A 57,671-nucleotide genomic window follows, 5' to 3' on the forward strand; every position below is an offset into this window, starting at 1 on the left:
TACTAAAAAACAAATTTTAGCCTATCATGCGCAATTTCCTGCTGGTAAAATAGGTACCTGTGTCACCAAACCGCTTCATACACCCCGTGATATCATTACAGCTTATACACCTGGTGTGGGTATAATTTGCGAAGAAATTGCTGCCTGTAGTGACCGTATTTATCAATATACCAATAAAGGCAACTTGGTAGGTGTGCTATCCAATGGTACAGCTGTATTAGGTTATGGAGCTATGGGACCTTTAGCTGCTAAACCGATTATGGAAGCAAAGGCAATGATCTTAAAGAGGTTTGCTGGCGTGGATGCGTTTGATGTGGAAATTGATGCAACTGCTCCTGAAGAAGTAATACAGGTTATTAAAGCATTGGCACCTACTTTTGGTGCGATTAACCTAGAAGATATTAAAGCACCTGAGTGCTTCCAAATTGAAGCATCTTTAATAGATCAATTGGATATACCGATTATGCATGATGACCAACATGCTACCGCTATTGTGGTAGCGGCTGCTTTATTAAATGCCTTATTAATTGCAAACAAAGCTATTACAGAGGTACAAATCGTTTTTAGTGGAGCTGGTGCAGGAGCCATTGCAACGGCAAAACTTTTGATTTCCCTAGGCGCCAATCCGAGGCAGATTATTATGTGTGATAGAAAAGGAGTGATTCGTCAGGATAGTGATACACTTAATCCTATTAAAGCACCCTTTGCTACAGACCGCCCCGTGCATACCTTACATGATGCAACAATTGGAGCAGATGTTTTTATAGGACTTTCTTCTGGGAACATATTAATGAGCCAAAGTATAGAGCGAATGGCTAAGGATCCTATTATTTTTGGATTAGCCAATCCTGTACCAGAAATTTCTTACCGAGATGCTGTGGCTACTAGACCAGATATTATCTTTGCGACAGGACGTAGCGATTTCCCGAACCAAGTAAATAACTTAATTGCTTTTCCTTACATTTTTAGAGGTGCCTTAGATGTAGGTGCTTCTGCTATTAATGGAGCCATGCAACAAGCTGCTGTACAAGCTATTCAAAAACTGGCACAAGAAGAAGTACCCGTTGGCATTCGTAAATACTATGGTGAAACCATCCATTTTGGTAAAGAATACATACTCCCCAAACCGATGGACACCCGTTTACTCTCTACCGTTTCTATAGCTGTTGCACGCGCTGCTATGGATTCTGGCATAGCTAGAAATCCTATTAATGATTGGGATGCTTATGCAGTGCAATTATTAAAACGAGTCAATCATCAAAACTAAAGGCAAGTTATTGATAGAGTTGCTGCCTTTTGCAAAAGGCGCCTATCTAAAAATAGCGTAAACCTATCTAGCAAACCAAATGGTTATACAGAAGCGTGGAATAATGGCTACATAATGATGAATAGATTGATTACGAATTATGAAGATATCCCTAAATTGGCTGAAGGCTTATATAAATTTTTCATTAAACGCTTTAGAATTGGCTCCTCTTTTAACCCAAAGGGGGTTAGAAGTAGTTCAGATACACCCCACCATTAAGGGTGGTTTAGAGGGGCTTATAATAGGTGAAGTGCGATCATGCCTACGCCATCCTAATGCAGATAGATTACAGCAAACCTTGGTGGATATTGGATCAGATAGGCCGTGCACTATTGTTTGTGGTGACCCTAGTGTAGAAGCTGGTCAGAAGGTAGTGGTTGCACCGGTCGGTAGTACCATTTACAATTATGTAGACCAAACCCCTTTTCAAATTAAAAAAGTTAAAATTAGAGGGATCTGGTCTGAAGGAATGCTTTGTGCAGAAGATGAGATTGGCATCGGACCAGCACATGCTGGCATTATAGTATTATCCACTATGTTACCTGCCGGAACGCCGGCTAAAGATTACTTTAAAGATCTAGTAGATGAAATTTTAGAAATCGAAATTACACCCAATAGAGCAGATGCTTGCTCACACCTAGGTATAGCCAGAGAGCTAAAAGCTATTTTACACCTTCCTACTACACTTCCTTCCATACAGGCTTTTCATACTGTTCGATCTGATCGGCCATTAAAAATAGATCATATAGATCCTGCACTATGTGCACGTTATACAGGAATTTTGCTTAAAAATAACGCTATTCAACCCTCTCCCCAATGGCTTCGGACTAGATTATTGCGCATTGGTGTAAAACCTATTAATAATGTAGTAGATGTAACCAACTTTGTATTGCATGAATTGGGACAACCCTTACATGCTTTTGATTATGAAAGCATTATCGGCCAATCGCTGATGGTGCAGCTATGCGCTCCAGGTACTTTATTTACAGGATTGGATGGAATAGCCAGAACACTGGCTGGTCATGAACCAATGATTTGCGATGAAGCGGGTCCTATAGCAATGGCTGGGATTATGGGCGGATACAAGACACGTATTACAGAAACCACCCAACATGTTTTTATAGAAAGCGCTTATTTTCATCCAACCGCTATACGTTGCGCAGCGCAACACCATCATATTAAAACAGATGCTTCTTTTCGATTTGAACGTGGGACAGACCCCAATCTTCCCCTTTATGCACTAAAAAGAGCAGTGCTATTGTTACAAGAACTGATCCCCTCTGCAGAAGCATGTGACCTAATAGAATATTATCCAACGCCATTAGCACATTTTAATATTCCTATTGTGTATACAGAGATTACGCGATGTTTGGGTAAAGCAATTGAGCCAACTACCATTAAACAAATTATAACAGACTTAGAAATAGCTATTGAAGCAGAAACCGAGCAGGGATTTACTGCAAAGGTACCACCTTACAGAGTAGATGTAACCAGAAAAGCTGATCTGATTGAAGAAATTGCACGAATATATGGCTATGACCGAATTCCTAACCATTTAACTGCTGCTTATTTCGCTCCTGAAAGTACAATAGATAAGACCCATAAAGTGGCAGAAGAAATTAGTAAAACGTTGGTATCCAATGGCTATTATGAAATATGCACCAATTCTTTAACCAAAGAAGTTTATACAAATATAGGAGCTACAAAAAAAACAATCTCTATTCTTAATCCACTAAGTGCATCTACCAATACATTACGGTCTAGTTTGCTCTTTAGTGGACTAGAAGTGATAGCTTACAATCTTGCACGCCGTCACCACGACTTGAAACTATTTGAATTAGGTACCATCTATCACCAAGATGGCACATCATATAATGAAGAAAAAAGGCTAGCCCTTTGGTTGACTGGGGAAATAGAGCTGCTTAACCAGATAAGCCAGATAATTCCTATAACTTTACAAAACGTTCGGGCTACTATAGAGCAACTTCTCCAAAAGTTGGGTATTATGGATTTATCGTACAAAGCAGTTACCCACCCATTCTATACACAGGGCGTTGAAGTCGTAGAGAACGGTAAATTAGTGGCAACTTTTGGCCAGATTCACGCATCTATTACAAATTATCTTTCGTTGGAACAACCTGTTTTCTTTGCAGATATTTGTTGGAATCAATTGTTAAAAATCAGTAGACTACATAAAATTTATCAACCTATTTCTAAATTTCCTGCTGTTAAAAGAGATCTATCGTTGATAGTAGATAAGGGAATTTGTTTTCAAGACATAAAAGATTTAATTTCAAGGCAGGGGCATAAAAATATTCAATCCATCCATCTTTTTGATGTCTACGAAGGCCCAAATTTACCAGAAAATAAAAGCGCTTATGCCATTACTTTTACCCTGCAGGATACTGAAAAGACACTAGATGACAAAAGTATTGATCAAATTATGTATCAACTGATGCAAGCTTTTGAAAGTGAACTGCATGTCATTATTAGAAGATAATTCATCTAAAGAGGATCACCTCATCATAGCACGATTTGAAAAAACAGTTGCAAAGCTATTAGAAGTGCATGCAAACTACCAAAAACAAATTGTACATTTAACAGAAGAAAATCAAGCATTAAAGTCTTTACTAGAAGCGTCAAAAAGAAACCTTAGTACACCTACAGCAAACTATGACTCCCTTCGATTGGACCATCATTTAGTCCATCAGATTAATCAGTATATTAAAGAGATAGATCTCTGTTTGGCCTATTTTGAACAAGTGTAACAGCATGGAATCACTTTCTATAAAAATTAAAATCAGTGACCGAATCTATCCTATGAAGGTACAACCAGAAGATGAAAGCTTTGTAAGAAGGGCGGGTAGCATCTTAGCAGAACGGATTAGAGGATATCAAAAAAAACTTTGCATTCAGGATCAGCAAGACCTGCTAGCTATGGTAGCATTTGATTGCCTAGTAGGCTATTTAAAAATGCAAGAAGCCGCTGGTACAACAACCAATCAGCTGATACAAAAAATAGAACGTTGGAACGATTCTATTGAAAAAACATTAGAGTAGATAGATGGATTCTATAGCGATTAGCTATAGGCAATCAATGTGGGTTTGGGCGTTGTTTTATTCTTAAAGTGACCAATAGAAAGCTGAACCGATGGTACTACCTTTCCTAATAAAGGGCTGTATCCTATTGTACATGCTACTGCCGGCCATGACATACGTACATGTTCTAATTGTACTCCTACGCCATAGTTGTCTACCCAAATCTGGTTCAATAGCTGATTGCTTTGATTGTATAGCCCGATAAAATGGGTAAAGCCAAGACAAACAAAACGAATGGGCTGTATGACAATTGGCTTATGCAAGGTGCTGTGTAACTGCACATTAAGCCGTCCATAAATAGGTTGTTGCAAACGGTTATCTTGGTAAACTGGTGCCAATGATTCAGGGTCACCGGGGCAGATGGCTAGCACACGTTCCTGAGGCATACGGTAACCTATTATATAGTTTATGGCTATACATTGGCGCATCCCATTACAGGTTCGTATGGATGGACCTGAGTAGACGAATCTAAGTTTAAGTATGGCTTCTTCTACTGTTTTTTTATGTATAAAAGCTCCTGATTCAAAGCTTAAATGCAAATATTTAAAAGTAGGATGGGCAATATTTTTAATGCCATTGATGCCTATATACTGTCTGTTATTGTATGCGCCATTTTGGTAGCCATATAGCACTTCTATAGATCCACCGTTGGGTAGCTTTTCCAACCCATTCAGTTTGTACACATCTCTTATAGTCGTGTACCCATCCGCTACCCAACCTACCTTACCCAAAATAAGTCTATAATTATGGTAAGGATTACGGAGCGTATCCAAAACAGATGGCCTAAATTGTTTTATATAGCCACTTAGCCCAGTGATCCAATAGTAAGGCAAACAAGATGTCTTTGCTGATATAGCCCATAACTTGCCGATCCATAGATTCTTGTAATCAAATCTATAGGTATCGTCTATCTGATTGTACCATTGACCTCCAAAAAAATAATTTCCATGCAGCTTAGGTAGTTCATATGTGCATCCGTATCCCCATCTTTTTTTTAGAAAAAATTCTTGGGTTAAGCCATGTCCATGCCCCCATGCATTATGATGCGTTATGGTCAGCAACGGTCCCTCATCTAGGTTTAAGTCAAAGGTTATAGGAAATCGATCCTTGGTTTGTATCATTAGGTCTGATAAATGGCTGTTGCCATTTGAATCAACCACTTTACGGATAATAGATACAGTCGAAAAGTAAGGCAGTTCCATTAACCGTTTTTCGATAGATAATAGTATTTTTCGATCAAAAATTGCTCCTGCTTCCAGGTTAATCACTCTATAAATTAATGAAGCATCAGTGGTAGGAGTCAACCACCTAACCAAACGTAAGCAAGGATATGTCTTAGCAGTTATTGGGCCTATAGCACCTGTAGATGCGATGGTTATGGTTCTAAGGGTATAAGAAACAGCGGTAGAATGGCTGGCCTGTACCTTATGTAGTATACAAAAAAAAAGTACCAACCCAGCGGTTAAACTTATATATTGTGCAGCACCTCTACATTTTTTACCCATCGGTACAAGCTATTTAAAATATTATTATCCTGTATGTACAGTGGTCTATATGAATCAAATCTAGGATAAGGCGTTATGAGACAACATACCACCTTATTACCTAGAAACGATTACCACAATCATGTAAAAGCGGTAAGAAAAAGGGTATAAAATAATTGGTTTTTGTAATAAAAAACCAGTAAAAATCTATTTACATTACTGTAAATCAGCCAAATAAATACACAACTTAGATTTTTAAGTTATTTTTCGATTTTTACTTACCATTGATTAATATTCATCTTCATTAAAAATAAAATCATCACCCGTTGGATAGTCAGGCCATATTTCTTCAATAGAGGTATATGGATAATCATCGTCATCCAATTCCTCTAGATTTCTAATAACTTCAAAAGGGGCGCCTGACCGTTTGGCATAGTCTATTAATTCATCCTTAGTGGCTGGCCAAGGGGCGTCTTCTAAATGCGATACGAGTTCAAGTGTCCAATACATAATATAAAAAGTAAAAAATAAATTAAATTTAAGGAGTCTTAGTAAGTTTTAAACCAACCCTTAAGCAGCCAAAAATAGAGTAATTTCTAAATTTATACAAGGAACTTTCTCTATGGTTGCTATTGCTATTTATTATTTAATTTTTATCATGTTAATTTTAACGTTAAAACATTGAATTATATAATATAAATTATTGATTTTAGATGCAAATTTCTTTTTTTATTGCCAAACGTTATGTTAAAAAACAGGGCAAAATAAGACTAATGTATAGGTTATCGAGACTTGCTTGTTACAGCATGGTATTGGGTACGGCTATTTTATTACTCATATTGGCTACCATGAACGGCATGCAAAAGCTATTATCTGCTTTATTTTATACCTATACACCTGCATTAAAAATAGAATGCCAAACAGGAAAAACATTTTTATGTGATAAAGAGTTTAAAAAAAAAATTATGTATGTTGCTGGTGTAACCGATATAGTAGAAGTATTAGAAGCAACTGCACTGACGCGTTTGCTCGATCACCAAGCTATTGTAACCATTAAAGGCGTATCGAATAATTTTTCAACAAGTGGTTTTTATAAAAATTGCAAACGTATGGATGGGGTTGCTTTCTTAGGAGATGGTAGGGCTAAAGCTGCGGCAGGTATAGGCATTGCCCAATTTTTACAATGGACTCCTCATAACAATAAGCTAGAGGTTTTTTATCCAAAGCAGGATGGCCACCATCTCCATAAGCCGTATAAACGTACCACCTTAGAGATAGATGGTCTTTTCTCTATAGCGCCTCCAATAGATTGCAAATATATCATTGCGCCTATTCGCTTCGTGGAAGAATTGACGAATGGCTTAAACAAACGTACGCATTGGGAGGTGGTGATACACGCTACAGCTGAGGTTCAAAATACGCAAATAAACATAGAAAAACTACTACCAAATGGCTATAAAGTAAGCAATCAAACTGAGCAAAATGCAACACGACGTAGGGCTATTTTCATTGAACGGCTTTCCGTTTGCTTTATTTTTGCTTTGGTATTGCTCTTAGCTTCACTCCATATTTTTTTTATGCTATGCATGTCCATATTGCAAAAGCAAAAAGAGATTGCAATACTTGTTTCATTAGGCGCTACGCCAGGAGCAATAGGTAAAATTTTTTTCTATAATGGAATGCTGGTAGCCTTGAAGGGTATCCTATACGGCCTTATGCTTGGTTGGGGATTAAGCTTTTTGCAGCAAAAGTTCGGGATCATTACTTTTACTAAAGTAAGCCATAGGGTGGCTTACCCTGTAGAAATCCATGTGTTGGATTTTATATACACAGCTATGGCAACCACTTTATTTAGTCTATTGGCTACTCTTTGGCCAGTCAAACGAGCCATGCAATTAGCCAAAAAATCACTAGATGGCATCGCTGCAGTCCAATAAATCGTTCTGTCGCGTTGTGTGTAGTAGATAGACATAGTGGAATGATTTTTACTGTCTGTAAGATCAAATCTTGACTTCTATAATCTATGATTGCTATAGAAACCCTTTATCAGAAATATCTAACAGCGCGGTCTGTCACCACAGATAGCCGCTATTTTGCACCAGGTGCACTTTTTTTTGCCATTCGGGGCCCTCACTTTAATGGAAATGCTTTTGCTGCAGAAGCGCTAGCAAAAGGCGCCTGTTATGTAATTGTAGATGATCCTGTCTATGCGAAGCGATCATCTGCTTATATCTTAGTTAAGGATAGTCTTGCTACACTTATCCAATTGGCTGGTTACCATAGGGCTCAATATAGTCCTCTTTTTCCAGTTATAGCCATAACGGGCTCTTACGGTAAAACGACTACCAAAGAGCTTATCTATCACACCTTGCGGACCACTTACAGAACAGTAGCCACCAAAGGCAACTTAAATACCACTATTGGGGTCGCTTTAACGATTTTATCGCTACAACAGGATACACAAATAGCAGTTATAGAAATGGGTGCTACCCAATTAGGTGATATTACTTTATGTTGCAACCTAGCACGACCTACACATGGTATGATTACGGCTATTGGAGCTGCTCATCTTGAAGGATTTGAGAGTATAGCAGGTGTGATCCAAGGCAAAGGCGAGTTATATGATTATCTATATACTACAGGTGGCACTGTTTTTTTGAACAGTTTAATGCCACTATTGTCTAGTATAAGCAGGAAATGTAATCAACCAATTACCTATCCGCAACACAGTGACTTTGCACCACTGGAGTTGGTTGGTGAGGAGCCCTACCTCCATTGTAAAACCTCAAAAGGGGAAATTTTTGCCACCCATTTATTAGGGAGAGCCCATATACACAATATAGCAGCAGCGCTCTGTGTAGCCAAATACTTTAATGTACCTACTGCAACAGCCCACGCAGCCATTCAAACTTATGTTCCTACCAATCAACGGATGCAATTGGTGATTAAAGGAAGCAACCAATTGATTATAGATAGCTACAATGCCAGTCCTGCTTCTGTTCAGACCGCTCTTGATGCATTGTTGCAATTAAAGGTACAATACCGTATCGTTATATTAGGTGATATGGCTGATTTAGGCAGTCAGACTACTGTTTGGCATAACAAAATGGTTGAACAGCTTCGCCAACACGATTATGATCGCGTACTACTATGTGGTCCTTTTTTTACCGCTGCAGCCCACCAACGCCCGCATCCGAAAATGTACTGTTTTACCCATAAAGAAACATTGGCAGACTATTTAGATAGGCATACCTTTCAACATAGTGGTATTTTATTAAAAGCAGCCCATCATTTAGCCATGCATACACTAGCAGAACGGTTAAAAGAGCCATAGACTACTTAAAATTATTTTATACCCAATTCAGTCTATTTTTTATAAATTATATGCACGTTTTTACTATAATTTCAGTAAATTTACTTAGTTTAATAGATAAAAGCGCTATAGGGATAGGTGGGTGAGTGGTTTAAACCAGCAGTTTGCTAAACTGCCGTATGGATTATTCTATACCGGGGGTTCGAAGCCCCCCCTATCCGCTTTTTATTTTGCTTATAGATTCGGGGCGTAGCGTAGCTCGGTTATCGCGTCTGCTTTGGGAGCAGAAGGTCGCAGGTTCGAATCCTGCCGCCCCGACTGACAAGTTGATAGCCAAATATCAACCAGCTTCATGTAGCTTCTTTTTCACTTAGGTTCTATCTCTTTAGTAGTGCAAACTTGCCAAGTGACTAAAACTAAATAAATATATTTTAGGTTCCGTAGCTCAATGGATAGAGCAACTGCCTTCTAAGCAGTAGGTTGAAGGTTCGAGTCCTTCCGGGACCACTCTATAAGAATAGATTGGGCAATTTGAAGCCACTCTAGTAGAAAATTTCAACGCGTTAAAGTATTATTTTTATATTTTAACGTGATTGAGTGCTTCTATAATAGATTGATGTCCCTTTCGAGTAGCCAAAGTAAGCGCTGTTTCTTGCCATTGGTTGGTTATATTAAGATTGGCACCAGCTGCAAGCAGTTGCTTTAGGATCGCACTATGACCTTTTTTAGCTGCCCACATCAACGCAGTATAACCTGAATGGGTTTGTATATCAAGGCGAGCACCAGCCTCTAACAATAGCTGTATACTTTCTTTTGAGCCATTTTTGACCGCTAAAATCAGCGCAGTATTACCTACATTACTGGACAAATTTGGATCAGCGCCCGCGCAAAGCAACGCATTAACAATGGCAGGATGATTGTACTGTGCTGCATACATCAATGGTGTTAATTCCCCAATGGCATCTACACCAAAAAGGGTTTGCACGATTTTTTGTCCTTGAATTTGCAGATTAACAGTAGCCGCTAGTTTACTTTTACCCAATTGATTGAACGATGCACCTGCAGCTATTAATGCCTGAACAATTGGTAGATGACCCATTTTAGCTGCTTGTATAATAGGGGTAAATCCTTGATAATTGGCTGAGCTTAGACTAGCACCAGCAGCCAATAAAACTTGAACTATTTCAAAATGGCCATTTTGAATGGCACATAATAGGGCTGTATCACCCTCTATGGTTTGAATATTTAGATCGGCTTTTGCAGCAATAAGTACTTTAACAATATCTACATGCCCTTTCCAGGCCGCTTGCATAAGCGCCGTTACCTGATGGGCGTTTCCCTGATCTATTTGCACACCAGCTGCAATAAATCGTTTGACAACGGCCACATTACCGCCTATTACTGCGCGCATAAACGGGGTTCCATCACCAGCTGTAGGTACGTCTACTTTTGCACCTGCGTGCAACAATGGATCAACTAGGGATAGATCCGTAGCTGCATAACCTAAGGGTGTCTCACCTGCAGCAGTTGCTACATTAGGATCCGCAGCTGAGGCAAGCAGTTTGTCTATTACTGCTTTATGCCCTTTGGCAACAGCATAGGTAAGGGCAGTATAACCCAGATGAGTGGTGGCATTCAGTTCCGCACCTCCTTCAATCAACTGTGCAACCAGATCATGATCTCCGTTCAATGCAGCAACTATTAGTGGGGTAACCCCCTTTTGATTGGCCATATGAATGGATGCTCCTGCTTTGATAAGCCGCTTGGCCATATCCGTATAGCCCATAGCAATTGCCTGAAGCACAGCAGTAACAGCTTCTGAATTAAAAAATGATTAAAGCTTACTACCAGCTTTATAAAAAAAGGGCTAACTTTTAACAATGGATGAAAAGCTAACCCTTAAGCGAAACAAACAAAACAAGTAAAACACCTAACCTGAAAGACTACGTCCAAAAGAACGAGACCTAAACCGATTAAAATTTGAGCTTTGTCTAAATGGTCTTTTTGCTTCTTTTTCTACTGGATCATTATGAATAATACGCCAGAGTCTTCTTTCTTGGGGAGAAGAAATCATAGACAAAGCAAAACCTGTAGCACCCGCTCTACCGGTTCTACCAATTCTATGGGTATAATCTTCAGCAGCTTGGGGAAAATCATAATTGATTACATGCTTGATATGATCAATATCTAATCCCCTTGCAGCCACATCAGTTGCTACAATAATAGTATAATGCTTATTTCTAAAGTCCCTTATGACACGCTTCCGTTGGTGTTGCTTTAATCCACCATGAATGGCGCAAACTTTAAAATTTGCTTGCTGTAATTGATAACTAATGCTATCTGCCTTTACTTGCGTTCTTACGAAAACAATAATAGATCCCTCCCGTTGATTAAGTTGCTCCAATAAAACTTGAAATTTTGCAGCCTCTGGCACATAAAGAGATTCTTCCTCTATGTTTTTAGGCTCATCATCAGAAACCTCGACATTAATACGCGCCGGTTGCCTTAAATAGGACCCAGCCAATCGCTCAATGTTTCTATCCAAGGTAGCCGAAAACATCAATGTTTGTCGTTCTATCGGCAAACGCTTAATAATTTTATCTATTTGAATAGAAAAACCCATATCTAACATTCGGTCGATTTCATCCAATACCAAAAAAGTAGTACGGTGCAAATGTAGCGAGCCTCTACATAAATGATCTTCTACACGGCCAGGTGTACCTACAATAATATTAGGGCTCGTGCGCAAACGCATTAACTGCTTGCCAATGGGCTCACCTCCTATTAACAATACCGTACGCAAGTGGCTACAACCACGGATCATACTCGACATCACACCTGCTACTTGTTCAGCAAGCTCTCGTGTGGGGGCCAATACGAGTACACTCGCCTCAGGCCGATCCATAAGCTGTGCAACTACAGGTATAGAAAAAGCAGCTGTTTTTCCACTACCTGTTTTAGAAGAACCTAAAATGTCTTGGCCGGTTAAAGCTACTGGAACCACTTGGTCTTGAATAGCAGTAGGACAATTATACTGCATCTTGGCCAACGCTCCCAAAAGAGCTGATGGCAAATTATATTTTTGAAAAGTATTACTCAATGTATATCTAAAGTATAATATTAAAACTTAAATCATTCTTCTTCTGTTTCTTACACATCAAGTACCTTAATGTTACTAGCTACTTCTTTACCTCTATCGCTGGTTATTTCAAAACCTACCGATTGACCTTGGTCTATCATGCTTACTCTAGACGCCACAAGCGCACTTATATGGACAAAAACATCTTTACCTCCATTTACTGGCTTTATAAATCCATAACCCTTGGCTGGATCAAACCATTTTACTACTCCTTCCATCATGGAAAACAAAAAAAACTATTATTAAAAATTAAACGCAAAGCGCTTTAACCTATCTTGTACTTATAAAATTATTAAATAAGCAACCTATAGGCACCTTGACTTAAGGTTAAAAAAAACGCGTGGTGCAAGTTAAGTTTTTTTATTCAAAAAAAGAAAACTTTTTATCAAAATGGTGTACAATTAAGTAAATAGAGGCTATATTGCTATGGATAAAAAACAGCTATTCAAACTTTTCAACTAAATAAAATTTAGTCTTTTTAAAAAATTTTGAATCAATATAGGTTTAGGCAAAGTTTGAATCTGTGAACAATTAAATGATACTAAGGAAAATTGATTCAATAGATCGTTGGCTACTTGCAAGAAAACTGAGGTGACCTCTATTTTGTGAAATTTTACGAATAACTTCTGATGGGTAAGCAAATGACAGTGCTCTTTTTCAAAGGTAGTAATGGATAACTGATGGCCTTTAGCTAACCTAAGCAAAGGATCTTCCATCTGATGTACCACTAAGCGCTGTTTATTTTCTAACAAATAAAAATCATACATCCCTTGCCAAATATCTCTTTTTATACGCTTCTTCATATATATAACTTCCTTATACTGCAAAATAAAATAGTCAAAATAACGGACTCGTTTATATAGTTTATTGGTTTTAACAGGTAGTACTTTTTGTCTGTCGGTATAGAAAGCCAGACAATAGCTGTTGAAAACACAGGTAGTACAAAAAGGAGCTACTGGGGTACATTGAAGTGCACCAAAATCCATAATCGCTTGACTATATGTGTCAGGTTGTATAGGATCTACTAATAGAGTAGCAAACTGATGCATTTGTTTTCTACCTTGGGATGTACCTATATCATAGGTTAACCCAAAAATACGTGCCAATACGCGGTAGACATTTCCATCTACAGCAGCTACTACTTCTTTAAAAGAAACGGCGGCAATCGCTGCGGCTGTATAAGGGCCTACTCCCTTCAATGTAAGGAGTGATCGGTAACTAGTAGGGAAAACGGCATTATATTTTTCAACAATAGTTTGCGCACAATGATGTAGGTTACGGGCTCTGCTATAGTAACCCAATCCCTGCCATAAACGGAGCACATCCTGTTCTGTAGCACGGGATAATGCCACTACAGAAGGATATTGGGCAATAAAACGCTCATAATAGGGAAGTCCTTGCACAACTTTTGTTTGTTGCAAAATAATTTCTGATAACCATATCTTATATGGATCTTTAGTGGTACGCCAAGGCAAACAACGCTGATGTAACTTGTACCAAGAAAGCAATAACCTACGAAAAATAAGATGGCTAATGGTATTCATTAATATAGACGATACGATAATGAAAAGTGTAGTGCATATTTTATTATATTTGGCAAGAAATACTACTGTAGACTGAATAATGCATAACCATTGCGCAATATAGGCAAGCATAGACAAATTTAAGCGGGGACAAACCATTTTTATGTGTATAAATAATAAATAATATCCTTGCAACAACAAGCTTCAGAAAAGAAAAAAATACTATGTCTTTACAATTAACCAATCCACTTGTTTTTTTAGACTTAGAAACTACAGGTACCAATGTGGTACATGATCGCATCGTAGAAATTGCAATGATTAAACTTATGCCAAACGGAAACCGCCTTACCTTTTACAAAAGAATTAATCCAGAACAAACTATTCCTATTGAATCTAGTTTAATCCATGGGATTTATGCGGAAGATGTAAAAGACAAACCAACTTTTAAACAAATAGGAAAAGAATTAATTGCCTTTTTAACAGGCGCTGACTTAGCTGGTTTTAATTTGCTGCGTTTTGATATACCTATATTAGTAGAAAGTTTTTTACGGGCAGAATTAGAGTTTAAAGTAGAAAACCGTAAAATTGTAGATGTTCAAAAGCTTTTTCACTTAATGGAAAAAAGAACTTTAAAGGCAGCTTATCAATTTTATTGTCAAAAGGAACTAGATGGCGCTCATAACGCTATGGTAGACATAGAAGCTACTTTAGAAGTATTGACGGAGCAAATAAAAAGATACGAAAATCAGCCAGTAGTGGATTCATTAGGCAATGCATTGGGTATCATAAAAAATGATGTGGCTACCCTACATCATCTAACGAATACCAACATGGTGGATTTTGCAGGTAGAATAGTCTACAATGCGCAACATATACCCATCTTTAACTTTGGCAAACACAAAGGGAAAAGTGTATCAGAGGTACTCAAATTGGAACCTTCCTATTATAAATGGATGATACAAGGTGATTTTCCTTTGGATACAAAACGAAAATTAACCCAAATTAAAATGTATAGTGGACCGAAAAAACCGGACAAAGTTTTATAAATTTTGTTTCCGTACTTTTTTAACAATTGTATGTGACTATGACTGGTATATTGACTTCCATGATCGCTATTAAAGTACGCTGGAACAGGATATTTACTAAGAGCTTCTTCTAAGATAATAGTAAAAAATTAGTATTTGAAAAAAATAATCAAATCGCATATATTAAAGGAACATCTGAGAATCTAAACTTAAACCACAACTATAAACTATAACTTTTTTACCATCTGTAAGATTAAATTTTGATTTCTACAGATGCTTTTAAAATGTATGGCACTTGAAAAAATTTGCAGATATTATACTGCCGCTACCTATTAAAGCTTTAACCTACTCTATTCCTTCTAAGTACCAAGATAGATTAGAGATAGGTAGTAGTGTGCTTGTACCATTGCGTAGCAGCAAACTCTTGCTTGGGATTGTAATCGGCTGCCATAATATCCCTCCCTCCTATCCTACTAAGGATGTATTAGCCATATCTTACACTACCCCTTTATTTACAGCTCAGCAATTGGCATTCTTAGAATGGATGGCCGATTATTACCTATCTAATCTTGGTGAAACGCTATCGATGGCATGGCCTAAAGTACTTAACAACATAGGTTTTCAACACAAGGAGCCTATGGGAAGCTATACACTATCTGCAACCGAACAAACTATTTTAACTGCGCTGCAACACCAATCTTTATCTTATAGATCTATTGTGTCATTAATAGGGCAAAAAGATACTAATAAAGCACTTATAACACTGCTGTCTAAAAGATTGGTAGAGGCAACGGTCGAGACTACGATTGATCCAGTAGAGACTGAAAACTACTACGTTACCCTTTCTCCCACTATTCACTTAGATCCATTTACCATAACCAAACTAGCACCACGATCAGCTAAACAACAAGCGCTTTTAGCCCATTTTTTACCCAATAAAGAAAATTTTCCTCTATATATTTCTAAAGAAATATTGTTAGGGTATTCTAAATCAGCTTTTCATGGATTATACAAAAAAGGGATTTTGATAAAGACAGATCCACCTCAGTTAGCTACATCAACCTTTACGGCACCCTGTAGACCATTATCTACTTTAACAGCCTATCAAAAAAAAGCGCTTATAGAAATTGAAAAGCAATTTGCTCAAAAAACAGTGGTACTATTATATGGTGCTATAGGAAGCGGCAAAACAGAGTTGTATATGCATCTAATTGCATCTGCACTCTGCCAACAAAAACAAGTATTGTTTTTAGTACCAGAAATAGGTCTAATAACGCATATAGTAGAACGTATCAGACCTTTTTGGGGAGAATGGTTGATGGTATACCACTCAAAACAATCGAATAAAGAACGTTTAAAGACATGGGCACGCTTGCTAAACCCAGCTGCATTATTGGTTATAGGCACACGCTCTGCCCTTTTGCTGCCCTTTAAAGCACTACAACTGATTATTATAGATGAAGAACAGGATCAAGCCTACAAACAGATCGACACAATGCCTACCTACCATGCACGAGAGAGTAGCATTCTATTGGCGCAACAGCATCAAGCAAAAGTTTTACTGGCTTCAGCCACACCTTCTATAGAAAGCTATTACAATGGCCAAACTGGTAAATATGGGTTGGTAAGATTAAGCCATAGATTTGGCACAGCAGGAGAACCTAAGCTGTTTTTTATTGACCTAAACATAGAAAAAAAGCGTAACGCTATGCGAGAAAATTTTTCTCTAACGCTACTATCTAATCTTGAAAAGAACCATATGGAAGGTGGTCAAGCAATGATTTTTCAAAACAGAAGAGGATATGCAGCATACTTTTTATGTGCAGCTTGTGGATGGATCCCACGTTGTCTTACTTGCTCGGTAAGTCTTACCTACCACCAAGCATCGAATCATCTCCACTGCCATTATTGTGACTATGCTAGGCCTCCTTTTTCGACGTGCGATCATTGTGGATCTAAACAGCTACACAATATAGGCTTTGGTACAGAAAAACTAGAAGAGAGCTTACAACTTATATTCCCAAAACAAAAAATTAGTCGGATGGATGTAGATAGTACAAAAGGGAAAAATAGTTACCAATCTTTATTGAAAGAGATAAACGATGGATCAATAGATATCTTAGTGGGTACACAGATGATGGCCAAAGGATTGGATTTTGCCAACATGCGCCTTATAGGTATACCCGATATAGATGGATTACTTTACTTTCCTGACTTTAGATCCAATGAAAAATGTTTTCAACTGATTACTCAGTTGGCGGGAAGAGCAGGTAGACGCCACCAACAAGGCAGTGTATTTATTCAAACCAGGCAGAGCCATCATCCTTTATTTCAATACTTATCTAATGGTGATTATGAAGGGATGTATCATAATGAATTAGCAGAAAGAAAGCGGTTTCTATATCCTCCTTACGTTAGACTCATTAAACTACGTTTAAGTGGTATAGATGAATCTACCTTACAATCAGGGGCCATGAAATTGAAAGAAATATTAGAAAAAAAATTTGAAGGCATGGTACTAGGCCCTCAACAACCATTAGTGGGTAAGATCAGGAATTATTTTTTATTAGATCTATTATTAAAAATAGCCAGTAAAAATTTAAGTACATTGCAGCGTACAAAAGAGGATGTAAGAAATGGTTGCAAATATATGCTAAGTAAAGCACCCTATAGCAAAATCAAAATAGTATTGGATATAGATCCGATTTAATGTGTAATTCGTAGAGACTGTCGCAATAAATATGGCTCTGTTGCGTCTATACGCAACAGAAGGGATAAATTAAAACCACTAAGATACTTTTATTTTAAATCTTTTTTCAAGCCATTTAGGTAGCAAAATAGCTCCTAAAATTAGGTAAAGATAGAAAGTAGTTATACGCCATAAGAGCACAATTAGTAAGGTATAGTCCGCTAAAATAGGTTCAAAAAATTGCTGAAACAAAAGTTCAGCAATACCACTTCCACCTGGCAAAGCAGGCACCAACATCAAGGTCCACATGACTACTTGTTTGCCGAAAATAGCCAAATGTTCACCAAAAGAAGTAGGACAATAGGCAGCAATTAAACAATTCAATAACATATATCGAACCGTCCAAATTAAAAAGGTACAAAACAACATCTTACACCAAAAAAGAAGACTTTTCCCTCTAAACTCATCTGAAGTAACGATAATATCTTTACTAAGCTGATAGGCCGATCGACGCCATCGCTTTAGAAAAGGGATACTAGTCAGGTAGATTAAAATCCACTTTAACAACTTGGGATTTACGAAGACACCAATGGCCATTACCAAATTATACAGGAAAAAAACAATATAAATAATAACAAAAAAGTGCTTCATGCTACTACAGAATGAGCCTGCCATAGCAAAAATAGGATCATATACTCCGCCTAAACCAAATGAACCTGCTAAAAGAAAGAAAAAATTGTCCATCATCCCCAGCACTACAATATAGGCCATAGATCTACCCAGTGATAATCCTTCTTTAGATAGCAGAAAAATAGCCACTAACCCTCCCCCTACTACAGATGGAGTTACAGCAGTCCCAAACTCCCAAAGAATAGCTACATAAAAACAACTACTCCAACGCAAGCTACCATTGCTTAAGACGCGTAACCTATATATATGACCAACTTCTCGTAACAGAATAGCCAGGAAAGCGATATACACATACTTCCAATTAGGGTTACCCAGTAATGTAACTATTTCACTTGAAATTTTACCAGATCTATAAAATAGAAATAGGGTAACAGCTAGTCCACCCAATACAGGAAGCCATACTTTTTTAACATTTAATGTTTTAGGTGGATCTTGCGCATCCATCTGGGTCTGATTGTTCATTTAAATTGATTCAGATAATTCTATAGAAGCCGTTATGCCTTTTACAGAGGGCACCCTGAAATAATTTGAATCACTACTGGGTGCAAGTGTTAAGGCTTGGGCATGGGAAAGTGAATTCGACACCACATCTGAACGGAGACTACTAGATTCTAGTTTAGAAGGTTTTTCTGCTAGCATAATGTTATCGTCTATATCTAGCTCATCTAATTGTTCTACCCAATCTACCATTGCATTTAAGTCATGAAGCATCTTTTCTCGCTCATGTGGCGGCAATTCAAGCCGACAAAGATAGGCCAATTTATTTAAAAGGTCGTCATCAATAATCATATGTACTTTAGATAAAAAAGTTTAACAAGTAGTAAAGTTCGTTTATAAATCAAATAAATAAAGCCATACGATGTTATATGGACAACTATGCCGCAACAATAGATGGATACTATTTGCATGTTAGATCGCTTCGATGCTATACTATTTATCCGTGTAATAACAATTGAACCACCACATCATTCTTTTTAGTAAAGTCCCATGGGATCCTATGATTATTATCTTCTAGATCGATACGTGCAGCTGCATCTAAAAGCATCTGCACTATTTTTTTATTTCCTGCTTTTACTGCCTTATGCAATGGAGTACAGCCATGGTTATCTTTTTGATTCGGATTTAATCCTAATCGCAATAAGTAGGCAACCATTTCATTACTACTTTTATCATCTCGACACTCAGCAGCCCAGTGCAACAAAGTTTCACGATACTGGCATGGAATAGATTCTATTTTCAGATCTCTTACTCGTTCAATCAATGCTTTCATAGTAAGTATACGCTTCTTCTTGTATGCCCAATCTAAAGGGGTAAACCCGTTACCATCTAAGGCATCTACCTTTGCTCCTTTCTCAAGCAACTGTTTGGTAATAAGAGCATCTTTATCGCAATAGCCAGCCCAATGTAACGCGGTATTGCCATATGGATCTTTACTATTAGGATCTGCACTTGCATGCAAATAGGCACGCACTTTTTCAAATTCACCTTTTTTGACAGCTACCATTAAAGGCATTAGCTCCGATGATGCGGCAGCTTTTTGGCGGCAGTTGCTGGCTGTCAAGAATCCGAAAGTTATAACAAATAAAGCTAGATATTGCATACAGTACACTAAATAGCAGATGGATTGGTAGACCAAAAGATAGTCCAATAACATGCAGACGCAAGCAGGTAATAAGCCAGATGATCTACCAGCCGATTTGTCCATGGAAGGTAACACAAAGGTACGCCTACTATGTAGATCTGCATAAGTTACCAGCGATGAATCTAGCAACAATCTACCACTTCTACTTCAAATAGTAGAATTGCATTTTTAGGGATACCCCCTTTTACACCGTCACGGCCATAGGCTAAAGTAGATGGTATAAACAAACGTGCTTTTTCATGCTTTTTCAGGAATAAGAAAGCTTCTTCCCATCCTTGAATAACACGACCTTCACCTACTTGAAATTCAAAGGGTTTATAATCCCTTCTTGGATTATAAAGGTTATTGGCCTTGGCAACCTCTTCTACACTAGTATCAAAAATAGTACCATCTAATAGTCTACCAGTATAATGGACTTTAATGGTTTGACCTTTTACTACAGGGCTATCTTGAGAAGGTTGATCAATTGTATAAAAAAGACCAGAATCGGTTGAAAAAGCTTGAATATGATGGGTAGTTAAATAATCTATAATAAGCTGCTTGTCTTTGGCTAATTGCGCACTACGAGATTCCGCTAGCATTTGGCTATACGCTTGATCGGTCATAATTTTATCTAATTTAATATCAATTAATAATGTATCCTGTTGGTTTAAGTTATGATGCTTTAAAAGTTGCGCCAATCGGACTGGATCTTCTTGTTGTAAATAGTATTGAGGGGTGCATTTAAAAACCACCCGCTGCTTTTCTTGCATCATACCTATCATCTCAGCTATTCTCTTATTTTTTGACTGAAAATTATTGTCAAATGGAAATATATATTCTTGTTGATTCATCCATATGCTTTCCTTATGACTGCCCTGGTTTGCTTCCTTTCTATGGATGACTTTCATAGTAATAAAGGCTTGAATCCACTGGCCATCTTGTACTTTTTTTCCACTACTTTTCTTGCCTATGGTTTTATAAGAAAGACCAGATGGCATAATTACAAAGGGATAGCCATAGCAATGGTATTGATGATTGTAACAGACTAGCCCCAAGGATAGTACCAATGCGGTATATACTATTTTGCGTTTCATATGACTGTATCAATAATTAAAGGCAAAACTCTTGCAATATTTTTTCAAACCGATCTACTGTTTCAACCAAACTCAAATGAGAAACCCCTCCTGCAGCATTTTTATGTCCTCCACCACTAAAATATTTTTTAGCAATTAGATTGGCTGGCAAATTACCAACAGAACGCAGGGAAAGATATACGGTGTCATCCTTTTCCTTTAAAACAGCAGCCAAAGATATGTCTTTTAGGGAAAGAGCATAATCCACCAACCCTTCCGTATCACCACTCTTTAATTCGTATCTTTTATAATCCTCCTTTTGAATAACAAAATAAGCTACATGTAACGGAGATAGGACAACCAAACGTTGACTAACTGCAAAACTAAAAAAATGCAACCTATTCAGAGACTTGTTGTCATAAATAAGCCGTTGGACGTTAAAAGTGTCTACACCATATTCTATCAAATCTGCTGCAATACGATGGGTAATAGCCCTAGTATTTGGATTTTTAAAGGAGTTGGTATCGGTCACCAGACCAGCATACAAACAAGTGGCAATAGCAGGGGTTATCTTTTCTTTCTGTTCCAATGCTTCAAAAATTTGAAACAGTACCTCTGCACTGGCCGCTGCTTGGGAATCCCACAATAAAAGATCTGCAAAATTTTCTGGTTCTATATGGTGGTCAATAATAATCTTAAATACATTAGATTGCTTCAATAGATAGGCCCATTCATCCAAGCGACTAATGGCAGAAAAATCTACACAAAATAGTAGATCTATATCTTGCATTTGGGCCAACAAGGCGTCCTGTGTATAATGGGCTGCTACTATTACCGTATCTACAGCGGGAAGCCAAGATAGAAAAGTAGGATATTCTGTTGGCGCAATTACATGAACAGAATGGCCTTGTTCTCTTAGAAATAAAGCCAAAGCCAAGGAGGTACCTAGTGCATCTGCATCAGGCCTAGCATGCATTAGTACGGTAACTTGCCTAGGACTAGCCAACTGTTCTTTTAAAATAGATATATCGTACATATAATAAGCAATCTAAGAAAAATTTGTGGTATAGAAAAACCAATTTGATTGTAAAAATAATTATTGAAACCGTAATAGATAGAGCACTAGACACTGCTTCCTTTATTATATCAAAACATAGATAAAAGATTAATCTACCGCTACCTTAGACAGCATAGAGGTGGTTCAATAATGTATAATAATTAGATTACTCTATTCTATATCTTTCATCCTTAACTTGTGCCAATTCTTCCATAGTCTTAAGAAAGTAATAAGGCTGCATCCACTGCTCTATCTGCTGCATTTTTTGATTATGCTTTTCTTGGGTAACTGCTTCCTTATCCCTATGCTTTACACAGGCAATAAAGATCCCTGTCTCATCTACAATCGGATCACTGATCACATTTAACCCTAAGCCAAAGCATTTTCCTACAAAAGCTTGGGCCTGCTTAAGATGAGGGATATTATCGTCCAAAAAGCGCAATCGATCTACCGATTGTACGGCTATACCCTCGCCATATGCTTCTGCTATACCTTGTAAGGTACGCCCATCCACTTGCTTTAGTTTATTCAAAATCAATTTGGATTTTTCTTGATGCAACACTTTTTGATAGACTTTGTCGTGGACCGAGTTTAAAGGAAGCAAATCCCCTACCTTGACCTGCTCTACCATCACGCCCAATAGATAAGCATCTCCCAAATCAAAAAGGGGGGAAACCTTTCCTACAGCCCCTCTATTGTACAACCAATAAATCACTTTTCGAGCAGCTGCATGCATACCAATCGTGTAATCTGATGGCACTACCGTCTCTTTCTGAATGCTTAAGTAGCCATCAGTAGCTAATTTTTCCAAATCACCTAAACTTTTGACTTGATCAGCAAGATGGGCTACCTGCTTAAAATGGGCATTACGGGTATGGTCACTGATTATTGGCTTTTTCTCAATGACTGCTATTTCATAATGCCCTTTCTCTTGTTTTACCAATTTATACAAGGTATGGAAAGAATTATTGACAACGGGCCCCACTACCATGCCCTCTTTTAGGGTATGCCTTATGGTGGTAAAGGCATCCGGCAATCCATCAGCTGTACAGCTCAAACTAGTATCTATAAGATGGCCATCTGTTTGCTGTTTAGCAAAGATATAAGGATCCGTCGTAGTGGAAAATTGCACTACAAGTGAACTAAGTTCTTTCTGAAAATAAGAAATATCTTTTTCATTTGGCTGAATAGGAAAAGTAATATACTGGATGGTTCTGCTTTCTGATGAAGCAGTATAATCGTTTTTATGGGCAGCCATATAGTCCCGCAATTGCTGATTGGTAATTGGAATCAAATCATCTTGGACCAAAGTAAAAGGAATGTGCAGATAATCTACATCACAAAATAGGCCAGCACGCTGTGCAGCTTGCGCTTCTTCTAATCCAGTAACAAAACAACTGTGTACCATAAGCTGGTGTAACTTATGTTTGGCTCTTTCCAGCGTGATTTTTTTTTCATGGGCAGACCACCATTCTTGTCCACTTTTAGATTTAGATAATGTGTTAAGAAAGGTCAATAATTTTTGTTTATCGAATGCAGCTGTTTGAGGATCTTTAAAATATGCTATAAGCGATGGATGAATATGCTCTCCCTGTACCAAATCGACTAGTTCAGAGTCACCTACCAGAATCCCAACTTGGTTTATTTCCTTTGTATAGAGTATATCTTGAACCAATTGATGCCATGCATCATTCTTTAAACGCATTTGCGCTTCTTGCGTTGGCTGCTTACCTGTACTGACCACATTATGACAAATTTCTTCATAAACCTTACGGTAATCCATATAGCTTATTTTTTTACCCAATAGCGTACCAATTTGATCCTTACCACTGAAAAAATGGGGCACAATACGGCCGAGTTCACTACCCAAAAACAGAACCAACAAAAAGAGGACAACTATAACGATAAAACGATTGCCCGTCTTTCTAATCTTTTTAAGAATTACCATCTATACAAACGATTTAATTTAAATTCTTTTCTGCACAAAATATAGCTAAGGATCATGCAAATTTACTTCCTAATAAAATAGGATCAAAATAGATCATTATAGAACGTTTCATTATTCATCGGTAAGTTACCTTAATAGCCCCTTGCGTTGCAATACAGTGGTCAAAAATTTGACCTCATTATCCCCATGAAAAATTTTAAATGGAAGATAAAAAAACTGAACCTTAGATAATACCAATAGAAAATATCCTTTTTTTTTATAGGCCTTTGTAATGTCCATCCATGCTATAGGCATTGCTTGTTTTGAATTGATCTGCATCATTAGATGTTGGCTATTGATTTCATAAGCTATACGTTCAAACATAGCACGATTGCCATCTAGATGGGTAAGTCCATAAAATTGAATCACCCAAAAAATTAAATATCCAATAAAAAATAGCAGCCCAACCAACACAAACCAGATCGTCTTTATAAAAAAGGTACTACTCATAAAAAGAACAAGCAGCGGAAAAATCCACCACTGCATACGTAAAATATTTTGTATTCCTAATTTTATATAAAGGTTACTAGGTATTTTATATTTTTTTGTCTTTATAATCATAATTTTCAAATAAAACTACTACCCAACAGGTTGCATAGCCTATGTAGCCAAACGATTTAAAATATGTGGTGAATATAATGATTTTAACTATAACTTAAGTATATTGCCTGAGCTTAGTTGCTACAATAGAGTAACCATAAAAATAAAAATATATGTTTGCTACATTATCATTATCAGACCATAGTATTTCCAGCACTACTTTAGCGATCCACCAAAGTAGTGCTGCAGGGAGTAATCCAACAACGCCTCCATTTTGGTTGGCTATACCTTTTATCGTTTTATTATTGATGATTGCTACAGGACCGGTTTTTTTTGCCAATTTTTGGCACAAACACTACCCAAAGATAGCGATGTTGTTGGCTACCTTTGTTATGGGTTACTACTGTATAGTGTTAGAAAACAAAATTAAACCTATAGAAGCAGCTGCGGAATATATACAATTTATGGCACTTATTACTGCTTTATATGTTGCAACTGGCGGTATTGCCATTCAAGTAAATGCCCGTGCTACCCCACTGGCCAATATAGGTTTACTCTTTATGGGCGCTTTATTGGCCAATTTAATCGGTACAACAGGCGCTTCTATGCTTTTTATACGTCCTTATCTAGGATTAAATAAAACACGCATTAAGGCCTATCATATTATCTTTTTTATCTTTATAATTAGTAATATAGGGGGCGCATTAACGCCTATTGGGGATCCTCCTTTATTTCTAGGTTTTTTAAAAGGGGTACCTTTTAAATGGACTGTAATACATCATAGTTTACCTTGGTTAGTAGCTATTTTGATGCTATTGTCTATCTTTTACTTTTTTGATAGAAACAATAAAGTGGCACTGGATTGTAGCGTATATCCTGCGACTTTATCTATTACAGGCAGTAAAAATCTAATTTGGTTGACCATGGCTATTGGTGCGGTTTTTTTAGACCCAACTATTTTTGGTTGGTTGCCTACTATTGACTACCATGGCCACTCTATTTCATTTGTACGTGAGTTGATGATGCTGACCATAGCGGCACTTGCATACCATACTGCAAATAGACAAATATTGCAATCGAATGGATTTACTTTCACCCCTTTAAATGAGGTCTGCTTAATTTTTATAGGTATTTTTGGTACCATGATTCCAGCGCTTGAATTAATTGGAAAGTTTGCTGCATCTGAAATGGGCAAGTCGTTGATTACACCCAATACTTTATATTGGGGAACAGGGCTTTTTTCTTCCGTATTGGATAACGCGCCTACTTACTTAAATTTTGTAGCGGCTAGCATGGCCGCACAAGGTGCTAATATTGAACTTATAGCTAATGTACAAGCATATGCGGCAGGTGGCATCTACCCCAATTCAGTGATTGGACTTAAAGCAATTTCTTTGGCTTCCGTTTTTTTTGGCGCGATGACGTATATTGGAAACGGCCCCAATTTTATGGTTAAATCTATTGCTGAACAAGCAGGTATATCTATGCCTGCCTTTGGCCACTATATTTTTCGATTTTCTATGCCTATTTTGCTGCCTGTACTTTTTATAATTTGGCTAATTTTCTTGGCAGCGTAAAGGGATACGGATCAATCTAAGGGCATAGCTGTACATTATCTAAATGAATCAAATAGTAAACAGGGTAGTTGCTTTGTTTCTAACGATTAGCTTATGCTTATCCCTATTATTTGTGAAAGAAAAGCATACTAGTTTGGTATGCAAGGATATAGCAATCTCCATCAAGGCTTATCCAGGCCAATCTCTTATAACAGTTCAAGAGATCCTTGATCTTTTGCAAACAACACATTCTATCTCTTTACAAAAGACACGCCTAAAAAAGATCGACACTTACGCCATACAAGATCAATTGAAGAGACATCCGCTTATAAAAAATGTATTGGTCTATAAAACTTGGAACGGCGTTTTAACAATCTCCTTAGAAACCAAATATTTTATTGCGCGTACCATTAACCTAATAGAACCAAGTGGTACAGACGCCTATATAGACGAAAAGGGTGCCTTGATCGCCCCAAAAGGGCTACCGCGTCTTCGACTGCTTGTTATAACTGGTAAAAACATAACTACAGAAAAAAGAAAACGCGCTCATAAGGGATTACTGGCACTATTACACTACATGCATAGGGATCCTTTTTGGCGAAGACAGATAACAAGCTTACAGGTAGAAGATAATGGTAAAATCATACTCGGCACTCAAATAGGTGGACATCAAATAGAATTTGGGAAAGCAGAAAACATAGAGGAAAAGTTTCAAAAACTGCGGCTTTTCTATAGCCAGATTATGCCTTATAAAGGATGGAACGCATACCATCGTGTAAATTTAGAATTTAAAAATCAACTAGTTTGTCAATAATTTAAGGCTTTTCACATTTTTTTTGATGAGATGGCCACAAGACACAACAAGAACGAATGCAACTAAAACAACTTACCGCATGGAGAAGGTAATGGTGGTAGCTTCTCAGCCAATAACGCAGACCATGGTGCAATCCTAAATATTTTACGGCGTGCAGTAGCGCCACGTACTAAGGTAATATGGCTTTTGGCGATACCAAAAATTTGTGCCAATAGTGCAATAATGGCTTTATTGGCTTTACCCCCTTCAGGAGGAGCCATAACCCGAAGGTATAATATATATTTTTCGCCTTCACCTACCCAACCTTCAATTTTATCCTGATGACTTTTAGGCCTTGCATAGATATGTAAAAAATATAAAGATGGATGTGACAAAGTCATTTGGGTTTCTGTTTATTAATGATGAATAGTTATAAGACCATTCTTTATGCGTTTTTGAATTAAAATAACCACTATTAATCTAAAAATACATGCATCATTGTAATTTAAATTTGCTGTATGCATTGGATTAGCATTATCTAAGGAGACGTTGCGCTTAACCTAGACCACGAAAGGCAGCATTGGATCGTATGCTATTATTTTCTAAATTTACACTAGTGGTTTAGTGGCTAACTATAAAATTTTAAGCAAAATGAATAATTATATAAACGATTATACAAGCAACAGGCGTGCCATAGATAATGGATTACAGCGCTATATGGTTAAAGTATATGCGCATATGGCTTTTGGGCTGTTGATTACGGCGCTTGCAGCAGCTGCAACCTTTACTTTCTCACCTTTAACCCGCTTATTTTTTGAACTTGACCAGTGGGGAAATATTATAGGTCATACTTTTTGTGGCTATGGGGTCGTGGCTGCGCCATTTTTGATTGCAATGTATCTATCGGGCAACTTTTCCAGGGCAACATTCGCCCACTCACGTTTCCTTTTAGCGTTGTATGCAGCACTTACTGGCATTTCATTGTCCTGGATAGCCTTTTATTACACCATTGATTCTTTACATAAAGTTTTTCTCGTAACGGCTTGTACCTTTGGTGTGATGAGTCTCTATGGCTACACCACCAAACGTGACTTAACTGCTTTGCGCTCTTTTTGTATGATGGCGCTTTGGGGACTTATTATAAGTGGAATAGTAAATTTCTTTTTTGACAGTGATGCAGTTGACTTTGTAAGAAGTTTTATAGGGGTAGTAGTTTTTATTGGTTTTGTCGCATACGACACGCAAAAATTAAAAAGCCTATACTATGAGGTACAAGACACAATCTTAGCAGAGAAAGTCGTACTAATGGGTGCATTTAACCTCTATCTTAATTTTTTAAATCTTTTTTTATACCTGTTGCGTTTTTTAGGAAAAGGAAAAAGAAGAAATTAACATATCCAAAGGAGCTATCCGGGTAAGGTACATTATGCCAATGTACCGCCTCAAATGCTAACATTCAGCCTTATAAACTAAATTTTTCTATAAATTGGTATGGCATATTGGATATGCATAACGACTGTCTACTCAAGCGTCCTTCTAAGTCCATTTTTATAAGCTAATCGCTGCTTTTTTTGAAGTAAAGACAATGTAAATTAATCAGATATCTAACTGGTATACTTTATTTTAAAGACCAGTTCGACTAACTATAAGCCAAAATATTCTTCAACTACAAGATGCACTACAAGACTGCTGCCCATTTATGGTTTTCAAAGCAATGGGACTATAATATAGCAACAGTTTTTTTAAATAGCTGAAGTCATTCATGCATATGGATAGCAAGATTATTTGGGATAAATGCCTTCTATATATTCAAGGTCAAATCAGTGCACAAACCTATAAAACTTGGTTTAGTCCTATTATAGCCAAAGATTTCAAAGATGGTATCTTGACCATTCAAGTCCCTAGTCAATTTTTCTATGAATGGCTAGAAGAACACCATTTACCATTGCTGAAGCAAGCAGTACGGCAAGAAATAGGCCCCCATGGCAAACTAGCCTATGCAGTTGTGATAGACAAAGGGAATAAAAAACAGAAGCCGTTGATGGTCCACTTGCCTACCTATCCAGGACCCACACCAAAAGGTGCCATTCCACAACTACCTACTATTTCAGAAAATGAAATTTTTCGATTAAATCCCAATTATATTTTTAATAACCTCATAGAAGGAAGTTGTAATCAGCTAGCTAAATCTGCTGCACAAGCAGTCGCAAAGCAACCAGGAGAAACGGCTTTTAATCCACTGACGCTTTACGGAGGTATAGGATTAGGGAAAACGCATATTTCTCAAGCAATTGGAAATGAAGTTAAAACATTTTTTCCAGATAAAAAAGTAGCCTATGTTTCCTCGGAAAAATTTACTACGCAGTTTATAGAAGCGTTGCGTAACAACTACGTTCAAGCTTTTACAGGACAATATCTAACAGTAGATTTACTTATTTTAGATGATATACAGTTTTTAGCTGGTAAAGAAAAAACACAAGAAATCTTTTTTCATATTTTTAATCATCTACATCAACTAAAAAAACAAATTATCATTACAAGTGACTGCGCACCGCGTGATTTAAAGGGATTACAAGAACGACTGCTTTCCCGATTCAAATGGGGCTTAACGGCAGATTTACAGTGTCCTGATTTTGAAACCCGCGTGGCCATTATACATAGTAAGGTGGCAGCCGATGGCATTACGCTTTCTTCAGATTTAATCAATTACATTGCCAAGCATGTGGATACCAATGTACGAGAATTAGAAGGCGTACTTATTTCACTTATTGCACATGCTTCATTGACCAAACGCGATATCAACTTAGCCTTAGCACAACAGATTTTAAAGGATATTGTAGCACAACAGCGCACTGCCGAAACGACTATTGAAGCCATACAACAGAAAATAGTAACCCACTATGCCATTTCTTTGGATGCACTCAAGGGTAAATCTCGTAAAAAAGAGCTTGTAATGGCTCGACAAACTGCCATGCATCTTATCAAAAAATATACGACACACTCTTTAAAAACTATAGGCGCCTACTTTGGTGGAAGGGATCATACAACGGTGATACATGCTATAGCGGTCATAGATAAACTATTGGATAAAGACCCGCAATATGCCGAATTATATGCATCTCTTGAAAATAACATCAAAGCAACATTAAAATAAAAAAGTATCTATGAAGGCCAGTGTATTACCAAACAATAGGCGTTTGGCCTGTGGCCAATAGATAGGCATTTGTCTTACTAAAATGTCTATTTTGGAAAAATCCTCTATGGGCAGATAATGGAGAAGGGTGTGCCGATCTTAGTACTAGATGTTGCTGCCCATCAATAAAGTGTCCCTTTTGTTGGGCATAACTTCCCCATAGTATGAAAACTACATGTTGCTTGCGATCCGAAATAGCTTTTATCACTGCATCGGTAAAAAGCTCCCAGCCTTTTTTTTGATGAGAGCCTGCCTTATGTGCTTCCACGGTTAAAATTGCATTCAATAATAATACGCCTTGTTTGGCCCAATCATCCAACGAGCCAGATGTTCGCTTTGGCGTGCCCATATCTGCTTGCAGTTCTACAAAAATATTCTGTAATGAGGGAGGAAAAGAAATGGCTGAAGGAACGGAAAAAGACAACCCATCTGCTTGCCCTGGACCATGATAAGGATCTTGTCCTAAAAGCACGACCTTGGTATGGGTAAAAGGTGAGAGCGCAAAAGCCCTAAATAGGTTTTTAGCTGCTGGATAGATGATACCATTTTGGTAAGCCTCCCTGACGTAATCGGTTAACTTTTTAAAATAGGGTTTTTGAAACTCTGTAGCAAGTTCATTTTTCCAGGATGATTCTATTCGTATATTCATACTTGCAAGTCTTAAGTGAAAAAGATAAGCTTGTAACAACTTTAACATGCATAGCGTAGGCTACAAAATACAATTTATTCTAAAAATAAACTTGATTTTATCAATTTCTTTTTAGAAATTTGTTTGTGTTTTCCACTATTTCAGGGTTGGGAATTATTTAATATAACATGAGACATTACGAAACAGTATTTATACTATCACCAGTACTTTCTAGCGATGAAATAAAAGCATCTATAGCTAAATATAGATCTTTTTTAATGAAGCGTAATGCAACGATAGCACATGAAGAAGAGATAGGTTTAAAACCATTGGCTTACCAGATCAAGCATAAAAAAAATGGGGTATATCATTTGATAGAATTTATAAGTGAACCTGGCTTGATTAAGGAGTTAGAAGTTACTTATGCACGAGATGAGACCGTATTGCGTTTTTTAACATTTGCTTTAGACAAGCATGCATTAGCGCATAACATGGAAAGAAGATCAAATGAAAAAAGAGAATCTAAGAAAGAACTATAGCCCTATGACTCTAGTAAACGAATCAATACAAAAAAAAACAATTACTAAGAAATTTTGTCGCTTCAAGCGGTACGGTATTAAGTATGTAGATTATAAATGCGTTGAGTTTTTGATGAAATTTCTCAATGAGCAAGGAAAAATATTACCTAGACGCATTAGTGGGAATAGTTTAAAATATCAAAAAAAAGTAGCACGTGCAGTAAAGCGTGCCAGGCAACTTGCTTTGCTTCCTTATGTAGCGGACAATTTAAAGTAAACCAAAAATGGAAGTAATATTAAAAAGTGCATATAAAACATTAGGAAACAAAGGCGATATTGTTTCGGTTAAAGCTGGTTATGCTAGAAACTATCTTATTCCTGAAGGGGTTGCTGTTGTAGCAAATGCTACAAATAAAAAAATTGCATTTGAAAATGCAAAGCAAGCAGCACAGAAAGGGCTAAAGCTAAAAGCTGATGCGGAGGCACTTTTACCACTGCTCACATCGGTTAAGGTAGTAATAGCTGCAAAGGTAGGCGAAGGTGGTAAAATATTTGGCTCTATTACCCCTTTGCAAATTGCTAAGGCACTTAAAGCAAAAAGTATTGCTGTAGATCATACTAAGATAAATATTGAACACCCTATTAAACAAATAGGAAATTATCAAGCCGTTTTAACTTTGCACGAAACATTTTCTTACACATTAACTTTTGACGTAGTTCCTGCTTAGGGACTATTCTGATCCTGGGGGCTTCTTAATAGCGTGTGAAAGGGAAATTGTTGCTAAAAACTCTTTTGCAGTATCATTTTTTTGTTTTTTGTTTTTTTTGATAAAAGCTATAGAAGCCCCTTCCCCATTGATTCTTAAATATTATACCCATAATATTCTTCCTTCTAGTAATATTATATTGGATATCTTGGTAAAGATTTTGTCTTTAAACTGGCAAAGTCTTTAAACTGATGCTTATAGCAGGCTGTAATAGCTACCATGGCTGCATTATCTGTACAATAGGGCATAGCGGGTATAAAAACTGTCCAATGATGTTGTATAGCCAACTGCTTGAGCTGCTGACGCAAATGGCTATTCGCAGCGACACCTCCTGCCAATGCAATGGTGGAAATACCGCTTTTTTGAACAACTTGGGTCAATTTAACCAATAACATACGCACCAATACCGCTTGAATACTGGCACAGATATCAGCCCGATTGGTTAATACAAATTCAGAGGTTTTGCTTCGAATAAAAAGTGCAAAAGCTGTTTTTATACCGCTAAATGAAAAATCAAAATTGGGCATATGCGTAGATGGAAAGGCAAAAGCGTTCGGGTCACCTTCTTGGGCATAGTGATCTATTAAAGCGCCACCTGGGTAAGGTAATCCCATTAAATGGGCTATTTTATCAAAGGCTTCTCCTACAGCATCATCTTGGGTTGTGCCTAAGATCTCCATAGCACAATAATCTTTTACCAATATAATCTGGGTATGCCCTCCACTAACAACCAAACACAAAAAAGGGAAAGTAGGCTTAGGATCATCGATAAAATTAGCCAATACATGGGCTTGAATATGGTGGACAGCTATTAAAGGAATGCCAAGAGAAAAAGCCAATGCTTTGGCAAAACAACTTCCAACCAAAAGAGGGCCTAGTAATCCTGGACCTTGTGTAAATCCAATGGCATCTAATGCAGATTTTTCAAAGTTGGCTTGTTCAAGTGCAGCATTTACAACAGGAATAATATTGGTTTCATGTGCGCGCGCAGCAAGTTCTGGAACAACACCACCATATTTTTGATGGATCAATTGACTCATGACCACATTACTGACTATTTTTCCATCATGGCTTACAGAAGCAGCTGTTTCATCACAAGAAGATTCAATACCTAAAATGGTTAATTGTTTTTGCATAGGCTGTTCTTTTAACTCAAACTTTGGATACCATACCACGATTGGCCAAGTAATCAAATGTAACAATCTTTTTTTAGCGCCAATGATTTGCCGTTATAATCCGGTAGACGGATCACCCTCTGCTTGATATCTACCATAGATTTCAAATCTTTATACGATGTAACGAAAAACAGTATTTGATTTATACAAATCACACGCTTACTGCTGATAAAAAGTTTGAAAATATAGCAAAAAATTGGGCGTAATACCAAACATCATATCTACTTTTTAATTAAAGCTATTAAAGTATATTCTTTTATAGGAAGGCGAAAAAATCTTCGATCTAGCAAAAAGTAGGTAAATGGCTTTACCCTTCCTGTAGTGTTTCTATAATATTTTTTTGTCTTAACCATTTAATTGAAAAATATAACGCAACAGAAAGAGTCACCCATATAAATAGATTAGGAAATACAATAGCTTTCCAATGGCTATAAATGGGCACGTAAGACATATAGTAGAGGGCAGGTTCAAGTGTAATACATTTATAGTGTGCTTGTAAAAAACACAACCCTAAACCTAAAAGGTTTCCATATAGCATGCCTATACATAGGGTACGTAGGCTATTATAGAGCAAGATGGCATATATCTGCCCATCACCCCCCCCCAAAACTTTTAATATGCCTACCATATAACTACGCTCGATAAGTTGAACCATAAGGGTCGCCAGCATAGTGCAGCCTGCTACCAATAATACAAAGAGCATAAAAATAGTGGTATTCTTTTGAATAATAGCCAGCCAATCATAAAAATTAACGTACTTACGTTGGGTAGATATAAGACGTAAATCGTAATCTATAAGCCCTAAAATCGTATCCCGTAATGCTTTGGTTGGCTTTACATGGTCTTTTAAAAAAATAGTATATCCGTTTACAGTTTCTGGAGAGCAGTTATTTAACCGCTGAATAAGACGCATATCACAAAAAGCTAGATTTTCATCTATGTCACTTAAATAGGTGCAATAGATGCCCACAATTTTTAATTTTCGGTAACGTACTGTAGCATGCAGCGTATGGACCAGTACGGAATCGCCTAACGCAATGGATAGTCTTTGCGCAAGATGATGGCTAATACAGCATTCATTTTGATAGGTAGCTTTGGTTAAATCGGGCAGCCTACCTGCGATGAGATAGCCTTCCAATGCCGTATGAGCTACCATAGGATCGACTCCCTTGCAGCATATACCCTCTACCCCTTCCTTTGTATGGATCAGCATAAGCGTTTGGGTAAATGCGGTTACTTTTTCAATGGCACTCGGTAAATTAGCCATTAAGCGGCTCACTTGCGCAACTTGGACAGATGTATAAGGCGCTACCAGACCACTACATTGGGTAATTTCAAAGTCTCCTGCAAAAGTAGTTATTTTTTGGGTAATTGCTTTTTGAAATCCAAGGAGTACCATTGAAGCGATCAATATAGCTGCTGTACCTATGGCAATGCTTAAGGTAACGATTTTAGCTATAGTAGTAAAAAAATCAGCACTGTTGCGTTTTCTGACTCGGTTTGCCATAAAGACAATCCAGGAAATCGTTTGAAAGGGCAACATGGATAGGCTTAATAAGCCTGCGCAAAAACCACCCGTCTCTTAGAAGGTTTTCCAGAATAGATACAACAACCCAGCTCTTCTTCCGCATCCAATGGTATACAACGAATGGTAGCTTTTGTTTCAGCTTTAATTTTTTCTTCTGTTTCAGTAGTGCCATCCCAATGTGCCAACAAAAAGCCTCCTTTGGAAGCCATAAGCTTTTTAAAGGTTGCATAATCATCCACTAATAAGGTATGCTGTTGGTGTAGCCTAAGCGCCCGTTGGTAGATATGGGTCTGAATCGTTTCCAACCAATCGGTAACTTGTTGGAAACAATGGTCGATAGGAATGGTTATTTTTTCTTTTGTATCCCTACGGGCCAATTCAACTGTTTTATTTTGCAAATCATTAGGCCCTATTGCCATACGAATGGGCACACCCTTTTCTTCATATGCAGCAAATTTATAACCTGGCTTGCGGAGGTCACTATCATCTAACTTTACCCGAATACTTTGGGCAATCAATGTAGCTTGCAAACTAGCCAATTGGGCCACTATTGCAGCACGTTGGACTTTTGTTTTGTAAATAGGTATCATTACGACCTGTATGGGAGCAATTTTAGGTGGCAATACCAAGCCATCATCATCCGAATGGATCATAATCAGTGCGCCCATCAAACGGGTTGTTATACCCCAAGAAGTACCCCACACATAGTCGCGTAGACCCGCTTGATTGGTAAAAGTTACGTCAAAAGCTTTGGCAAATCGTTGTCCTAGGTAATGGGCCGTACCGGCTTGTAAGGCTTTGCCATCCTGAAGCAGGGCCTCAATGGTATAGGTGGTTTCTGCACCAGCAAAACGCTCATATACGGTTTTAATACCTTTTATCAAAGGTATTGCCATATAGTCTCTAATAATGCGTTCATACAAATGCAACATTTGCAAAGCTTCTGCTTGGGCTTCTTCTTGCGTAGCATGCGCGGTATGACCTTCTTGCCATAAAAACTCTGTAGTACGTAAAAAGAGTCTGGTGCGCATTTCCCAACGGACTACATTAGACCACTGATTGAGTAAAATAGGAAGATCTCTATAGGATTGAATCCAATTTTTATAGGTACCCCATATAATCGTTTCTGACGTAGGACGCACAATAAGTTCTTCTTCTAACTTAGCAGTAGGATCAACCTCTACACTACAACCGTCTTCAGCCACTTTTAAACGATAATGGGTTACAACGGCACATTCTTTGGCAAAACCTTCTATATGTGCCGCTTCTTTGCTCAAATAAGACTTTGGAATAAGTAAAGGAAAGTAGCCATTGACATGGCCCGTTGCTTTAAAAGCGGCATCAAAAACACTTTGTAATATTTCCCAAATGGCATAACCGTAGGGCTTAATAATCATACAGCCTCGTACAGAAGCATTTTCTGCCAGTCCTGCACGGACGACTAATTCATTATACCAACCGGAAAAATTGGATGCTCTCGTCGGTAAAGGGGGCATAGGTAATAGATTAGAAAAATATGTAATATATGGCTAGTAAATAGGACATACACTTACTTAAGTTGTGCGCATGGATAAAGAAAAACAAGCCTATAAGCCGGGTTCTGTAATGCCCTAGGGGACACCGCTTGTCATTTATCTGGAGCCATAATCACTTATGGCTTCTAGCAGCCTACCCGCATGCCTTAGAAACGAACGAGCAGCCCGTTACGCTATAGCGTGGACATGTTTATTTGGCCTTGCAATCCCTAAGGTTTACCCTGCCTCTACTGTCACCAATAGAGCGGTGAGCCCTTACCTCACCTTTTCACCCTTACTCGCTCTATTAACGCTAGCGGTCTATTTTCTGTGGCACTTTCTGTCACATAGCTTTGCTTCCATATGCCTTCCTGTTAGGAAGTAGGGTGCTCTGTATTGCCCGGACTTTCCTCTTTGGTATTTAATTACCAAAGCGACAAGCCAGCTTGTTTTCCTAGGACTACTAATTTACAAAGTGGAATAACCTATTCCAACGGATGCCACTAAAAAAAGAGTGGCTTCTATTTGAAGACAACAAGACCATAACCGCTTTACCCAGAATATAGTCTTCTGGAATAAAACCAATGAATCTAGAGTCATAAGATTGATCTCGATTGTCTCCCATCGCAAAATAATAATTTTTACAGAAAGTATAAGAGGCTACTTGCTGGCCATCTATCCAACATTCAGTTTGGGTAAATCGAATGTTTTTTTTCCCTTCAAATTTTTCGATGATAGCACGATACAATAGAATATTTTGTGGATTGATTGGAATAATCATTCCCTTTTTAGGCACCTGAAGGGGACCAAAATTATCTTTGGTCCACCCCAAAGTAGGATGACAAGGATAAGCACTAGAGGAAAGGTTGTCCACTTCATCTGGAACTACTGACTGTATATAGGCAGGTAGCATGGTATTCAGCTGATGTACTTTTGCTGGGGTCGTATAAATGATATAGCCTTCACAACCGGGCAGAGTAGATGGTACAGGGTTTTTAATACCATTTTTTTCAAAAAAAGCAGCTGTTAAGTGGCGCTTGGTTTTCATAAAATAACGATACTGCGCTCTATCTGCTGAATCCGCTAATGCAGCATTTACATAAAGTTCCTTGTGTCTTATGTGCAACAAATCACCAGGAAGTCCGATGCAACGCTTGATCCAATAGTCTGTTAAATCTGGCGGAGCATGGCCTATTGGCGTATTAAAAACAATAATATCATTGCGTTTTATTTTACTCAATCCAGGCAATCGATATTGTGGCAATTGAAGCCAGTCAAGATACGAAGGAATTTTTGTAAACGGAATGGTTTGATGGGTAATAGGGATCTGCAAAGGAGTAGCAGGTGTACGGGCTCCATAGTGGAGCTTACTAACCAAAACAAAATCGCCCGTTAAAAGTGTGGGCTCCATAGAAGCGGAAGGTATAACATAAAGGCCAATAACCATCCACCGGATAAAGGCAGCTGCCATAGCAGCAAAAAACATAGAACTGATCCAATCCCGAATAGCAGCTAGAGCGGAACTAAGCGCTCCCTGTTTTTTAGATAAAAAAGACCTCTTCATACGTGCGCTTCGTTATAAAATACCTACAATAGGAGACCGTTGCAATAGGGTAGTAAATTTTAGGATAACCAACTACCTTCTTGCATCAAAGGTTCCAGCTGAAACTGTTTCAGTTACTAAACTTATTTGTTCTTTTATAAAATTTATTGCCCTATCCCTACTTAACTGATTATGCAATTTGGAATAATACTTATTTCCTTCACTACCCTGTAGAAAAGAAAGTGCACCTGTATGAATAGCGGCATCATTTTCTTCTAGCTGCAAACCATTATGACCAGCATAATCAATATAGGCACGCTTGGTTTCATCGACTACATCTGAAGTAGTAACTGCTAAGTTATTTTGACGGACTATATTACTCAATAGAATCTCCCATTTTAAACTTTCTTTATGTGCATCATAGTAGTCTTCTACTGCCTCTAATGTTGCCTCTGGATTATTTACCATAAGCCATCGTTTAAGAAAGGCTTCTGGTAGATCAACTGTATTATGTTTAAAAAGGGCTTCTTGTAAATCTTGATAAAATGCATGACGTGCTTCTGCACGCTTGTCAAATAAAATAATTTTGGCAATAGCCTCTCGGAATTCACTTTCGGAATGGGCTACTCCTTTTCCTAACACAAGATCGAAAAGGGTAGGTTCAATAGCCATCGGTACGACTCGAACAATTTTATCAATGGTAAAAGTAGCAGGCCAAGCAGATTCATACTTTTTAAAAGCAACAAAGGCACTAAAACTGACCCCTAAAAGGGCAGGAAAATGGTCTTTGAAACTCTCTTCTGTGAGCATTACTTTTTGACCAACACGACGGCCTATCAATTCTTGCCTTAAATGTTCAGGAATGTGCATGATAGAAATACGAATGTCTAGACCAACTGCACCAGTACTATCTACCAATGTACCATACAACATAGTATCCATTGCACTTTCTTCAAGATGTGAAACTTGACCATGCACAATTTGCAGCCCTTGCAAAAATTCATCTACTAACTTAGATTCAACATGATCTATTTCAAATTCAGTAATGGAAATATTTGGTTCAAATGCAATAGGCCGTTCTTCAATTAAGCCAACTTCATAAGAGAAGGTAAAAGTATCTTGATTTTTAAGATCTATCTCTTGTAAGGGGGTAACCAAAATTGGATCCATAAAAATAGGAATATGCTCTTGTAAAATATAATTTTTTAAAGAGGCCACAGCTATTTTATGTAGTTCTTCAGCAAGAATAGAAGAACCATGCATCTTTTTAATAAGATCTTCAGGAACAGATCCCAATCTAAACCCCTTTAAACGAACATTTTGGGCATAATGCTTGAGCTGCTTTGCAACAGCTGACTTATAGTCAAATTCATGTAACGTAATCGAGATAACCCCATCGTTGGGATTAATCTTATTAAACTGAATATCCAAGGTAAAACAGATTTAAAAGATAAGATAAAAACAGATTTTTGTTATATATTAAAACATACAGCGCAATAGTACGGATGGAGGGACTCGAACCCCCACACTTTTCAGTACTAGATCCTAAGTCTAGCGCGTCTACCAATTCCGCCACATCCGCAGGAATAAAAAAACACCAAAGATTTCCCTCACAAAGGTAAAAAAAACAGGGTTCCCAAGCAAATAGGGAATACTATGTCACTGGAATGTTCTATCTGACTAATATTTTTAAGCTGATCGATAATGGTTTCAATGATGGATCTCTTTCGAAGCATTAGTTTGAGACTGTTGCAATAGATAGCTATATTTTATTATTTATTGATATTTAAGTTTATTTTTTTTATTTTAGATATAGCATTGCCCTAAAAACTCTTTAAAATGATATTAGTCAGGTTTACCTGATAAACGTAAACCTTTTAGGATAATAAATACGAAGGGCTTTTTCTACTAATGACCAGTTAATCAGGTTATTTATTTGTTCAAAGAAAGTATGGCTACATTTGCGCCGGCTAGCTGAAATAGCTGATAAACTTAACTGACCGCTTACTTTGATTCCCATACAAATACTTTAAAATCATTAGTTAAAAAAATTAAACAATAAATACAAGTTAACCTTTTAATAAAGTTTAACCGGACTCTTTTTGACTAAAACCTAAAAAATTTATTGCAACGGTATCAATGTAATGCTTTTTTAAAACAAACGCGACACAACCTACAAACATACTACGCTAATTTAATGTTTTTTTAGACGCGAGAAAAGCATTAAGCATAAATCTATGCTTTAGGCAATCGCTTATAAAATGCGAAACATCCAGAACTTTTTATATAAGTAATATCTAGATAATTTTTTAAAATGGCACTATCTTTTTTATATAAAATAAAAAAACAAGGCTTATCAATAGGACCCTCTAATAGCCAATTTGTATCGGCTATCCGCAAGCTTTTGGGTAAGTCAGCATAGAAAAGAGGGGCTGCTGATTTAAAACCAATGGTAGCAAGATATAAACTTTTTCCTTTACAGGCTTTACAAAAATCAACCATTGGTTTTTGCGTATAAGCTTCTACTTTAGGTGCTATACGGATCAAAAATAATGCCAATATACAAATATTTATTAACGCAATGTTACTTATAAAGGGAATATAACGGGATTGCAAAAGAAAATAGTAGGCAGTCCCTATACCTATGGTATAGACAATACCTGGCATGCTATCCCAGTAGTTCCATATAACCGATACGTGTAGTGCGTCTTTTATAGTTTGATTTTGCACAAAAGTGATCCATAAGGTTTTATGTAACATTATACATGGTATAAGCGCTAAAGCGCTCCCTATGATTACTCCGATGACTAGAAATAAAAAAGCCATATCTGAACGGATATATTGTCTATTGTAGATCTGTTGATGCAAAAAACAAGTTGCAAAAAATGTTATGGGAAAATAGGCCATAGCACTATAATGGACAATTTTTGTACCAACTAAAGTAAAAATAAGCAACACAACGGCTAATAAAGCTTGCATATTGGCTGCAAAATAACTGTCTTGAATCAATCGTTTTTGTTTTAAAATAAATATCGCAAATAGAGCACTTGGAAAACATCCAAAAAAAAGTACTAGATAATGATAGTACCAAGGTTGGTCATGGGTATGAACCGGTTGATGATAAAGCAATAGATGGTAATCCCAAAATTTTTTAATAAAAGTGCATCCATTAGAGCAAATCTCTGGAATAAGCCAACAGGATAGAACCATTGTAGCAATTAATAGTGCTACAACCAATGATTTGAAGGGAACCATACTTCTCTTAAACCAAGTGTAAGATAATCCTAGCGTGGCCAATGGTATGATCAGCGCGATAGGTCCTTTGGTCAATAGTCCGAAACCTATAGATAAACCCGAACCACCATACAACCATGGATTAGATGGCATGATCCTATGAGATAAAAAATAGATAGCCAATAGCAAAAAGTAATTAAAAAAAGGATCTATAATAGCTGATTTAAAATAAAAATGAGGCAAAAAAGCAGTTGCGTACAAGCACATCCATAAAAAGCCAAACCATTGATCTTTGTATTGCTTACCTATGTAGTATACAGTTGCAAGGGTTAATAGTCCACAGACCAAATTAGGGAAACGGGCTCCTAGCTCATTAATGCCCCATAAATGCATAGAAACTGCTTGTAACCAAAAGAAAAAAGGTGGTTTTTCATAAAGTGGCTCAAAATTAAAAGTTACTTGACCATAATGCCCCGTACGTATCATTTCCCTGGTAATCTCGGCAAAATAAAGTTCATCTAAATCAAATAGATGGACCTCCCTTATGCCGAGTGCAAAAATGCATCCAAAGCCAACTAGAAAATAAAAAACGATACTATTTTTTAATTGGAAAGCTTTTCCCATGGGGGTACAACAAAAAATAGATAGAACGGTCCAACCAACTTGGCCCATTATAATCCATAACACAGATATATGCTATTACAGCAGCAATCGTACCAATCCAAGCACCTACATAAACATCTATATAAAAATGTTGACAAAGATAAATTCTTGAATAGACAACCATTAGGGCTATTCCTAACAAAATTAGACTATAAATTTTTTTTTTGCTGCTAGACAATAGCTGTAGTACAGATATCAAGGCAAAGATAGTAGCAGCATGACCTGAAGGAAAACTAAAATCTGTTGGTAGCGATACCCCATCTACTAAGTGTAGTGATGCATCTAGAGGAAGCAAAGCGATAGGCCTTAATTGATCTCTAAAAAAAACACGTTTTAATAATTGTACCACCATAGTCATCATGACAAAACTTCCCCCTATAACGATAGTCTTTCTACAAGTTGTATGTAATAAGGTTACTATACATAGCAAAGATAGATAGGTAATTCCATCACCCAACCAAGTAAAATAAGGCGCTATACAATCTACTATAGGATGATGCCACTGTTTAAGCAAACTAAAAAAAGCAACTTTATCCCATACAAAAAGTGGAAAAACACCGATAACCAATAAGGTAGTAATCAGGTAAAAAAATAAGGTGTTTTCATACCAAATTATTTTAATGGTCTTTATCTTTTTCATGCTATTTTTTGAAACAGTAGCAATAAAATTAGGTAAAAACCTAAATAAAAAATAAGTAGTAAAAGTAACAAAATAGTATACTACTGATGATACCAACCTAACGCTTATCTTTGATTTTAATAGTTTTTTACAGCTTGTTGTCTGGCATATTACATCTAACTAATTACTCATAGAAACCAAAAACTCTTCATTATTACGTGTACCCCTCATCTTCTTAAGTAAGAAATCCATAGCTTCTGTAGAACTCATATCTGCCATAATGTTGCGCAATATCCAAATTCGTGCCAATTCCTCTTTACCTATTAACAACTCTTCATGTCTTGTTCCAGAAGCAGGTACATCAATAGCTGGATAGATACGTTTATTGGCTAACTTTCGATCTAGTTGTAATTCCATATTACCCGTACCCTTGAACTCTTCAAAAATTACTTCATCCATTTTAGATCCTGTATCAATAAGTGCTGTAGCCAAAATGGTCAACGAGCCGCCATGCTCTACATTACGAGCTGCACCAAAAAATCGCTGCGGTTTATGCAGTGCATTGGCATCAATACCACCAGAAAGTACTTTACCAGAAGAGGGACTAACGGTATTATGTGCCCGAGCCAATCGGGTAATAGAATCCAAGAGAATAACTACATCACGACCACATTCTACCATCCTCTTTGCCTTTTCTAAAACAATATTAGAAACTTTTACATGCCGTTCAGCTTGTTCATCAAAAGTCGAAGCGACCACTTCTGCTTGCACATTTCTTGCCATATCTGTGACTTCTTCAGGACGTTCCCCAATTAAAAGAACAATTAAATAAACTTCTGGATGATTGGATGCAATTGCATTGGCGATCTCTTTTAATAGTACTGTCTTACCTGTTTTAGGCTGGGCTACAATCATACCACGTTGCCCCTTACCAATAGGTGAGAATAAATCCATAATGCGGGTTGAATATTGGCTACCCCCGTTGGAAATATGTAACTTATTATGTGGGAAAAGTGGAGTAAGGTGTTCAAAGGGAATACGATTGCGTCCCTCTTCCGTGGTCACTCCATTCATATATATTACCTTTAAAAGTGCAAAATATTTTTCTCCTTCTTTCGGTGGACGTATTTTTCCACGAATGGTATCACCTGTTTTTAGGTTAAACAACTTGATTTGAGAGGGAGATACATAGACGTCATCTGGACTAGCTAAATAATGATAGTCAGATGAACGCAAAAACCCATAGCCATCTTGCATAATCTCTAATACACCTTCTCCTTCAATCGTAGTATCTAAATTGTGCTGCACAACTGTCTCTTTTTTACCTTTTTCAGATGAAAAGATAGCCTCCTTTGGTTCTTTTATAGTAGAAACAGCAGCATATTCGATAGCTACTGATTTGGCTGGCTCAGTAGCAGTCATTTCAGTATTTTTATCTTCTACATTAGTATCAATTTGTATTTCTACTGCCTTAGATTTTGTATAACTTTTCTTGGACGACAAAGGTGGGGATACCTCTTTTGGTTGCAGGGATGCAGTAGCCATTGACGTGTTCTTTTTTTGAGTAATTTCCCTTACAGGTAGTAGTGCTTGCTGGTCCAATATTTTATAAATAAGTTCTTCCTTCGAAAGCGTTTTATAGCTTTTAATTTTAAATTTTTCTGCTAATTCGCGTAACTCAGAAATAAGTTTTTGATTGAGTTCTCCGATATTGTACATGATTGAGTTAGGTGTAAATTAAATAAATCCTATTAAAATAATAGGCATCATCTTAACTATTTTAACAAATGTGTTTAAAATAGTAGTAGCTTATATTACTGTAGTAGCCATGTAAGCCAAGTGTGTGAACATGAATGCAGCAAATATCATTTGCCCGTTGATTATTCATTCATAAAAATATGTTTACATAAAATGCTTCAATAGCACTAAGTAAAATCATTTTAATAATTTATGGCTTTAAACACGTGAAAATTAGCTATTTTTAATTAATAAACAGAAGTAGTGTCTATAATTAAAATAAGATATTACCTGCTTATTTGGTCTGATTTTGCTTTTTAAGTCTAGTAAGAATGGTCAAAAATAAAGACATTTTTGTACCTGTATAGAATATATAATAATAGATATAATGCGGAAACTTATACTAAAAAACCAAGCCAAAGGAATGAATATTAACCTAGGACTCTGAATGCAACCCTGCGACAAAGCAATATGAGCAATAATACAACTATAATTTAAAAAAATCAAACAAAGTATTTCTTTTGGAAAAAAGACAGACTAAACCTTTAAATTTACTGTGATTTTAGCTTAAAAAAACTTAGATTATAGGGCGTCACTACAAATAGCATGATTGAATTACATCGTATAAAAACAGACAAAAAAGCAGTAATAGATGGCTTGCATAAGCGAGGTTTATCTAATGCAGAAGGGCTTATTCAGGCCATATACAACCTGGACATAGAAAAACGGGCTATACAATTTCAATTAGACAACTTATCCGCTACACTGAATAAGCTAAATCAGGAAATAGGAGACATGTTGCGCAAAAAGGATCCAGCAGCTACTTTAGAAGCTAAAAAGGAGGAAAGCAACCAATTAAAAAAAAAGATTAAGCAGTTGGCAGAAAAATTTAAAGTACATGCATCAGATCTGTTGTCGCAGCTTTATGCGCTTCCAAACTTGCCTCATGAAAGCGTACCAGTGGGGAGCCATGCTGGTCATAATATTATCATCTATCAAACACGACAAATGGCTGTAAAAGGGTGTTCGGCCCACTGGGATTTAGTTAAAAAATATGACTTAGTAGACTTTGCGTTAGGCAATAAAATTACCGGTGCTGGTTTTCCAGTGTATAAAGGAAAAGGTGCTAAGTTACAACGTGCTTTAATAAACTTTTTTTTGGATCAAGCATTAAAAGCAGGCTATACCGAAATTCAACCTCCTATTTTGGTAAATGAAGCATCTGCCTATGCAACGGGTCAGCTGCCTGACAAAGAAGGTCAAATGTATCAAATTGCATCAACGCCATTCTATCTAATACCTACTGCAGAAGTCTCCATCACCAACATCTATCGTGATGCCATTATAGCAGAAGCTGCTCTACCAGTTAAACATGTAGGATATACACCTTGCTTTAGAAGAGAAGCAGGGTCTTGGGGAGCTGACGTACGCGGGCTAAATAGGCTGCATCAATTTGATAAGGTAGAATTGGTTCAGATTGCTCATCCGGACTGTTCTTATACAAACTTAGAAGAAATGTTAACCTATGTACAAGGATTGGTGGAACAACTGGGGCTACCTTACCGTGTTCTAAAGCTTTGTAATGGGGATTTAGGGTTTTGTGCTGCTATGACCTATGACATAGAGGTACATGCTATAGGTCAAGATAAATGGCTAGAAGTGAGCTCAATCAGCAATTTTGAAAGCTTCCAATCCAATAGGTTGTCGTTAAGATATAAGAATAAAACAAAAAAAATTTGTCTTTTACATACTTTAAATGGAAGTGGACTGGCTCTTCCACGTGTACTAGCTGCACTATTAGAATTGAATCAAACCCCAGAAGGGATCCATGTTCCAAAGGTCTTACAACCTTATACAGGATTTGATATAATTGACTAAATTTGGTTCTATCGCGTTTGTTTTAATGAGCTTGAGGGCGTTGCAATAGAAAATTGCAAAGAATATTTTAAACATTTTTGCATATATTTTTGGTAAAACACTTTCTTTCTGTGTCCTATAAAAGGCATAAAAAAATAATTACATAGCTTTTTTCTTATTTTGAATAGATTTAATTTTCTATTACAACGGTCTTAAGCTTGTTTATTTGATCCAAGAAAGTATGCTTGCATTTAGGACGACTAGCTGAAACAGCTGATAAACTTAACTGACCGATTACTTTTATTCCTATACAAATAGCTTAAAATCATTAATTAAAAGCCTTAAACAATAAATACAAGTTAACCTTTTAATAAAGTTTAACCGGACTCTAGTTTAACCTGACTCTTTTTGACTAAAACCTAAAAATCTATTGCAATGCTCTCATTCGGATAATTATTAAAAATATATTTATATATTGCTTGCAATTATCCTAAGAATAAAGAAATTAATTTGATCTCATTTATATTTACTATACGTTAAGGCAACAAAAACAACGACTAAACATAGATTAAAGCAATGAAAAACAATATAAAAACTTTCCTATACGGCTCTATACTATCTTTAACCACATCTAGCTGTTTCGATAAACCGACCTGTTCAAATAGACTTAAGGATTTAAGTAAGGCAAAATCAAAACAAGCTACAGCTAAAACTGTAAACGCTTCAAAGGGAACTGTAGCACCAGGAGCTCCAGCAGCAGATGAACTACAAAAATTAGAAAAACTAAATCTAAAAAATCTACTAGCTAAAATAGAGGAAATAGAAAAACTAAATCTAGGCAATGTACAAGAAAAACTAAATGCAATAAAAGCACTAAATCTAAATGTAGATCTAAAAAATTTACAAAAAGCAATAAATCAGGTAAAAGCATTAGATCTACAAGATATACAAGCAAAACTAACTGATATAAAAGAATTAAATATAAAAGATCTACAAGAAAAAATAAATCAAGTACAAAACCTAGACATACCTGACCTAAAACAGCTACAAGAAAAAATAAATCAAATACAAAACCTAGACATACCTGACCTAAAACAGCTACAAGAAAAAATAAATCAAGTACAAAACCTAGACATACCTGACCTAAAACAGGCTACAAGAAAAAATAAATCAAATACAAAACCTAGACATACCTGACCTAAAAACAGCTACAAGAAAAATAAATCAAATACAAAACCTAGACATACCTGACCTAAAACAGCTACAAGAAAAAATAAATCAAATACAAAACCTAGACATACCTGACCTAAAACAGCTACAAGAAAAAATAAATCAAATACAAAACCTAGACATACCTGACCTAAAACAGCTACAAGAAAAAATAAATCAAATACAAAACCTAGACATACCTGACCTAAAACAGCTACAAGAAAAAATAAAATCAAATACAAAACCTAGACATACCTGACCTAAAACAGCTACAAGAAAAAATAAATCAAATACAAAACCTAGACATACCTGACCTAAAACAGCTACAAGAAAAAATAAATCAAATAGAAGAGGTACTTAAAACAAATCTAGAAAATCTGATAAATAAAGCAATACAAGACACAAATGATGGGCAAGCAAAAGGAAAAACAAAGATATTAACAGGACAACTAAAAACTAATATAACATCTAGCTTAAGACTGGTATTAAGTAACTTAAAACCAAGTACAGAACTCTTAAACTTAAACAAAACAGAAATATCAGGCTTTGAAACATTAATATCAGGCTTCGAAACGACGCAAATATTAGACGAACAAAAAACTAAATTAGATAATGCAAAAAATGTATTGAACAATATTAAACAACAACTTTCTATATAAAATTTAGTGAAAATCCTTCTAAACTAATACGCCAAAAAGTGACAAGTTTATTACTTTTTATTACATTTTTTTTTTTAAAACTGTAATAAAAAATAAGTTTCTTTTATAGTGTAGTAGTTTAGGTTTAAATGGTTGAACAGCTGCACGGCATATATGTAAACTGGGTAAGATCCTATGCGTTATAGAAATATTGATCCAAATCTATTCATAAACAATAGAAAAAAACTGGGAACCTTTCTTTATCCCAATAGCTTAGTAGTGTTACATGCCAATGATGTGATGGCCAAAAATACAGATGGAACGATGCCATTTGTGCAAAATAGTGATCTTTTTTATCTTTCTGGCATAGACCAAGAAGAGACTATTCTACTGCTGTATCCAGATGCCATTAAAAAGGAATGGAAAGAAATTTTATTTATCAAAGAAAGCAATCCGGTAGCAGCTGTTTGGGAAGGAAGCAAGTATACTAAAGAAGAAGCAAGTCGTATAAGTGGGATTTTGACGGTGCACTGGTTGAGTGCATTTAAGCCAATTTTTCATACCCTAATGGGTTTGACCGATCAAATATACCTTAATACAAATGAACATCCAAGGGCAAACTCCGCTATAGCCACTAGAGACAGACGTTTTATTCGCTGGTGCCAGCAGCACTACCCCTTGCATTCATATGTACGGCTAGCGCCGATTATGCAAAAACTACGTGGCATAAAAGACGAAATAGAAATTTCCTTTATACAAACCGCTTGCGATATTACAGCGGCTGGGTTTCTATCTACTATACCAATGGTCCGTCCTGGATTAATAGAGTATGAAATAGAAGCATTGCTCTCATATGAGTTTCTTCGAAGGGGTTCAAGGGGATTTGCTTATGCGCCTATTATTGCGAGTGGTGCAGATAGTTGTATTTTACACTATACCAAGAATGATAAGCCTTGCCCACCAGGCGAATTATTATTGATGGATATAGGGGCAGAATATGCTAATTATTCTGCTGATATAACACGCGTTATACCTATTGATGGGAAATTCACAGCCAGACAACGAAAAGTATATAATGCTGTACTGCGCATATTACAAGCTGCAGAGGGGCTACTGCGGCCAGGGCTATCTTTTGCAGATTATCATAAAGCAATTGGTGAGTGGGTAGAAGAAGAACTGGTTGCACTGAACCTTATAAAGGCTGCAGATATTAAAAACCAGCCTAAAGAGGCACCAGCTTATAGAAAATATTTCATGCATGGCATCTCACATCATCTCGGACTGAGCACACATGACCTAGGCGATACGCATGCTGTCATTTTACCCAATATGGTTTTAACAATAGAACCAGGTATTTATATTAAGGAAGAAAAGATAGGTATACGGCTAGAAAATAATGTAGTCATCACAATAGATGGCGTGCAAAATTTAACACAAAATATTCCTATAGAAGCCGAAGCAATAGAGGCTTTAATGTGTAAAAGCTCAAACTGAGTTATAAAGAAAACATAAAAATTTTTTAGACTTTGTTTTGATAAAAAAGCAGCATAAATCTGTTCTGCAAGCCAACCTATTAGCACCTACTCCATCCAACAAAACGGACTTTTTGCTTAGCTTACAGAACAGACTTGACCTATGGCAACTTTTTAGAGATTACGACTTCTTGCTTGGGCTACCTGCCTCCTGATCTTATCTGCTTCACTACCATATCGTTGCTTGTTGATAGAGTCCCTTACCATACCGCGCAGTTTAGCACCAAGTTGCTTGCTGATTACACAGCTATCTTGAATTTCATCAATTTCGCGGACGATAGTAGCAAGCTGTTGAATAGTTAGGCAGCCAGGTAACGTTTCTAATATATACTTAAACATCTGCTTTTCCTGAATAGATACAGTTGGAATTTGGACCTTACTGTTATGCCATAAGGCTGCAAAATCCCTATGTTTAGGTAAATAACTACACTGAAATACAGAATAGCCTTCGTTATTCGCTTTAAACAACGCTGCAACTGCCTGATCTCTACCGGAACGATCTACTATTTGATCCAATAATAGTTTAAAGCCATTTTTCTTTTTAATACGGGAAGCTAAGTGTAGCGCTGTTCTTCCTTTATTATCTTCGCTCGCTAAAGCTTCTACAGGAAGTTTATTTACCAGCAACACTAGTATATCCTTAGGCAAATACTTCACTGCTAAATGGAGCGGCGTCATACCCATTTTATCTTTTTGATATAGATCTTCGTTAGGAAGCTTATGGATCAAGCGTGCGGTAGCATCAATCAACTGACGTCTCATACATATATGTAATAGTGTCATGCCATTTTCATCTTTGGCACGTAAAGCTTCTGCAGGAAATATATCCAGCAACAACACAAGTAAATCCTTCCGTCCATCGAGTATCGTAAGATCTAACGGCGTTCTTCCCCTGTTATCTTTGACCAATAAATCTCCTTGAAGTAAATGGGGCACCAACGCCCTTACCCCAGCGACCCATCCATTTATAATAGCTAAATGGAGCGGCGCCATACCTGTTTCCCGATCTACAGTGGTAATATCTATATCGTGATGTGCCAATAAAAAATAAAATATTTTTTCATGCTTACACTTAAGCGCCCACACAAGTGAAGTTAAACCATTCCCCAGTGCATTGGGATCTATATCTTTACTATGCAATAAAGATTTAACGGAAACCAAGTCACCTTTACTGATGGCATTGCGTAAAGCGTTTCGCCCATTTAAATCAGGTGCGTGCTGGAAAAGCGTATCACGTGTCTTGCACTGCAGCTGTTTGAATGTATCAACGCCGCTACATGCATCTAATGCAAAATAGTCCATAGAACACGGTTTATTAAAATCTGTAAATCTTTGACGTTTACCACTTATGCAAGACGAAAATTGTAAAGCAGCTAAAAATGAAAACGTTGCAATTCTTTTTGATAGGGAGTTAGAGCGCTTAATATGATCAAATTGTTTTAAATTTTTATTCATTTTTTTGTTTTTTTATAAAAATTACAAGGAACAATAGTATCCTATAGTTGCTTCATTAACAATAGATCCTTTTCTGTACTTATTAAGTATAAGCTGCTTCTATAAACAAATAGGCATCAACAAAGCTGTAACCTATAGAGCAATAGCTGCTCGAAAAGGATACTACTTTTAAAGTTAGGCGGTATACTTGTTGTTATTTTAAGCAAAAAATTGGCTTAAGTATATAAAGCCAACAAAGAGAGAGACTGTTTGCTACAAATAAGTAGCAAACAATCTGCTGAAATATAGCATCACTTACTTAGTAATACAAATTTAAACGCTCTACCAACTGAAGTTGAGAAGACCTTATTTGATAATATAGATAAAAAATATAGAATACTTTAGTAGTCATCCAAACTACTACTTACTGAGACTAAACAGCCAGTCTATTGTTCCTTATTTTTTATTTAAAAAACGAGCAAAAGCATTACGCCCTGCATAACTTACTTTATCTCTTAAATCAGATTCAATACGCAACAAACGATTGTATTTGGCCACTCGATCTGTACGACAAACTGCACCTGTTTTAATCTGCCCAACCCCTGTTCCAACAACTAGATCAGCAATCGTAGTATCCTCTGTTTCTCCAGATCGATGGGAAATAATAGCAGCATAGTGCGCTTTTATCGTCAGCGCAATAGTTTGCAAAGTCTCTGTTAAACTTCCTATTTGATTGTATTTAATCAATACTGCATTAGCTAAATTTTTCTCTATTCCTTGCTTTACTAGCTCTGGATGGGTCACAAATAGATCATCCCCTACCAACTGCACCCGTTCACCCAATTGTTGTGTTAGTTGCTTCCAACCGATATAATCTGCTTCAGCCATACCATCTTCTATACTTAGAATAGGATATTGATCCACTAAATCTACCAAATAAGCTACCCATTCCGATCTAGTGAACTGCTTATTTTCTATATAATAAAATCCATCTGGATGATACCATCCAGTACTAGCAACATCTAAACCCAAATAAATATCTTCACCAGGAGTATAACCAGCTTGGATAATGGCTTCTAAAATAGATTCAATCGCCTCTGTGGTTCTATATAAATTAGGGGCAAAGCCACCTTCATCACCCACATTTGTACTTAACCCTTTTTGCTTAAAAGAATGCTTTAAAACATGAAAAATTTCTACAGATGCACGTAATGCTTCACTAAAAGAACTAAATCCTAAAGGTAGAATCATAAACTCTTGTATAGCAAGCGGATTATCTGCATGCAAACCGCCATTTATAATATTCATCATAGGCACTGGCATCTTGTAGGCGACATTTGATAGTCCACCTGCTAAACTAGAAAAGTATTGATATAACGGTTGTCGGAAATGTAAAGCAGCTGCTTTAGCAATTGCTAAAGAAACAGCTAAAATAGCATTAGCACCCAAATGCTGCTTATTGGACGAACCGTCAAGGGCTATCATTAAGCTATCCAAACCAGATTGATCATCAATATTTTTACCAACTAAATTTGTACGAATGATGGTTTGTATATGTTCGACTGCTTGTAACACTCCTTTTCCATGATAACGCTTGGAATCAAGATCTCTTAGTTCTACTGCTTCCAGGGAACCTGTAGAAGCGCCAGAAGGCACACTGGCATATCCTATTTCCCCTGATACTAGATGTACTTCAGCTGCTATGGTTGGATGGCCACGGGAATCTAAAATTTCATACGCCTTAATGGCACTAATCTTTGACATCTTTACTACTTTAAATTAAAAAAGTTTTGTCGCTTTTAGCTTTTATAAATATTTTTGTACGTGTTTTAGACAGATCAACTTTTGCAGCTAATAAATATAGATGCTAATCTTACAAATCCCTATATCAATCATTATGGGCGCAATGCCAACTAAAATCCTTTATACAATTATTAGATACCTGATGGTAAAGCATATATGCTTACCAAAGCTATGCTTTATTACCTACCCTTAATTTTTTATAAAAAAATAACATCCTGTAAGAGGGTATGAGCCATCTCTCCATGAAGTGCAGTAAGGATTTTATCCTTATTAAGCTTTAGCTCATGGCGTAAAGGCGCAGAAGTTATTTTTAAAAATATTTTATTATGATGTACATAGAGCTTTTCTGTCCGATTACAAACCACTTTAGGCATGGTTTTATGCCACGCGGTACGTACCATAGCTGCTGTCAATTGTTTCTGAAAAGGAGAAGTTTTAAGAAACCTATGGACCAATTCTTTAAGACTTTTGGCATGTTCTAAATCATTCATAATCAATCGTATTCTATAAATTTATTTGTAAAGATCAGCATAAAATTATACAAAGTGGCTCTAAAAATGGTTGTTTAGCAGCTTGCTATCATATACCATTTCCCTTTCAAGATAGATCTAGATTGTAATATTCGACTGGAATCTTAGAAGGTCTAATAAACCGCAACCATAATATGCGTCCCTTTTCTAAGGGTTCTGGCTGTTGCATACGATTTTTTTCCAAAAGAGCAGATTGCTTTATACCATAGCGCTGTGCGATAGACCATGTATCTTCCCCAGGTGCTACCACATGATAATGTATACCCGCTTTACTGCCTTTTGCACTATAATAATATATATGCCCTGGAATCAGTTGATCTATTTTTTTAATTTCGTTTATAAGAAGAAATTTATCTATCGACATGTTTACCAACTGGGCTAAATAGGCAACAGTATCTCCTTTTTGGGCTACAATAGCTCGTCTTCCATTGGCTTTAATCAATCTACTAGAGCAGTTATTGTTTAAAGGACGTATCTCCGGAAAGATTTTAGCAGACTGTAAGTACTTTGCATAATCTATACGATGCGATTGGCCCTGTTTAGGTGGGCTATTCGAGACTACTTTTTTATCCTTAGGCAATACATTGTTTACTGGCTTAGGCAACTTTAAAATAGGACGCATGGACACATCCGTATGTAACAATGGTACCAATAAAGCGCATTGTGTATGATCTGGTACGACAGAGGTCCTAAGCCACTGATTGTGTTTAAATAACAACTTTTCTTCTATCTTGAAATGGGCAGCAATATCTTTTAAGTTTTGACCATGATGACCTTGATCATAGACACATAGCTTATATGTGGAATGTTTTTTTTTCCCAGCTATCTTGCCAAATGCAATCTTAGTAGCCACAACCGAAATGATATATCCATCTGTTTTATCATTCAATCGTACCACCTTGGCCCCACGGTATTCCTTAGGAAACAGTTTTATCGCCCCTGTCCTACCCCTATTATAGGCCAATAATGCGCCCAACCAACTATCAAAATATTGGCAATGACTCTTTAAAAAACGGGCTGCTGCCTTGGTAGATTGAATCAAATGCATTCTTTCATCTACAGGATGATCGATCATTAATTTTAAGTCTATAGCAGCTACTTTATGTATTTGCCAAAAACCTACATCATGCGTATAACTCACTGCATCTCCTACCAGCATACTTTCATGTAAAGCCTGAAACTTAAAATCATCTGGAACATTTTCTTCCGCTAAAGTCTTTTCTATAAGCGGAAAAAAAAGATGGGTTCTATCTAATATTTCACTAAAAATCTTCTTTGGTCTTGTCAACTGATTGACTTTTTCTTGTACACGACTACGGACAGCATCTGTAAATTTTAAATGTATACCGGCAAACTTCATTGCCTTTGGCATCACAATCGGCTCCAATGCATCAACAGACCATCCACTTAATAGTACCAAAGCGATTGCCATAAAAAACCAACGCATAGATCAAATTATTTTTAAAAGTGGTACCCCAACGCTAGTACTATAGCGACAAAAAAGTAAAAAATAGCTTCAATTGCTACAGCTATCTTTTGTATTAACAATAGCGGTATGTAAGATTTGGCTCTTTTTTATACTGAATCGAAAGGACAAAAATAGTAGAAAAAAATAACAGAAACGGATTTAGCTTTTTCTAAAAAAGAATAAAAATAGGCAAAATATAACTTACTTCCATAAGTATAAAGCTATATTGTCTTTTACGCAACTGCTCTTGATGCTTTAAATATAGAACTAGATAGGGAACAAAACTATACAAAATCAAATACAGACGCGACAGAGCTTTTTTCGGGCCACTACGCTCCTATTTTTTTAAAAGTTTCTATGGCACGTATTCTAGATAATTCGTAATTAACCATCGGTTTGGGATAATTTGTATGAAGGGTATGAAAATCCATGGTATGGATGATAGATCTAGGTACTTTTTGTAACCCCGGTAAGTACTTTTTGACATACTGACCATCAGGATCAAATTTTTTGCCTTGTAGATAAGGATTAAAAACGCGAAAATAAGGGGGAGCATCTACCCCACAAGCGCTGGACCATTGCCAACCACCTACATTAGAGGCAAGCTCATAATCCATAAGGTGTTGTGCAAAAAAACTTTCACCTTTATGCCAATCTAAAAGCAGATTTTTACTAAAAAAGCTGGCTACGATCATTCTTGCTCTATTGTGCATCCATCCCTCGCACAATAGCTGTTGAATGGCTGCATCTATGATCGGATAACCGGTTTGCCCACACACAAATCGATCATAATCTTCTTGTTTGCTATTCCAAGGTATGGTATTGCGGTATTTTTCTTGAAATGATTCATAGATAATATTTGGAAAATGGTATAAAATATTTGCATAAAATTCACGCCAAATTAATTCACTTATCCAAGTCGTAACGCCTAGATTTGAAGCCAATGCAAATGCCTTGCGATAACAGGAGCGAATAGATATCAGACCGAATCTCAAATAGGGTCCACATCTACTGCTCCCATTCAGATCTAACAAGTCTCGATTTGCTTTGTAATGGTCTATCTGGTTTTTAAGAAAACCATCTAATGAATTAGATCCATTTTTAGGATCCCATAAGCCATCTTTTATATATATATAGCCAATCTGTTTTAAAACTTCTTCCACCCCTACATTTAAGTCAATAGATTGACCATCTAGTGCTGAAGGGGTAAATAACCTCCCTTCTAAGGCATAGTTATATTCTATTAGCAGCCTATTCTGTGCCAACGCTCCCTGATCGGCTATATAGGTCCTAAATGCCTTCATATAAGGCGTATATAGTTTATAAGGCTGGTTGCATTGGGTTAAAATTATACCAGGCTTTATAAGCAGATGGTCACAATATAGATGTAGTTTGCAATGGGGCATCAATACCTTTTGAATGGTTCTATCCCGTTCTATATTGGCTGGTTCATAATCTTCATCGGCATAAATGGCTTCAACCTTTAAATGGTTAACCAGTTTGGGGATAATTTCTAAAGGTGTACCATGAAAGACAAAAAGCTCCCCTTGTAGCTTTTTTAATGCATCATGGAGTAAACAAAGGGTATGGGCTAGAAAAGAGAGTCTTCTATCATAAGGATTGGGAAACTGCTTTAGGATAGCTGTATCAAAAATAAAAATGGGTAAAACTTTATCCACATGCCGCAATGCAGCGGCAAAAGGCTTATTATCCTGTAGGCGCAAATTACGCCGCAACCAAACGATAGCAACTTGAGCCATACAAAAACGTTAATCTTCTATTGGATCATTTAAACCCTCAATTTCTTCTCGTAAGACTAAATTTTCTTCTATAACTTGCTCACTCGACGCTGGAGCTATACCCATTTCTGCTACATCGGATGACACTTTATGATCCGGCCCATCTACCTCGTCTAACATATCTATTCTAGCTACAGAAACTACTTTATCCTCTTGTCCCAATCGAATCAACCGAACACCCTGTGTCGCTCTGCCTATAAGGGGTAAGGTACTTACTTGTATCCGAATGGCCAAACCAGCTTGGTTCATAATCATCAATTCATCCTGGTTTTTTACCGCATGAATGGCCACTAGCTTTCCGGTTTTTTCAGTAATTTGCATGGTTTTTACTCCCTTACCGCCTCTTTTGGTAATACGATAATCTAAAAGGGAGGAACGTTTGCCATACCCATTTTCCGAAACTACCAAAACGTCCCAATCTGGTGTTGGAAAACAGGCCATGCCAATTACACGATCCTGTTCATGGGCTAAGGTAATGCCCCTTATGCCGGAAGCTACCCGTCCCATAGGACGTACATCTTGTTCATTAAATTGTGTAGCCCTACCAGAGGCTAAGGCCAATACAATGTGATGGGTACCATTGGTCAGCTGTACATCTAATAGCGAATCGCCTGCTCGAATTAGAATGGCATGAATGCCATTGGCACGTGGGATAGAATAGGCACGAAGGGCTGTTTTTTTAATAATTCCTTGTCTAGTAGACATAACGACATAATGCTGATCCACATAAGTCTGATCTTTCAAATCCCTAACTTGAATGATACTACGGACCTGATCTCCAGGCGCTATATTGATTAAGTTTTGTATGGCTTTGCCTTGTGTAGCTTTCTTAGTTTCTGGTATGGTATAGACCTTTACCCAATAGATTTTACCATATTCGGTAAATATCAGCAAATATTGGTGCGCAGTAGAGATAAATAGATGGGCGGTAACGTCATCTTTTTTAGTAGTAATGCCCTTAGCGCCTACACCCCCTCGACCTTGTAGACGGTAGTCAACCAGTGGTGTGCGTTTAATGTAACCTTGGTTGGAAATCATAATGACCATTTCAGTATCTGGAATCATATCTTCCATCGTAAAGGCATCTGCTTCATATTCCACTACAGTCCTACGCGCATCGCCATAACGCTCTTTCAGTTCCATCAACTCCTCTTTAATCAACTGCATACGAAGCGGTTTATCAGCCAATACAGCCAATAAATGGTCAATCAGTTTCTGTACCTGATGGTATTCCTCTATGATCTTAGCTCGTTCTAAACCTGTAAGCCGCTGCAAACGCATCTCTAGAATGGCTTTGACTTGTAGCGCACTCAAAGGAAAAGCCTCCATCAATGCAGCTTTGGCAATCTCTGCATCTTTTGAACTACGAATCAATGCAATAACC

Annotated in this window: 48 protein-coding genes, 4 tRNA genes, 1 other RNA gene and 2 pseudogenes (2 of these 55 running past the window's edge); 21 read left to right on the top strand and 34 right to left on the bottom strand. The window is 37.0% G+C overall.

Annotation, left to right across the window (positions count from 1 at the left end):
• The 4 genes from ACRRVD_RS00695 to ACRRVD_RS00710 all read left to right on the top strand — a co-directional run.
• A protein-coding gene (locus ACRRVD_RS00695; RefSeq protein ID WP_432461272.1) for a malic enzyme-like NAD(P)-binding protein crosses the window boundary here: on the top strand, positions 1 to 1,267 show its 3' portion. It extends 17 nt beyond the left edge of the window; only the last 1,267 of its 1,284 coding nucleotides appear in the window; the start codon falls outside the window, past its left edge; the stop codon is at positions 1,265 to 1,267.
• A gap of 139 nt (positions 1,268 to 1,406) precedes the next feature.
• Positions 1,407 to 3,806, top strand: a complete 2,400-nt coding sequence (pheT, locus tag ACRRVD_RS00700) for a phenylalanine--tRNA ligase subunit beta (RefSeq protein WP_432461273.1) — start codon at positions 1,407 to 1,409, stop codon at positions 3,804 to 3,806.
• Positions 3,787 to 4,074 carry a hypothetical protein gene (locus ACRRVD_RS00705; protein ID WP_432461274.1) on the top strand — a complete coding sequence of 96 codons (288 nt, stop codon included), beginning with the start codon at positions 3,787 to 3,789 and terminating at the stop codon, positions 4,072 to 4,074. Before pheT ends, ACRRVD_RS00705 begins: the two co-directional genes overlap by 20 nt.
• Positions 4,075 to 4,078: 4 nt before the next feature.
• On the top strand, positions 4,079 to 4,366 hold the full coding sequence (locus tag ACRRVD_RS00710) for a cell division protein ZapA (RefSeq protein WP_432461275.1): 288 nt from the start codon (positions 4,079 to 4,081) through the stop codon (positions 4,364 to 4,366).
• A 20-nt stretch (positions 4,367 to 4,386) separates the two neighbouring features.
• On the opposite strand, the gene ACRRVD_RS00715 is transcribed toward ACRRVD_RS00710, so the two are convergent.
• Together ACRRVD_RS00715 and ACRRVD_RS00720 are read right to left on the bottom strand one after the other, a co-directional pair.
• Positions 4,387 to 5,910, bottom strand: coding sequence for a BamA/TamA family outer membrane protein (locus ACRRVD_RS00715; RefSeq protein WP_432461276.1), 1,524 nt, complete (start codon positions 5,908 to 5,910; stop codon positions 4,387 to 4,389).
• 267 nt (positions 5,911 to 6,177) lie between these two features.
• Positions 6,178 to 6,399 (bottom strand): DUF2795 domain-containing protein, encoded by a 222-nt coding sequence (locus tag ACRRVD_RS00720; protein ID WP_034576849.1) that lies wholly within the window; start codon positions 6,397 to 6,399, stop codon positions 6,178 to 6,180.
• A gap of 203 nt (positions 6,400 to 6,602) precedes the next feature.
• Here ACRRVD_RS00720 and ACRRVD_RS00725 point away from each other — a divergent pair, with 203 nt between their 5' ends.
• From ACRRVD_RS00725 to ACRRVD_RS00745, 5 genes are all read left to right on the top strand, one after another.
• Positions 6,603 to 7,826, top strand: a complete 1,224-nt coding sequence (locus ACRRVD_RS00725; protein ID WP_432461277.1) for an ABC transporter permease — start codon at positions 6,603 to 6,605, stop codon at positions 7,824 to 7,826.
• An 86-nt stretch (positions 7,827 to 7,912) separates the two neighbouring features.
• Positions 7,913 to 9,223 (top strand): UDP-N-acetylmuramoyl-tripeptide--D-alanyl-D-alanine ligase, encoded by a 1,311-nt coding sequence (locus ACRRVD_RS00730; RefSeq protein WP_432461278.1) that lies wholly within the window; start codon positions 7,913 to 7,915, stop codon positions 9,221 to 9,223.
• 111 nt (positions 9,224 to 9,334) lie between these two features.
• Positions 9,335 to 9,423 (top strand) — tRNA-Ser (locus ACRRVD_RS00735).
• Between the two features lie 22 nt (positions 9,424 to 9,445).
• A tRNA-Pro gene (locus tag ACRRVD_RS00740) sits at positions 9,446 to 9,520 on the top strand.
• 116 nt (positions 9,521 to 9,636) lie between these two features.
• Positions 9,637 to 9,709 (top strand) — tRNA-Arg (locus ACRRVD_RS00745).
• A gap of 70 nt (positions 9,710 to 9,779) precedes the next feature.
• Here ACRRVD_RS00745 and ACRRVD_RS00750 read toward each other — a convergent pair.
• The 4 genes from ACRRVD_RS00750 to mutY form a co-directional block, all read right to left on the bottom strand.
• Complete coding sequence (locus ACRRVD_RS00750; RefSeq protein ID WP_432461279.1) at positions 9,780 to 11,006, bottom strand: ankyrin repeat domain-containing protein; 1,227 nt, start codon at positions 11,004 to 11,006, stop codon at positions 9,780 to 9,782.
• A 126-nt stretch (positions 11,007 to 11,132) separates the two neighbouring features.
• A complete protein-coding gene (locus ACRRVD_RS00755; RefSeq protein ID WP_432461280.1) occupies positions 11,133 to 12,302 on the bottom strand; it encodes a DEAD/DEAH box helicase in 1,170 nt (389 codons plus the stop codon).
• Between the two features lie 50 nt (positions 12,303 to 12,352).
• On the bottom strand, positions 12,353 to 12,562 hold the full coding sequence (locus ACRRVD_RS00760) for a cold-shock protein (protein ID WP_014934820.1): 210 nt from the start codon (positions 12,560 to 12,562) through the stop codon (positions 12,353 to 12,355).
• Between the two features lie 237 nt (positions 12,563 to 12,799).
• The gene (mutY, locus tag ACRRVD_RS00765) at positions 12,800 to 13,996 is read right to left on the bottom strand and encodes an A/G-specific adenine glycosylase (protein WP_432461281.1); all 1,197 of its coding nucleotides are present in this window, start codon (positions 13,994 to 13,996) and stop codon (positions 12,800 to 12,802) included.
• 92 nt (positions 13,997 to 14,088) lie between these two features.
• On the opposite strand from mutY, the gene ACRRVD_RS00770 reads away from it, so the two are divergent.
• Together ACRRVD_RS00770 and priA are read left to right on the top strand one after the other, a co-directional pair.
• Entirely contained in the window at positions 14,089 to 14,910 is an 822-nt protein-coding gene (locus tag ACRRVD_RS00770; RefSeq protein WP_432461282.1) for an exonuclease domain-containing protein, read from the top strand.
• A 274-nt stretch (positions 14,911 to 15,184) separates the two neighbouring features.
• A complete protein-coding gene (gene priA / locus ACRRVD_RS00775; RefSeq protein ID WP_432461283.1) occupies positions 15,185 to 17,599 on the top strand; it encodes a replication restart helicase PriA in 2,415 nt (804 codons plus the stop codon).
• Positions 17,600 to 17,677: 78 nt separating this feature from the next.
• On the opposite strand, the gene ACRRVD_RS00780 is transcribed toward priA, so the two are convergent.
• From ACRRVD_RS00780 to ACRRVD_RS00815, 8 genes are all read right to left on the bottom strand, one after another.
• A complete protein-coding gene (locus ACRRVD_RS00780) occupies positions 17,678 to 18,730 on the bottom strand; it encodes a lysylphosphatidylglycerol synthase transmembrane domain-containing protein (RefSeq protein ID WP_432461284.1) in 1,053 nt (350 codons plus the stop codon).
• On the bottom strand, positions 18,731 to 19,057 hold the full coding sequence (gene gatC / locus ACRRVD_RS00785) for an Asp-tRNA(Asn)/Glu-tRNA(Gln) amidotransferase subunit GatC (protein ID WP_432461285.1): 327 nt from the start codon (positions 19,055 to 19,057) through the stop codon (positions 18,731 to 18,733). It abuts the gene before it with no gap.
• Positions 19,058 to 19,202: 145 nt separating this feature from the next.
• Positions 19,203 to 19,772, bottom strand: coding sequence for an ankyrin repeat domain-containing protein (locus ACRRVD_RS00790; protein ID WP_432461286.1), 570 nt, complete (start codon positions 19,770 to 19,772; stop codon positions 19,203 to 19,205).
• Positions 19,773 to 19,876: 104 nt separating this feature from the next.
• Positions 19,877 to 20,014 carry a hypothetical protein gene (locus ACRRVD_RS00795; RefSeq protein ID WP_432461287.1) on the bottom strand — a complete coding sequence of 46 codons (138 nt, stop codon included), beginning with the start codon at positions 20,012 to 20,014 and terminating at the stop codon, positions 19,877 to 19,879.
• A gap of 18 nt (positions 20,015 to 20,032) precedes the next feature.
• Positions 20,033 to 20,986, bottom strand: coding sequence for an FKBP-type peptidyl-prolyl cis-trans isomerase (locus tag ACRRVD_RS00800; RefSeq protein ID WP_432461288.1), 954 nt, complete (start codon positions 20,984 to 20,986; stop codon positions 20,033 to 20,035).
• A 16-nt stretch (positions 20,987 to 21,002) separates the two neighbouring features.
• Positions 21,003 to 22,001: a DHH family phosphoesterase gene (locus ACRRVD_RS00805; protein WP_432461289.1), complete on the bottom strand. Its 999-nt coding sequence runs from the start codon at positions 21,999 to 22,001 to the stop codon at positions 21,003 to 21,005.
• 187 nt (positions 22,002 to 22,188) lie between these two features.
• The gene (locus tag ACRRVD_RS00810; protein WP_432461290.1) at positions 22,189 to 23,970 is read right to left on the bottom strand and encodes a SurA N-terminal domain-containing protein; all 1,782 of its coding nucleotides are present in this window, start codon (positions 23,968 to 23,970) and stop codon (positions 22,189 to 22,191) included.
• A gap of 126 nt (positions 23,971 to 24,096) precedes the next feature.
• Complete coding sequence (locus ACRRVD_RS00815) at positions 24,097 to 24,570, bottom strand: YcxB family protein (RefSeq protein WP_432461291.1); 474 nt, start codon at positions 24,568 to 24,570, stop codon at positions 24,097 to 24,099.
• 152 nt (positions 24,571 to 24,722) lie between these two features.
• Here ACRRVD_RS00815 and ACRRVD_RS00820 point away from each other — a divergent pair, with 152 nt between their 5' ends.
• A complete protein-coding gene (locus ACRRVD_RS00820; protein ID WP_432461292.1) occupies positions 24,723 to 26,126 on the top strand; it encodes a sodium:proton antiporter in 1,404 nt (467 codons plus the stop codon).
• A gap of 43 nt (positions 26,127 to 26,169) precedes the next feature.
• The gene (locus tag ACRRVD_RS00825; RefSeq protein ID WP_432461293.1) at positions 26,170 to 26,919 is read left to right on the top strand and encodes a cell division protein FtsQ/DivIB; all 750 of its coding nucleotides are present in this window, start codon (positions 26,170 to 26,172) and stop codon (positions 26,917 to 26,919) included.
• Between the two features lie 62 nt (positions 26,920 to 26,981).
• Here ACRRVD_RS00825 and ACRRVD_RS00830 read toward each other — a convergent pair whose 3' ends face one another.
• Complete coding sequence (locus ACRRVD_RS00830) at positions 26,982 to 27,299, bottom strand: DUF167 domain-containing protein (RefSeq protein WP_432461294.1); 318 nt, start codon at positions 27,297 to 27,299, stop codon at positions 26,982 to 26,984.
• A gap of 250 nt (positions 27,300 to 27,549) precedes the next feature.
• Here ACRRVD_RS00830 and ACRRVD_RS00835 point away from each other — a divergent pair, with 250 nt between their 5' ends.
• Entirely contained in the window at positions 27,550 to 28,290 is a 741-nt protein-coding gene (locus tag ACRRVD_RS00835) for a Bax inhibitor-1/YccA family protein (RefSeq protein WP_432461295.1), read from the top strand.
• Positions 28,291 to 28,660: 370 nt separating this feature from the next.
• The gene (gene dnaA / locus ACRRVD_RS00840; RefSeq protein WP_432461296.1) at positions 28,661 to 30,052 is read left to right on the top strand and encodes a chromosomal replication initiator protein DnaA; all 1,392 of its coding nucleotides are present in this window, start codon (positions 28,661 to 28,663) and stop codon (positions 30,050 to 30,052) included.
• Positions 30,053 to 30,077: 25 nt separating this feature from the next.
• Here the strand turns inward: dnaA and ACRRVD_RS00845 are convergent, their stop codons facing one another.
• Positions 30,078 to 30,740 (bottom strand): uracil-DNA glycosylase, encoded by a 663-nt coding sequence (locus ACRRVD_RS00845; RefSeq protein ID WP_432461297.1) that lies wholly within the window; start codon positions 30,738 to 30,740, stop codon positions 30,078 to 30,080.
• A gap of 167 nt (positions 30,741 to 30,907) precedes the next feature.
• Between ACRRVD_RS00845 and rpsF the strand changes: the two genes are divergently transcribed.
• Genes rpsF through rplI form a run of 3 tightly spaced genes read left to right on the top strand, consistent with a single transcriptional unit; the run spans position 30,908 to position 31,965 of the window.
• Positions 30,908 to 31,258: a 30S ribosomal protein S6 gene (gene rpsF, locus ACRRVD_RS00850; RefSeq protein WP_432461298.1), complete on the top strand. Its 351-nt coding sequence runs from the start codon at positions 30,908 to 30,910 to the stop codon at positions 31,256 to 31,258.
• Positions 31,259 to 31,262: 4 nt separating this feature from the next.
• Positions 31,263 to 31,514 (top strand): 30S ribosomal protein S18, encoded by a 252-nt coding sequence (gene rpsR, locus ACRRVD_RS00855; RefSeq protein ID WP_014934802.1) that lies wholly within the window; start codon positions 31,263 to 31,265, stop codon positions 31,512 to 31,514.
• A gap of 7 nt (positions 31,515 to 31,521) precedes the next feature.
• A complete protein-coding gene (rplI, locus tag ACRRVD_RS00860) occupies positions 31,522 to 31,965 on the top strand; it encodes a 50S ribosomal protein L9 (protein WP_432461299.1) in 444 nt (147 codons plus the stop codon).
• Positions 31,966 to 32,138: 173 nt separating this feature from the next.
• On the opposite strand, the gene tsaD is transcribed toward rplI, so the two are convergent.
• The 12 genes and pseudogenes from tsaD to rho all read right to left on the bottom strand — a co-directional run bounded on the left by tsaD (position 32,139) and on the right by rho (position 43,999).
• Entirely contained in the window at positions 32,139 to 33,140 is a 1,002-nt protein-coding gene (tsaD, locus tag ACRRVD_RS00865; RefSeq protein WP_432461300.1) for a tRNA (adenosine(37)-N6)-threonylcarbamoyltransferase complex transferase subunit TsaD, read from the bottom strand.
• Positions 33,141 to 33,486: 346 nt separating this feature from the next.
• On the bottom strand, positions 33,487 to 34,686 hold the full coding sequence (locus tag ACRRVD_RS00870) for an ABC transporter permease (protein WP_432461301.1): 1,200 nt from the start codon (positions 34,684 to 34,686) through the stop codon (positions 33,487 to 33,489).
• Between the two features lie 44 nt (positions 34,687 to 34,730).
• The gene (proS, locus tag ACRRVD_RS00875) at positions 34,731 to 36,203 is read right to left on the bottom strand and encodes a proline--tRNA ligase (protein ID WP_432461302.1); all 1,473 of its coding nucleotides are present in this window, start codon (positions 36,201 to 36,203) and stop codon (positions 34,731 to 34,733) included.
• 77 nt (positions 36,204 to 36,280) lie between these two features.
• Positions 36,281 to 36,674, bottom strand: an RNA gene (gene rnpB / locus ACRRVD_RS00880) — RNase P RNA component class A.
• Between the two features lie 10 nt (positions 36,675 to 36,684).
• On the bottom strand, positions 36,685 to 37,785 hold the full coding sequence (gene lepB / locus ACRRVD_RS00885; protein WP_432461303.1) for a signal peptidase I: 1,101 nt from the start codon (positions 37,783 to 37,785) through the stop codon (positions 36,685 to 36,687).
• 72 nt (positions 37,786 to 37,857) lie between these two features.
• Positions 37,858 to 39,195 carry a trigger factor gene (locus ACRRVD_RS00890; RefSeq protein WP_432461304.1) on the bottom strand — a complete coding sequence of 446 codons (1,338 nt, stop codon included), beginning with the start codon at positions 39,193 to 39,195 and terminating at the stop codon, positions 37,858 to 37,860.
• Between the two features lie 69 nt (positions 39,196 to 39,264).
• A tRNA-Leu gene (locus ACRRVD_RS00895) sits at positions 39,265 to 39,346 on the bottom strand.
• 82 nt (positions 39,347 to 39,428) lie between these two features.
• A pseudogene (locus tag ACRRVD_RS00900) lies at positions 39,429 to 39,506 on the bottom strand (transposase); the annotation flags it as partial.
• A gap of 109 nt (positions 39,507 to 39,615) precedes the next feature.
• Positions 39,616 to 39,784: pseudogene (locus ACRRVD_RS00905) on the bottom strand (IS5-like element ISCca3 family transposase); the annotation flags it as partial.
• 215 nt (positions 39,785 to 39,999) lie between these two features.
• Entirely contained in the window at positions 40,000 to 41,622 is a 1,623-nt protein-coding gene (locus ACRRVD_RS00910) for an ArnT family glycosyltransferase (protein ID WP_432461305.1), read from the bottom strand.
• Positions 41,594 to 42,301 carry a phosphatase PAP2 family protein gene (locus ACRRVD_RS00915; protein WP_432461306.1) on the bottom strand — a complete coding sequence of 236 codons (708 nt, stop codon included), beginning with the start codon at positions 42,299 to 42,301 and terminating at the stop codon, positions 41,594 to 41,596. The genes ACRRVD_RS00910 and ACRRVD_RS00915 overlap by 29 nt, the downstream gene beginning before the upstream one ends.
• A 159-nt stretch (positions 42,302 to 42,460) precedes the next feature.
• The gene (gene rho / locus ACRRVD_RS00920) at positions 42,461 to 43,999 is read right to left on the bottom strand and encodes a transcription termination factor Rho (protein ID WP_432461307.1); all 1,539 of its coding nucleotides are present in this window, start codon (positions 43,997 to 43,999) and stop codon (positions 42,461 to 42,463) included.
• A gap of 624 nt (positions 44,000 to 44,623) precedes the next feature.
• On the opposite strand from rho, the gene serS reads away from it, so the two are divergent.
• The 3 genes from serS (at position 44,624) to ACRRVD_RS00935 (ending at position 49,215) form a co-directional block, all read left to right on the top strand.
• Positions 44,624 to 45,895, top strand: coding sequence for a serine--tRNA ligase (gene serS, locus ACRRVD_RS00925; RefSeq protein ID WP_432461308.1), 1,272 nt, complete (start codon positions 44,624 to 44,626; stop codon positions 45,893 to 45,895).
• A gap of 555 nt (positions 45,896 to 46,450) precedes the next feature.
• Positions 46,451 to 47,071: a hypothetical protein gene (locus tag ACRRVD_RS00930; RefSeq protein WP_432461309.1), complete on the top strand. Its 621-nt coding sequence runs from the start codon at positions 46,451 to 46,453 to the stop codon at positions 47,069 to 47,071.
• 845 nt (positions 47,072 to 47,916) lie between these two features.
• Entirely contained in the window at positions 47,917 to 49,215 is a 1,299-nt protein-coding gene (locus ACRRVD_RS00935; RefSeq protein WP_432461310.1) for an aminopeptidase P N-terminal domain-containing protein, read from the top strand.
• 152 nt (positions 49,216 to 49,367) lie between these two features.
• On the opposite strand, the gene ACRRVD_RS00940 is transcribed toward ACRRVD_RS00935, so the two are convergent.
• The 6 genes from ACRRVD_RS00940 to gyrA all read right to left on the bottom strand — a co-directional run.
• Entirely contained in the window at positions 49,368 to 50,708 is a 1,341-nt protein-coding gene (locus ACRRVD_RS00940) for an ankyrin repeat domain-containing protein (protein ID WP_432461311.1), read from the bottom strand.
• Positions 50,709 to 51,143: 435 nt separating this feature from the next.
• Positions 51,144 to 52,451 (bottom strand): phosphopyruvate hydratase, encoded by a 1,308-nt coding sequence (gene eno / locus ACRRVD_RS00945; protein ID WP_432461313.1) that lies wholly within the window; start codon positions 52,449 to 52,451, stop codon positions 51,144 to 51,146.
• Positions 52,452 to 52,687: 236 nt separating this feature from the next.
• Positions 52,688 to 52,981 carry a DciA family protein gene (locus ACRRVD_RS00950; protein ID WP_432461314.1) on the bottom strand — a complete coding sequence of 98 codons (294 nt, stop codon included), beginning with the start codon at positions 52,979 to 52,981 and terminating at the stop codon, positions 52,688 to 52,690.
• A 106-nt stretch (positions 52,982 to 53,087) separates the two neighbouring features.
• The gene (locus tag ACRRVD_RS00955; RefSeq protein ID WP_432461315.1) at positions 53,088 to 54,467 is read right to left on the bottom strand and encodes a LysM peptidoglycan-binding domain-containing protein; all 1,380 of its coding nucleotides are present in this window, start codon (positions 54,465 to 54,467) and stop codon (positions 53,088 to 53,090) included.
• A 350-nt stretch (positions 54,468 to 54,817) separates the two neighbouring features.
• Entirely contained in the window at positions 54,818 to 56,248 is a 1,431-nt protein-coding gene (locus ACRRVD_RS00960; RefSeq protein ID WP_432461316.1) for a cryptochrome/photolyase family protein, read from the bottom strand.
• 9 nt (positions 56,249 to 56,257) lie between these two features.
• A protein-coding gene (gene gyrA, locus ACRRVD_RS00965; RefSeq protein WP_432461317.1) for a DNA gyrase subunit A crosses the window boundary here: on the bottom strand, positions 56,258 to 57,671 show its 3' portion. The gene runs 1,175 nt beyond the window's last position; 1,414 of the gene's 2,589 nt are visible here — the last part of the coding sequence; the start codon falls outside the window, past its right edge; the stop codon is at positions 56,258 to 56,260.

It is taken from the genome of Candidatus Cardinium hertigii (assembly GCF_050864915.1).
GTDB lineage: Bacteria > Bacteroidota > Bacteroidia > Cytophagales > Amoebophilaceae > Cardinium > Cardinium hertigii_D.

What these genes read in the sequence shown, in the direction of transcription:
- ACRRVD_RS00935 (WP_432461310.1), top strand. Translation starts at nt 47,917, where the DNA reads ATGCGTTATAGAAATATTGATCCAAATCTATTCATAAACAATAGAAAA.
- ACRRVD_RS00825 (WP_432461293.1), top strand. Translation starts at nt 26,170, where the DNA reads ATGAATCAAATAGTAAACAGGGTAGTTGCTTTGTTTCTAACGATTAGC.
- lepB (WP_432461303.1), bottom strand. Translation starts at nt 37,785, where the DNA reads ATGAAGAGGTCTTTTTTATCTAAAAAACAGGGAGCGCTTAGTTCCGCT.
- ACRRVD_RS00800 (WP_432461288.1), bottom strand. Translation starts at nt 20,986, where the DNA reads ATGAAACGCAAAATAGTATATACCGCATTGGTACTATCCTTGGGGCTA.
- ACRRVD_RS00810 (WP_432461290.1), bottom strand. Translation starts at nt 23,970, where the DNA reads ATGGTAATTCTTAAAAAGATTAGAAAGACGGGCAATCGTTTTATCGTT.
- ACRRVD_RS00955 (WP_432461315.1), bottom strand. Translation starts at nt 54,467, where the DNA reads ATGCGTTGGTTTTTTATGGCAATCGCTTTGGTACTATTAAGTGGATGG.
- ACRRVD_RS00715 (WP_432461276.1), bottom strand. Translation starts at nt 5,910, where the DNA reads ATGGGTAAAAAATGTAGAGGTGCTGCACAATATATAAGTTTAACCGCT.
- rpsF (WP_432461298.1), top strand. Translation starts at nt 30,908, where the DNA reads ATGAGACATTACGAAACAGTATTTATACTATCACCAGTACTTTCTAGC.
- ACRRVD_RS00930 (WP_432461309.1), top strand. Translation starts at nt 46,451, where the DNA reads ATGAAAAACAATATAAAAACTTTCCTATACGGCTCTATACTATCTTTA.
- mutY (WP_432461281.1), bottom strand. Translation starts at nt 13,996, where the DNA reads ATGCTTGCCTATATTGCGCAATGGTTATGCATTATTCAGTCTACAGTA.
- ACRRVD_RS00725 (WP_432461277.1), top strand. Translation starts at nt 6,603, where the DNA reads ATGCAAATTTCTTTTTTTATTGCCAAACGTTATGTTAAAAAACAGGGC.
- ACRRVD_RS00835 (WP_432461295.1), top strand. Translation starts at nt 27,550, where the DNA reads ATGAATAATTATATAAACGATTATACAAGCAACAGGCGTGCCATAGAT.
- ACRRVD_RS00760 (WP_014934820.1), bottom strand. Translation starts at nt 12,562, where the DNA reads ATGATGGAAGGAGTAGTAAAATGGTTTGATCCAGCCAAGGGTTATGGA.
- ACRRVD_RS00870 (WP_432461301.1), bottom strand. Translation starts at nt 34,686, where the DNA reads ATGGCAAACCGAGTCAGAAAACGCAACAGTGCTGATTTTTTTACTACT.
- rpsR (WP_014934802.1), top strand. Translation starts at nt 31,263, where the DNA reads ATGACTCTAGTAAACGAATCAATACAAAAAAAAACAATTACTAAGAAA.
- pheT (WP_432461273.1), top strand. Translation starts at nt 1,407, where the DNA reads ATGAAGATATCCCTAAATTGGCTGAAGGCTTATATAAATTTTTCATTA.
- gatC (WP_432461285.1), bottom strand. Translation starts at nt 19,057, where the DNA reads ATGATTATTGATGACGACCTTTTAAATAAATTGGCCTATCTTTGTCGG.
- ACRRVD_RS00910 (WP_432461305.1), bottom strand. Translation starts at nt 41,622, where the DNA reads ATGGGAAAAGCTTTCCAATTAAAAAATAGTATCGTTTTTTATTTTCTA.
- ACRRVD_RS00845 (WP_432461297.1), bottom strand. Translation starts at nt 30,740, where the DNA reads ATGAATATACGAATAGAATCATCCTGGAAAAATGAACTTGCTACAGAG.
- tsaD (WP_432461300.1), bottom strand. Translation starts at nt 33,140, where the DNA reads ATGCAAAAACAATTAACCATTTTAGGTATTGAATCTTCTTGTGATGAA.
- ACRRVD_RS00820 (WP_432461292.1), top strand. Translation starts at nt 24,723, where the DNA reads ATGTTTGCTACATTATCATTATCAGACCATAGTATTTCCAGCACTACT.
- ACRRVD_RS00960 (WP_432461316.1), bottom strand. Translation starts at nt 56,248, where the DNA reads ATGGCTCAAGTTGCTATCGTTTGGTTGCGGCGTAATTTGCGCCTACAG.
- ACRRVD_RS00790 (WP_432461286.1), bottom strand. Translation starts at nt 19,772, where the DNA reads ATGGTAGCTGTCAAAAAAGGTGAATTTGAAAAAGTGCGTGCCTATTTG.
- ACRRVD_RS00915 (WP_432461306.1), bottom strand. Translation starts at nt 42,301, where the DNA reads ATGAAAAAGATAAAGACCATTAAAATAATTTGGTATGAAAACACCTTA.
- rplI (WP_432461299.1), top strand. Translation starts at nt 31,522, where the DNA reads ATGGAAGTAATATTAAAAAGTGCATATAAAACATTAGGAAACAAAGGC.
- dnaA (WP_432461296.1), top strand. Translation starts at nt 28,661, where the DNA reads ATGCATATGGATAGCAAGATTATTTGGGATAAATGCCTTCTATATATT.
- ACRRVD_RS00805 (WP_432461289.1), bottom strand. Translation starts at nt 22,001, where the DNA reads ATGTACGATATATCTATTTTAAAAGAACAGTTGGCTAGTCCTAGGCAA.
- ACRRVD_RS00780 (WP_432461284.1), bottom strand. Translation starts at nt 18,730, where the DNA reads ATGAACAATCAGACCCAGATGGATGCGCAAGATCCACCTAAAACATTA.
- ACRRVD_RS00830 (WP_432461294.1), bottom strand. Translation starts at nt 27,299, where the DNA reads ATGACTTTGTCACATCCATCTTTATATTTTTTACATATCTATGCAAGG.
- ACRRVD_RS00795 (WP_432461287.1), bottom strand. Translation starts at nt 20,014, where the DNA reads ATGCAGATCTACATAGTAGGCGTACCTTTGTGTTACCTTCCATGGACA.
- ACRRVD_RS00940 (WP_432461311.1), bottom strand. Translation starts at nt 50,708, where the DNA reads ATGAATAAAAATTTAAAACAATTTGATCATATTAAGCGCTCTAACTCC.
- serS (WP_432461308.1), top strand. Translation starts at nt 44,624, where the DNA reads ATGATTGAATTACATCGTATAAAAACAGACAAAAAAGCAGTAATAGAT.
- ACRRVD_RS00705 (WP_432461274.1), top strand. Translation starts at nt 3,787, where the DNA reads ATGTCATTATTAGAAGATAATTCATCTAAAGAGGATCACCTCATCATA.
- ACRRVD_RS00950 (WP_432461314.1), bottom strand. Translation starts at nt 52,981, where the DNA reads ATGAATGATTTAGAACATGCCAAAAGTCTTAAAGAATTGGTCCATAGG.
- ACRRVD_RS00710 (WP_432461275.1), top strand. Translation starts at nt 4,079, where the DNA reads ATGGAATCACTTTCTATAAAAATTAAAATCAGTGACCGAATCTATCCT.
- ACRRVD_RS00730 (WP_432461278.1), top strand. Translation starts at nt 7,913, where the DNA reads ATGATTGCTATAGAAACCCTTTATCAGAAATATCTAACAGCGCGGTCT.
- proS (WP_432461302.1), bottom strand. Translation starts at nt 36,203, where the DNA reads ATGCCCCCTTTACCGACGAGAGCATCCAATTTTTCCGGTTGGTATAAT.
- ACRRVD_RS00770 (WP_432461282.1), top strand. Translation starts at nt 14,089, where the DNA reads ATGTCTTTACAATTAACCAATCCACTTGTTTTTTTAGACTTAGAAACT.
- eno (WP_432461313.1), bottom strand. Translation starts at nt 52,451, where the DNA reads ATGTCAAAGATTAGTGCCATTAAGGCGTATGAAATTTTAGATTCCCGT.
- rho (WP_432461307.1), bottom strand. Translation starts at nt 43,999, where the DNA reads ATGTACAATATCGGAGAACTCAATCAAAAACTTATTTCTGAGTTACGC.
- ACRRVD_RS00815 (WP_432461291.1), bottom strand. Translation starts at nt 24,570, where the DNA reads ATGATTATAAAGACAAAAAAATATAAAATACCTAGTAACCTTTATATA.
- ACRRVD_RS00720 (WP_034576849.1), bottom strand. Translation starts at nt 6,399, where the DNA reads ATGTATTGGACACTTGAACTCGTATCGCATTTAGAAGACGCCCCTTGG.